This window comes from Bradyrhizobium agreste, from assembly GCF_016031625.1.
Lineage (GTDB): Bacteria > Pseudomonadota > Alphaproteobacteria > Rhizobiales > Xanthobacteraceae > Bradyrhizobium > Bradyrhizobium agreste.
The window spans coordinates 166,255-221,343 of sequence record NZ_JACCHP010000026.1 but is presented as its reverse complement, the minus strand read 5'-3'; the positions used below and the strand labels follow the sequence as shown (position 1 = coordinate 221,343).

Here is a 55,089-nt window from a genome sequence, read left to right as displayed (position 1 = left end):
CGCCGCCAAGTACTTCTTAGCCGGGTAGCATGGCCGCCTGAATCGCGCCAATAGCTGCGTCGTACTGGCGGAACCCATTTCGAGCTTCCGCTGCCGCCTTTTCCTGAGGATCTGTAATCAACTCAGGTTCGAGCGCACGGCTATCGCGCCGTTCGCGCTCTTCGCTTGTCATTTCTCTTCCTTGGCCAGCTTCTCGGCCTCACGGTCCACCATTTCGCGCGTAATGAGCGCATTCTCGAAATGGGTATTGCCGTACACGAAACTGCGCCGCTGCTCCTCCCTGTGTTCCGGGGATGGATTGGCGGACTTGGCAGCTTCGATGAGCTTCTTGAGAGCTTCTGTCATGATCCCAATATAGTCGAGTCCGTTCAGAGGCACCATGCGGATTTGGTCCATAAAGCGCCTGTGAGTCCCTCACAACGGCAAATTGTCGTGCTTCTTCGCCGGCATTTCCGTCTTCTTGTCCTTCAGCATCGCCAAGGCCCGGGCGATGCGCTTCCGCGTCGAGTGCGGCATGATGACGTCGTCGATGTAGCCGCGCTCGGCGGCGATGAAGGGGGACAGGAAGCGATCTTCGTATTCCTTCGTTCGCGCCGCGATCTTGTCGGGGTCGCCGATGTCACTGCGGAAGATGATCTCGACCGCGCCCTTGGCGCCCATCACCGCGATCTGAGCGGTCGGCCAGGCGTAGTTCATGTCGGCGCCGATCTCCTTGGAGGCCATGACGTCGAAGGCGCCGCCATAGGCCTTGCGGGTGATGATGGTGACGAGCGGCACGGTGCACTGCGAATAGGCGAACAGGAGCTTCGCGCCGTGCTTGATCAGGCCGCCATATTCCTGCGCGGTGCCGGGCAGGAAGCCCGGCACGTCGACGAAGGTGACGATCGGGATGTTGAAGGCGTCACAAAAACGAACGAAGCGCGCCGCCTTGCGCGAGGCGTCGCTGTCGAGCACGCCGGCCAGCACCATCGGCTGGTTGGCGACGAAGCCGACGGTGCGTCCGGCAATGCGGCCGAAGCCGGTGACAATGTTCTTGGCAAAGGCTTCCGCGATCTCGAAGAAGTCGCCCTCGTCCACGACCTTCAGGATCAGCTCCTTCATGTCATAGGGCTTGTTCGGATTGTCGGGGATCAGCGTGTCGAGCGACATGTCGACGCGCTCGATGTCATCGAAGCTCGGCCATTCCGGCACGCCGTCGGTGTTGTTGGACGGCAGGAAGTCGATCAGGCGACGCATCTGCAAGAGCGTCTCGACGTCGTTCTCGAAGGCGCCGTCGGCGATCGAGGAGCGCGTCGCGTGCACCGAGGCGCCGCCGAGTTCTTCGGCCGTGACGACCTCGTTGGTCACGGTCTTCACCACGTCGGGGCCGGTGACGAACATGTAGCTGGTGTTCTTCACCATGAAGATGAAGTCGGTCATCGCCGGCGAATAGACGTCGCCGCCGGCGCAGGGGCCCATGATGACGGAGATCTGCGGGATCACGCCCGAGGCGAGCACGTTGCGGCGGAACACGTAAGAATAGCCAGCGAGCGCGGCGACGCCTTCCTGGATGCGGGCGCCGCCGGCGTCATAGAGGCCGATGATGGGCGCCCGCGCCTTCATCGCCATGTCCTGGAGCTTTGTAATTTTCAGCGCGTGCGTTTCGGACAGCGAGCCGCCGAACACCGTAAAATCCTTGGCAAAGACAAAAGTCTTGCGGCCGTTGACGGTGCCCCATCCCGTGACGACGCCGTCGCCGGGGACCTTGGTCTTCTCCATGCCGAATTCGGTAGAGCGGTGCTCGACGAACATGTCGAACTCCTCGAACGATCCCTTGTCGAGCAGCAGCTCGATGCGCTCGCGGGCCGTCAGCTTGCCGCGGGCGTGCTGCGCCTCGATGCGCTTCTCCCCGCCGCCGAGCTTTGCGCCGGCACGACGATCTTCAAGGGCGTCCAGGATGTGTTTCATTTGCTCCCGCCAGTTCTTAAGTGATGGGCGGGTTCTAACACGGCATTTTGCGGCCCGGAAAGCCGCTTTCGCCGTCGCAACGCTGCCTTGCCGCAGCGGGAAAGCGCAAGGAATTACAAAGTTTTGCCCAGGAGGCGAGCGTGAGCGAAGGAACGGCCGAGACGGGCGCTGCGACAGGCGGCGTCAACATCCTGCTGCGGCTGGAGGGCCTGACCCTGTTTGCAGGGATGGTGACGCTTTATGCGGCCTGGGACGGGTCGTGGCTGGTGTTTGCCCTGCTGTTCTTCGTGCCCGATCTGAGCTTCCTGGCCTACCTGTCTGACGCCAGGTTCGGCGCGATGGTCTACAACGCCGCCCACAGCTACATGGCGCCGGTGGCGCTGCTGACGCTGGGCTTCGGCCTCGCCTCGCCCCTCACCCTCTCGATCGCCTTGATCTGGCTTGCCCATATCGGCATCGACCGGGCACTCGGCTACGGCCTGAAATATTCCGCCGGGTTCGGCTTCACCCATTTGGGGCGGATCGGGCGGCAGAAGGAGTCGTGACCTCAAATTGGGCGGCCCGCCAGGTTGACCGGGCCGACCGATTCAGGCTTGCTCGGGGCGATCAGGCGCCGTGTTGCGTGAGCCCAGTTGGTACGGCGGTGATCTCATGCCCTGACTCCAGCATCTACCTACTGGCATCACCGAGATGTCCGCGATCGTCGTCCCCCTGCCGCCGAACCGAGCGTCGGAAACCATCGACTTCCTGCGCCGCATGGCCGGCATGGTGTCGGGGCGGAACGGCGAGATGCTGCTGCGTGCAGCCAGCATGATCGAGTCGCTGAGCCAGCGGGCGATGTCGGCCGAGCGCCTGTATCATCAGGCGCAGGAAGAGAGCACGCGCAACGCCGAGCTGCGCAAGTCCGCCGAACTCGCCTCCGACGCCATGATCGGGCAGATCGCGGCACTGCGGGCGCAGCTCGCCGAACTCACTGCGGCGACCGCAGCCGAACGCGCCGCCTTCGATGTCGAGCGCGGCAAGATGCTCGCGCTGATGCAGCATGCCGAGGGTCATATCGGCAAGCTCACGACCGAGCTCGACAGCTTGCGCGCTTCCGTCGACAGCTTCAACGAGACCGTCGTCTCGGTGCCGATCGAGGTGCTGCGGCTGGCGCGAACGCAGTTCGATTATCTGTCGAGCGGCTTTGCGCGGCGCGGCGATCCGATCTCGCAGGCCATGAGCGAGATCGGCGGCTTTGCGATCGACCGGGCGCTGACGGGGAAGCCTGACCCTGCCTGAACCCCGCCCGGCGACCGAAAAAGGTGCTGGCGCGGTTTAGCCACGATAGTCCCATGTGGACGCGTGGCGTTGCCATGACGTCATCATAGCAGTGACATCGAAGCCACTACAAGGTCGGGCGTTCGAAGCGATATCAGCTCGCAGCGAGAACTCACGACCGGAGAGAACAATGTTCGTCGATATCGATCAGACATCACTCGCGATGGCAGGCGCGAGCCTGCCCGGAGATCAACCCATCTTCATGCTCAATCTTCTGCGCTATCGAGATGAAGCCTTGTACCGGGACAGATCCTAGATCGCGCCGATCTCGGAAAGGCAAGCTTGCGTCAGGCTCATGCGGGCCTCGATGTGGCGCGGCTCCTTGCAATCCATGTTGAGCGCGAACACGGTATGTGCCTCGCCCTTCTCGGCCCAACCCACCATCCAGCCGAGCGACGGCTCGCCGCGCTCGGCGCCCAGGAGACCGGACTTGGCGCGAATGACGGCGTCGCCGACCTTGGTCGTCGGCAGGATATCGGCGACGAGATCCTGGCTGCGCTTTGAGATCGGCAGCGCGCGCCGGCGCAGCCGGTCGACGAAATCGACTTGCTCGACCGGATCGATCCGCAGGGCCCCCGTGAGCCAGAACTGATCGATGCCGCCGCCGATGTCGCGATTGCCATAATCGAAGGCATCGACATATTGCTGCATCCGCGCCTCGCCGATGCGGCGCGCGATCTCCTGATAGACCGGCACCGCGCTCACGAGAATCGCGCTGCGCAGCGTGTGATCCTTGTTCCAGGCCTCGATCGGGCGCTTGACGCCGTCCCAGGGAAACACGTCCTTGTCGGGGTCCGTGACGACACCGGTCTCGAGCGCGATCAGCGAGTTGGCGATCTTGAACGTCGAGGCCGGCAATTTGCCCTCGCCCGAGCGCTCCTTGTCGCTGGCGACGATCAGATAGTCCTCGACCTTGTAGCCGACGAAGGTGCCCGACGTGCCGAGGTCGGTGAAGCGCTTTGCAAGATCGTCGCGGATTTCATTGCGCGGCGGCGCGACATGGGCGCGCGCGGCTCGAGGCAGGATCGCGGTTGCGGCGAGGAGGCCGAGGGCGGAACGGCGGGTGAGCAAGGGCGGTGTCCGTTTGAAGCAGCGAAGAACCTGCGTGACCATGCCGCCGCTCCATGGTGAAACGATGACAGGTTACCGTCCCCGGCCCGACAGCCGCAGCACGAACACCAGCACCTCGGCGACGGCCTTGTAGAGATCCGGCGGGATCTCGTCGCCGAGCTCGACCTTCGACAGCGCGCCGGCCAGGACCTCGTTCTCCTCGATCGGGATGTCGTGAGCCTTGGCGATCTCGACGATCTTTTCGCCGATCGTGCCCTTGCCCTTGGCGACGACGACGGGCGCGCCAGATCCCTTCTCGTAATGCAGCGCAATCGCGAGCTTGGACGGATCGCTCATGTGGCGCGATCCAGGAAGTGGCCGGCGCGGGCCGGCGCCGGTTGCGGCGGCGTGCCGTCGCGGACCACGATATCACCGGGCTTGAGCTCGGCCTTCGCCAAGGCCTGGCTGAGCTCACCGATGCCGGCGCGGAGCTGCTGCGCGGTGGCCGGCCGCTCCGCCCACATCCGTACGAAGGTCTTGTCGCCGTTCAGCGTGATCAGCGCATGCACGGGCCCGGCCGGCTCGACATTGAGCGAGAAGCGCGCGCGCCAGGCACGCTGGGCGGGATCGGCGGAGTCATTGCCGCCATCACGCGAGATCTCGAACTGCGCCATCGCGGTCCCTTGCGGGGTCGCGAACGGAATCTCGAAATTCCACTGCGGCACGGCCGGATCGGTGCGGTGGCCGCTGGCGTCGGCGCTATCGGGGAGCGAGGCAATTTGCAACAGCGTCTGCCGCGCGATCGCGGCATCGGTGTCGTCGAGCAGACGATGCACGGTCGCAGCCAGCGGCGTGTCCGGCGCGAGCGAGGGCGCGGCGATGGACTGAGGCGCCGGCAGCGCACCGCGGACTGGTGGAGGTGTCGGGTGTGCGGCGGCCTCGAAGACATGGGAATCTGGCACGGCCTTGTTGGCGCCCGGCACGTTGCCGGTCAGGCGCGGCAGGTTCTGGGCGGCTTCCTGCAAGAGGCTCGCGGCAAGGCCTGCCGACATGGTGCGCGGCATCGCCGGGTGTTGCATGTCGGCGAGCATTGCGGCCGCGGGATTGGTGTTGCGTGGCTGCTGGGCGATTTCGGGAGCGATCGACGGCGACGCGGCCTGTGCGACCTCGGCCGCTCGCTGAGTTGGCGCGGCAGCGACCGTGGTGCTGGCCGGGATGGATCCGCCCTGGCTCTGCGGTGCGGCCGTCTGGATCGTGGCCAGCGTCTGGCGCAATACCAGCAGCGCTGCTTTCAAATCCGGAACGGCGCCGGAAGGCGGCGTTTTGCCTGCAGCCAGCGAAGCCTCGAGGAACAATCCCGACTTCTGGAAAGCGGATTCGATGTTGTCTCCGTCGAGGGCGGTGTTGAGCGGCGTCTGCTGCGCCAGCACGTCGAGCACCGCCTGCTTCAGCCCTGCGGGCAGATCGCTGCCGGTGACGACCGACGCCAGATTGGCGAACAGCGGCGCCTGGCTGCCCTGCCTGGTCGCAGCCTCCGTAGATGCGGACGTGACGGCAGCTTGTTCCATCGGCGTCAGCGCGGCGCGTGGCGCGCTTGCCGATGGCGCAAGCGGCGGGCTCTCAATCAGCGAGGCTGCGCGCGGCATCAGCGTGATCTGGTCGCCGGCCGGCTCGCCTGCCCCGCTCATGACCGCGAGGCGAATGGTGCCGTTGCTCTGCGAGACCGCGAGCTGGAGATTCTGCCCCGGCGTGAGTGCCACCTCCGACATCACGTCCATCGACAGGTTGGCGATCGCGATCCGCACCAGATTGTCGGCGAGCACGCTGACCACCCTGGCATCGACGACACTGCCGGCTTGAAGCACGAGATCCGGCGTCGCCGCATCAGCCGGGCGGCTGGCGGCGTTGACGGGAGCGATGGAGGTGACCGGCGTCGGCATCTCGGCAAGCCCTTAGGGAATGCCGGCTACCGTAACCGCCGCCTCGTAAACCTCTCGTTAAGGGATGGCCGACTGCTTCACCGCCGCCAGAACCGTCACAGCGGCCTGGAAATCCTTCAGACGGGCGGCGCGGCGCACAGCCGCCTCCTCGTCCACGCCCCATTGCTCCACGTTCCAGTCCTCATCGACATGGGCGGCGGCCCAGACCTGGTCGGCATCGCGCACGCCCTGGGCCAGCGCCAGCGCCAGCAGCGCCGAGCCGGTAAGGGTGGTCACCATGTGGAGCGCGGCGACCGACCAGGCATCGCCGGGCAGCGCGGCCCGTGCAGCCTTCACCGCCTCGTCCGGCTGCTTCACGTGCATGACGCCTTCGGACAGGATGAAATGCGCCCCCAGCGTCTCCGCCGCCCAGAACAGCACGGGATCCCAATGCGCCGCCTCCCGGGCGACCAGTCCCTCCGGATGGCCGGCACGATAGAACAGCAAGTCAGACTCGAAGTATTTGGCGAGGTCGTCGCTGACGTCGTCGACGCGGTCGACGACGCCCTCGAGCACGCTGTTGGCGATGCGCGTCAAGGGCATGGTCACGGGATCGATCGTGTCACCCTGGGCGGCCCATTCCGCGGCGACGCTATCTGCGAGCGCGCGCGTCGGAATCACCACCTGGCGACCGGACGGCGTGCGGATCGGCTTGCCGTCGAGGGTGATGGCAAAGCCCCCCTCTGCGTCGGCGATGCCGGCGTCCTTGTAGAAGCGCTTACGCAGCGGCGTGCGTGCGGACGCCCGCGCCGACTCCTGGGGATCCGGCGCGGGCTGCCTTGCTGCTTCTTCAAACAATTCGCGCATGTCGGTTCTTCCGATCCTATCGTCAGACAAATTACCCGCATCGTCCTGGCCCCGCCAGCACGACGAGACATGCGGCTAGTTCGCACAGCTACGCGCATAAGTGCCGCGATCGGCCGGACCCAGTCCTGCGGCTGCAGCGAGGCACTTCGTGACGCGATCGCTGAAGCAGTTGCGCGGGAGCGGCTGGGTAATTATAGCGCGGCGGCGCGTCGAATTGCGGAACCTTTGGCACCTCGATCTTCGGCGGCGGTGGCGGCGCAGGCAGCGGTGGAGCAAGCCGCGCGGCCTCCGGCGACAGATATTGTGTGTGGGCAGGCTGCCCTACGAACAGCGCGACCAAAAGCACAAAGCAGATCGACACTCGTCTCATGGGGGGCATGTCGTGCGCCTGCCGCCCCTGTTCAACCTCACTATTCTTCCGGCGCGTTCTCGATCGGATCAAATCTGGTTGCGTCCAGCCCCAGCAGGTTCCACGACTGCTGCATGTGCGGCGGCAACGGCGCGGTGGCGTCGATCACGCCGCCGCGCGGATGCGGGATGACGATGCGGCGTGCGAGCAGATGCAGCCGGTTCTGCAGGCCACCCGGCAGCTGCCAGTTCTCGATGTTGAAATACTTGGGATCGCCGACGATGGGATGGCCGATATGGGCCATGTGGGCGCGCAGCTGGTGGGTGCGGCCCGTCACCGGCTTCAGCGACACCCAGGTCAGCTTGTTGCCGGCGGTCTCGACCACGGCGTAGTACGTCACGGCGTGGCTCGCGCCCTCATCGCCATGCTGGGCGATGCGCATGATGGTGTCGTCCTCGCCCTCCTCCTTCGCGAGGAAGGTCGAGATGCGGCCCTGCTTCGGCTTCGGCAGGCCCGGCACCAGGGCCCAATAGACCTTGCGTGCCGAGCGCGAGCGGAACGCGCCGGTCAGATGCGATGCGGCAAAGCGCGTCTTGGCGATCAAGAGACAGCCCGAGGTCTCGCGATCGATACGGTGGACGAGACGCGGCTTCTGGCCCTTGGCATCGCGCATCACCTCCAGCATCTGGTCGATGTGCCGCGTCATGCCCGAGCCGCCCTGCACGGCAAGGCCGGCGGGCTTGTTCAGGACGAGGACGTCGTCGTCCTCCCAGATCGTCATCTCCTTCAGCGCCTTGAGCGTCTTCTGCGCAGCCTCCGACAGTTCGCCGACCGCCTTTGGTGCGTCGAGCTTGAGCGGCGGAATGCGGACGCTCTGGCCCTCCTCCAGCCGGTCCTTGCTGTCGACGCGCTTGCCGTCGACGCGCAGCTCGCCTTTGCGGACGACGCGCTGGATGTGAGAGAACGACAGGCCGGGAAAGCGCGCTTCCAGGAAACGGTCGACGCGCATGTTGTTCTCGTCGGCCGTAACGGTGACGGTCTGCACCTTGGTCGGCAGCAGCGCCTCGACGGACTTTTCAGGGGCCGGCCGTTCCTGGACCGCTTTGGGCGGACGCCGCCCGGCGCGCTCGCCGACAAAGCGCGGCGGCTTACTACCGGGCTTGCCACCCGGACGCGGCCCGGCCTTCTTCGCGCTGCGCGCCTGATGCGGGCGCGAGTCGTCGCGCTCGTCACGCGAACGCGGCTTTGGGTTCATTCTCTTGATGCGGCGGCTCATGGTTGCCTGCGTACCCTAAAAGCAGCCTTCCGTCACGACGAAATGGCCGCTTCTAGGGCGCCCCGCCCCGCTCCTTGCGCAGCTTGGCCCAGTAATCCAGCCGCTTCCTGATCTCGCGCTCGAAGCCGCGCTCGGGCGGGTCGTAGAAGGTCTGGCGGCCGAGGGCCTCCGGGAAGTAGTCCTGGCCGGAGAAGGCGTCGGGCGCGTCGTGGTCGTACTCGTAGCCGGATCCGTATCCTTCCGACTTCATCAGCTTGGTCGGGGAATTGAGGATGTGTTTTGGCGGCAGCAGCGAGCCGGCCTGCTTGGCTACCTGCATCGCGGTGCCGAAGGCAGTGTAGACCGCATTCGATTTCGGCGCGGTGGCGAGATAGACCACGGCCTGCGCGATGGCGAGCTCGCCCTCGGGATGGCCGAGGAAGTCGAACGCATCCTTCGCCGCATTGGCGATGACGAGCGCCTGGGGATCGGCAAGGCCGATGTCCTCGACCGCCATGCGCACGACGCGGCGGGCCAGGAACAGCGGGTCCTCGCCGGCATCCAGCATGCGCGCGAGGTAATACAGCGCCGCATCGGGATCGGAGCCGCGCACCGACTTATGTAGCGCCGAGATCAGATTGTAGTGGCCATCGGCCGATTTGTCGTAAATCGGCGCGCGGCGCTGCAGGATCTCCTGCAGCTGCGCGGCATTGAAAATCTCGTCCGCCCGCGCCGAACGCCAGACCTCTTCGGCGAGCGTCAACGCCGCACGGCCATCGCCGTCGGCCATGCGCACCAGCACCGCGCGCGCCTCCGCATCGAGCGGCAGCTTCCTGCCCTCGACGGCTTCGGCATGCACGAACAGCTTTTCGATCGCGGCGGCATCCAGCGAGCGAAACACCAGCACGCGCGCACGCGAGAGCAACGCCGCGTTGAGCTCGAAGGACGGGTTCTCGGTGGTGGCGCCGACCAGGACGACCGTGCCGTCCTCCATCACGGGCAGAAAAGAATCCTGCTGGGCGCGGTTGAATCTGTGCACCTCATCGACGAACAGCAGCGTGCCCTTGCCCATCTCGCGGCGGGCCCGCGCGGCATCGAACGCTTTCTTGAGGTCGGCGACGCCGGAGAACACCGCGGAGATCTGCTCGAAATGCAGATCCGTCGCGTCGGCCAAGAGCCGCGCCACCGTGGTCTTGCCGGTGCCGGGTGGACCCCAGAATACCAGCGAGCCGAGCGTGCGCGTCTCCAGCATGCGCGTCAGCGCCCCGTCCGGGCCGAGAATGTGGTCCTGGCCGACGACTTCGGAGAGCGTGCGCGGGCGCAGCCGGTCCGGCAGCGGATGCGGAGCATCGTGATCGAGCCCCGCCGCGGCAAAGAGAGTTGGCGTCTCCTTTGGTCGCTTCGGACTCATCCGCCCAGCGTGACGTTGATCTGCTGGCCGCCGCGCACCAGCGTGATGCGCCAGATCCGCGACCGCTCGCCCGCGGCCTTCTCGAGGTCGCCGGTCTTGCTGATCTTCTGGTTGTTGACGGCGAGGATGATGTCGCCCTTCTGGAATCCGACACTCGCGGCAGCGGTATCGCTGCCGATGTCGGTGATCACGACACCTTCGGTGTCGGCATCCAGACGCAGCTCATCGGCGACGGCCGGCGTGATGGTCGAAACCTTCGCGCCCTGGAACGGCGAGCGCGCGGTGACGACGAGCTCGTTGCGTCCGATGTCGGGCGCGGTTTCCAGCGCCACCGTGAGCTTCATCGACTTGCCGCCACGCTGCACGTCGAGCTGCGCGGTGCCGCCGAGCGGACGGGTCGCGAAGCGATAGTCGAAGGCGTTGGGATCATCCACGGTCTGGCCGTCGATCCCGGTGATGAGGTCGGAGGATTTCAGGCCGGCTTTCGCCGCCGGACCATTCGACACCACGCTCGCGACCAGCGCACCCGTCGGCGAGCGCAGGCCGAGACTCTCGGCGATCTCGGGCGTCACCGCCTGCAATTTTGCTCCTAACCAGGGACGCTTCACCGCCTTGCCGCCGCTCTTGGCGGAGGCGACGACGACGCGCACCATGTTGGCAGGAATTGCAAAGCCGATGCCTTGCGAGCCGCCGGAGCGCGAATAGATCGCGGTGTTGATGCCGGCGAGCCGGCCGCTCATGTCGACCAGCGCGCCGCCGGAATTGCCGGGATTGATCGCCGCATCGGTCTGAATGAAGAACTGATAGTCGGTGATGCCGACTTGAGTGCGCGCCAGCGCCGAGATGATGCCGTGGGTCACGGTCTGGCCGACGCCGAAGGGATTGCCGATCGCGAGCACGACGTCGCCAACCAGGAGTTCATCGGAATTGGTGAAGTCGAGCGTCGGGAACTTCTCCCTGCTGTCCTTCAGGCGCAGCACGGCGAGATCGGTTCGGGAATCCTTGAGCAGGATCTCGGCCTCGAATTCGCGCTTGTCCGACAGCGACACCTTCACCTGGTCGGCGCCCTCGATGACGTGGACGTTGGTGACGACGAGGCCGGAGGCATCGACGATGACGCCGGAGCCGAGCGAGCGCTGCATCTGCTCGGGCTGCTGGCCCGGCACGCCGAAGAAGCGGCGGAAGATCGGATCGTCCAGCAGGGGATTGCGGTTCTGCACCACCTTTGCGGCATAGACGTTGACGACCGCCGGCTGCACCCGCTGCACGATCGGCGCATAGGACATCCGCAGCTCGGCCGGCGACGGCGGGACCCGACGGTCCTGCGCAGCGGTCGGATTGAAGGTGGCCAAGGCTACGCACAGCGCCGTAACGGCGGCAGTCCAGGTCGCTCGAAACATTCCTACCTCTTGGAAAAGACGCCGGAATATAAGCGCGTTCGCCCCCCAATAGAAGGGCGCCCGAGGGCAATATTCGACCCCTTCGCCGGCCTGTCCGGAATGCAAACGTGCCGTGCGAATCTGCAATATACCCGGCCGGCCGATTGGCATGATGTGCATCATCTTGCATGGTGGTGTGAAGCGGATTCGGTTGCGGCGAATTTGCATCAGTGGGAACCCACGCAACCGATCGCAGCGTCGCGGGGCAGTCATCGATCACACCTAGGCTCTCCGTTCGCGACTTGGGGAAAACAGTCAGATGATGGAGGCGTAACGTGAGCAGAACAAGAATTGCGGCCACCGCGATTGGTCTCGCCGGCGCGCTGGCGGCCTCGCAGGCCCATGCCCAATCGGCAAGCAGCAGCGAGCAGGAGATCGCGCTGCTGAAGCAGCAGTTGAAGATGCTCGAGCAGAAGCTCGACAAGCTGCAGAGCCAGACCGCGGCGAACACGGCAGCCGCGGCAAAGACAAAAGCCGAAGCCAAGGCTGAGGCCAAGGCCGAGGCGCGTGCGGAGGCAAAGGCCGCAGTTGCCAATGCCAACGCGGCAATCCCCGTCAAGGGACCCGCGCCGGCATCCGGCGTCGTCGTGACGATGCCGAACAACCGGCCGACGATTTGCACCGCCGACCAGGCCAACTGCGTCGCCATCACCAGCCGCCTGCATTGGGATGTCGGCGGCTATGACTATCGTCCCAACACCGCGGCGACGGTGCCGCAGAAGCTCGACAGCGGCGAGAACGTCCGCCGCGCGCGCATCGGCGTCACCGGCAAGTTCTTCAACGACTGGAATTTCGCGCTGGTCTACGATTTCGGCGGCTCGTCCGACGGATTTGGCGGTACAGCTCCGGGATCGCTGCCGGGCGGCGGCGTGTCCGGCGTCGAGAACGCCTATCTCAGCTATACCGGCCTGAAGCCGTTCGGCGGCAGGATGGCGATCGAGGCCGGCATCATGGATCTGCCATACACACTCGACGAAGCGACGAGCTCGAACGACATCATGTTCATGGAGCGCGCCTCGCCTGGCGTGATCGCGACCAACATCGCCGCCGGTGACTTCCGTTCGGCAGCCGGTGCACGCTGGTTCAACGACCAGCTCTGGATCGGCGGCTATGTCACGGGACCCTCGACCGGCGCGATCCATTCCGCCTCGAGCGCGGCGCCGGCGGGCACCAGCGAGCAATATGGCGCCGTGGCGCGCGTGGCCGGCAATCCCATCAGCGGCAAGGACTATTCGGTGCATATCGGCGCCGATGCGCAATGGCTGATCCAGCCGCCGCGCAATCTCATTGCCAACACGCAGACGGTCACGTTGAGCGATCGCCCGGAATTGCGGCTCGACCCGACCACGCTGATCTCGACCGGCGCCATCGCCAATGTCTCGGGCGCGCAGGTCTATAGCATCGAGGCGGCGGCGACCTACGGCCCGTTCATCGTCCAGGGCGAGTATTTCTGGTACAATGTCGATCGCACGGCCAACGCCGCTGTGCCACTGACGGGCGCACCGAGCCTGAAATTCCAGGGCGGCTACGCGCAGGCCGGCTACGTGCTGACCGGCGAAGGCCGCACCTATAACGCGGCCAACGCGGCCTATAATGGGGTCAAGCCGGCGCATCCGTTCTCGCTCGACGGCGGCGGCTGGGGCGCGTGGGAGATCGCCGGACGCTTCTCGACGATCGACCTCAACGATCAGCTCGCGACAGCGAGCGGCGTCGCAGGCGGCCGGCAGACCGTCTATACGCTTGCGCTCAACTGGTACGTCAACGGCAACGTGCGCTTCATGCTCGACTATTTGCACGGCACGGTGTCGCGACAGGCCTCGCCGATTTCGACCGCCGACGTCGGCTCGAAGTTCGACGCGGTCGCGATGCGCACGCAGTTCGCGTTCTGAGACGCGCTCAGCCGGGAGCGGCAGGGTCCGCTCCCGGCTACTCACGCCGCACGCTTCTTCTTCACGACCTCGGGCGGCGGCGCGCAGGACAGCCGTTCCTGGTGGCTCTCGCCCCAGGCCTTCAGGATGTCGATGACGGGTCTCAGGCTCTCGCCCAGCTCGGACAGGCAATACTCCACGCGCGGCGGCACCTCGGCATAGACCTTGCGGATGACGAGCTTGTCTTCCTCCAGCGCGCGCAGCTGCTTCGTCAGCATGCGCTGGGTAATGCCGGGCATCCGGCGGCGCAATTCGCCGAAGCGCTGGGTGCCGCTCTGCAGGTGGTAGAGGATCACGCCCTTCCACTTGCCGTCGATCAGATCCAGCGTGGCCTCGACCGAGCAGCCGGGACGACGGGTAAAATTGCGGCGTTTCATGCGGGTTTTCCCAATAGTATCCAAACAGGGACTATATCCCCGAATTTACAGTACTTGCCAAATCGGAGCCAGAGCGACAGTTAGGACAGCGGGCGAACAAAGCCATCTGATGGAGACACGCCATGAAAGCCGTCGGCTACAAGAAATCGCTTCCGATCGAAGACGCGAATTCACTGTTCGATTTCGAGACCGCTAAACCCGAACCCAAAGGACGCGACATCCGCGTCGCGGTAAAAGCGATCTCCGCGAACCCGGTCGACTATAAGGTGCGCAAGCGCGCCGCTCCGCCCGAGGGCGAGACCAAGATCCTCGGCTATGACGCGGCCGGCGTGGTGGATGCGGTCGGGACCGAGGTCACTCTGTTCAAGCCGGGCGACGAAGTGTTCTACGCCGGCTCGATCCTGCGTCAGGGCACCAATGCCGAATTCCACCTGGTCGACGAGCGCATCGTCGGCAACAAACCGAAGAGCCTATCGTTCGCGCAAGCCGCCGCTCTTCCCCTCACCTCCATCACCGCCTGGGAATTGCTGTTCGACCGGCTCGGCGCGGTGCCGGGCAAGAGCGTCGATCCGCGCACCCTCTTGATCACGGGCGGCGCCGGCGGCGTCGGCTCGATCCTGATCCAGCTCGCCCGGCGCCTCACCGGCCTGACGGTGCTTGCCACCGCCACGCGGCCGGAGTCGCAAAAATGGTGCCTCGACCTCGGCGCGCATGCGGTGATCGACCATGGCAAACCGATGAAGGAGCAGATCGAGAAATTGAAGCTGCCGCCGGTCGCGCTGGTCGCGAGCCTGACCTTCACCGACCAGCACTACAAGGCGATCGCGGAGTTCATGGCCCCGCAAGGCAAGTTCGGCCTGATCGACGATCCGCCCGAGTTCACCATGAGCGCGTTCAAAGGCAAGGCCATCTCGGTGCACTGGGAATCGATGTTCACGCGCTCCTCGTTCCAGACGCCTGACATGATCGCGCAGCATCATTTGCTCAATGATGTGGCCGACCTCATCGACAAGGGCGTGTTGCGCACCACGCTCGACCAGACCTTCGGCACGATCAACGCCGCCAACCTCAAGCGCGCGCACGCGCTGCTGGAGAGCGGCAAATCGCGCGGCAAGATCGTGCTGGAGGGGTGGTAGGCTTGGCACTCCGCCTGGATTGAGGCATCGTGCGTCTGCGGTCCGGGAAAAGAGGACCGACCCCGCCCACCGGGACCAGCAACAAGCAGATTGATGATGTCCGAACCATGCGACCTGTCGGCGGTCGCGGCACGCGCGCTGATTGGCCAACGCAAGCTATCCCCGGTCGAGCTGACGGATAGCTGCATCCGCCGCATCGAAGCGGTCGATCCGGCGGTCAACGCCGTCGTTGCGCGCTCGTTCGAAACGGCGCGCAAGACCGCGCGCGAGCGCGAGGTCGCCGTGATGCGCGGTGAAACCCTCGGCGCCGTGCATGGGCTGCCGCTCGGTGTCAAAGACCTGATCGACGCGGAAGGATTGCCGACCAGCTTCGGCAGCGTGCTGTTCGCGGACAACGTCGCCAGGCAGGACGAGGCCATCGTCGCGATGCTCAAGCGCGAGGGCGCGATCGTCATTGGCAAGACGAACGTGCCGGAATGGGGCGCCGGCGGCAACACGCGCAACGCCGTGTATGGCGCGACCGGCAATCCCTTCGATCCCAATCGATCCGCCGCCGGTTCGTCGGGGGGATCGGCGGTCGCACTCGCCACTGGCATGGTGCCGCTCGCGACCGGATCCGATACCGGCGGCTCGGTGAGGAATCCGGCATCCTTTTGCGGCGTGGTCGGCTTCCGGCCCTCTCCCGGACTGATCGCCAGCAACAGCCGCAACATGGCCTGGCTGCAGATCTCGCAGCTCGGGCCGATGGCGAGAACCGTGTCGGACGTTTGCCTGATGCTGTCCTGCATGCTGGATCGTGACGCCCGCGATCCGTTGTCGGCGATCCTTCATGCCGGCGGTGCGCCTTCGCCGGCGCTCTATCGCAATCCACCGCGCGTCGATCTCTCCGCGCTCCGCATTGCTGCAACCAGCGATTTCGGCTTTGCGCCAACCGAGGGGGCGGTCGCCCGCGCCTTCAGACAGAAGCTCAATTCGTTCGAAACGGTATTTCGCAGGGTCGAATGGGCTCATCCTGATTGCACCGGCGCGGACGAGGTGTTCAGCATCCTGCGCGCCGTCGCATTTCTCGGCCGCCACCGCGAGCTCGTGGAGAAGTTTCCGGACAAGGTCGGGCCCAACGTTCGCGACAACGTTGCGGAGGGGCTTGGCTATTCCGCTGCCGACGTGGCGCGTGCGCTTTCGATGCAGACCGAACTTTACCGGCGCTGGCAGACCTTCTTCGCGGATCACGATTTTATTGTCGCGCCCGCGGTCACGATCAGCCCGCGGCCATGGTCGGAGCTCTATCCAGCCGAGATCGACGGCCGGCCAACCAGGAGCTACTTCCACTGGCTCGCGCTCGCCTATGCTGTCACCAATGTCGGCCATCCCACCGTCGCAATCCCGGCCGGACGCGACGACGCCGGCCTGCCGTTCGGCATCCAGGTGATCGGCCCGCGCGGCGGCGATCTCGCCACGCTCGCGGCCGCGCGCGAAATCGAGGCGGTACTCGCCACCAATCCGGATACCGCCCGCCCTGTTCCCGACATTGCGTGGCTTGCCAGGCAGCCGCCGATTGCGGACAAGCCGGGATTTCTCGCCTTCGATTGAAACGTCACCTGCGGAAAAACGACACGATGAAAACAACATTCCTGACGCTGGCGCTCGCCGCAATCGGCTCGATCAGTGTCAACGCGCTCGCAACCGCGCAATCGACCTATCCCGAGAGATCCCTGCAATTGATCGTCCCGTTCCCGCCGGGCGGAGCCTCCGACGTGGTGGCCCGCATCATCGGCGGCGAGCTCGAAGCGCGACTCGGCAAGCCCGTCATCATCATGAACCGTCCCGGCGGGGGCACCACGATCGCGGCCAAGGAGGTCGCACGCGCGGCGCCCGACGGATACACTCTGTTCTTCAGCTCGAACTCAAGCTTCACCTTGCCGGCCGCCGTGAAGGAGAGCGTTCCTTATGACGCGGCCAAGGATTTCGAGCCGCTCGGTCGGGTCGGCAAGATCACCCTGGCGCTGGTCACCTACAAGGACAATCCGGTCAAGGATCTGCCGGCACTGGTCGCGGAGGCAAAGGCCAATCCGGACAAGCTGTCGCTGGCCTCCTTCGGCGTCGCGACGGTGTCGCATTTCGCCGGCGAGTTGTTCAAGTCGAACGCCGGAATCAAGATGGTCCACCTGCCCTACAAGGGCAGCGCGCCGGCGATGAACGATCTCATCGGCAAGCACATTCAGTACCATGTCGACACCATGATCGCCGTGAAGCCGCAGATCGAGGCCGGCGCCGTCAAGGTGATGGCGGTGTTCTCGAGCCAGCGCACACCATTCCTGCCCGACGCACCGACATTGGCTGAGCTCGGCTATCCCGCCATCGACTTCTCGTCATGGGGCGCGGTGGTCGCGCCCAAGGGGCTGCCGCCACCGGTTCGCGACAAGCTCACGGCGACGCTGGAGGAGATCATCAACAACCCCTCCGTCGCGGAGCGCTTCGTCAAAGTCGGCTTCGAGCCCGGCTTCGCACGCTTCGACGACTGGGCCGGTGCGGTGACCAAAGAGACGGCCGAGATGAAGGACATCGCGCAGAAAGCAGGAATCAAAGACGAGTAGCCGGCCGTCTACGGCGTCAATACGCCTTCGACAAACAGCAGCCTGCGCTGCAGCGCGCTCGCGCGCAGCTCCAGGGCCTCAGCATACTCGGCCGAGGCGTACCACTCCTTGAGCTGCGCCATCGTCGGGAACTCCACGATGACGATGGCCTTCGGTGCTGGACCGCCCTCCAGCAGCTCGGCCTGGCCGCCGCGGACGAGATAACGGCCGCCGTACTGCGCGATCGTCTTGGCGGCCAAGGCGCGATAGGCCTCGAACGCAGCGGGATCGCGCGCCTCGACCTCGGAGATCACATAGGCCGCCATGCGCATCGCCTCAGGCGATCGTGTTGACGATGCCGCCTTCCGCGCGCAGGGCTGCGCCGTTGGTGGCGGATGCCTCCTTCGAGGCGACATAGACCACCATGTTGGCGATCTCGTGGACGCTGGCGAAGCGCTGCAGCAGCGAGCTCGGGCGATGCTGCCTGACGAAATTGGCCGCGGCCTCGTCCACGGACTGGCCATTTTGCCTGGCGAGATCCTTGACGAACGTCTCGACGCCTTCCGACATGGTCGGGCCCGGCAGCACGGAATTGACGGTGACGCCGGTGCCAGCGGTGAGCTGCGCCAAGCCGCGCGCGACGGACAGCTGGGCCGTCTTGGTCATGCCGTAATGGATCATCTCGACGGGAATGTTGAGCCCGGATTCCGAGGAGATGAAGACGATGCGGCCCCAATTGCGTGCGAGCATGCCCTTCATGTACGCGCGTGAGAGCCGCACCCCGCTCATCACATTGACCTCGAAGAAGCGGCTCCAGTCCTCGTCCGGAATGTCGAAGAAATCCTTGGGCTCGAAGATGCCGGCATTGTTGATGAGGATGTCGACCTCGGGCAGCGCCGCAACGAGTGACTTGCAGCCTGCCGCGGTCGAGACGTCGGCCGCGATCCCGCGGACCTTGGCGCCTGTCCCTTCCAGCTTGCGTACCGCCGCATCGACCTTGTCCTGGCCGCGGCCGTTGATGACGACGCTGGCGCCGGAGGCGGCGAGGCCCTTGGCGGTGGCGTGGCCGATGCCGGCGGTCGAGCCGGTCACGAGGGCGGTCTTTCCGGAAAGGTCGATCTTCATGCGATATCTCCATGGATGTGCATGGAGATATCGGGCGCGCTCGATGGAGTGCAATCGGCGCTCACTCACGCGTGAGTGGCAAGGTGCTCGCGGGTCAGCCGAAGGCGTGGCCCAGCACACCATCTCGCGATTGCAGAAGCATGTGGGTTATGCTGAGCGGTTTGCGCTCCACGCAATCCGCGGCCTACGCAACAAAAAAGCGGCGCCGAAGGCGCCGCTTTTGAAACGTCATGCCGGTCCGGCTTACGCCGCCTCAGCTTCCTTCTCCTGCACCGGGCCGGAGTCCTGGCCCTTGGCGTCGACGTCGCGATCGACGAACTCGATCACGGCCATCGCGGCGTTGTCGCCGTAGCGGAAGCCGGCCTTGATGATGCGGGTGTAGCCGCCCTGGCGGTCCTTGTAGCGGGTCGCCAGCGTATCGAACAGCTTCTTGACCATGTCGACGTCGCGCAGCTCGGCGATGGCCTGACGGCGCAGCGACAGGCCGCCCTTCTTGCCGAGGGTGACGAGCTTCTCGACGATCGGGCGAAGCTCCTTGGCCTTGGGCAGCGTGGTGACGATCTGCTCGTGCTTGATCAGAGCGGCCGCCATGTTGGCGAACATCGCCTTGCGGTGCTCGGCCGTGCGGTTGAGCTTCCGATGAACCTTGCCGTGACGCATGTGTGTAGTCCTTCTTCGATTGTGTCGCGGTGGTTCAGCGACTGGTTTTCAGGTGGGCTTCCTGCGTTCGCCCTAGGTTGCGATTGGCGAATGGTGAGTAGCGAATAGTTCTTCCCCTATTCGCCACTCCCGACTCGCCATTCGCTCAGTAATGATCCTCGAAGCGCTTGGCGAGCTCGTCGATGTTCTCCGGCGGCCAGCCCGGCACTTCCATGCCGAGGTGCAGACCCATCTGGGCCAGCACTTCCTTGATCTCGTTCAGCGACTTGCGGCCGAAGTTCGGGGTGCGGAGCATTTCCGCCTCGCTCTTCTGCACGAGGTCGCCGATGTAGACGATGTTGTCGTTCTTCAGACAGTTGGCCGAACGCACCGACAGCTCGAGCTCGTCCACCTTCTTGAGGAAGGCCGGGTTGAAGGCGAGGTCCGGGATGATCTCCTGGGCGACTTCCTTGCGCGGCTCTTCGAAGTTGACGAACACGTTGAGCTGGTCCTGCAGGATGCGGGCGGCGTAGGCCACCGAGTCATCCGGCGTGATCGCGCCGTTGGTCTCGATCGTCATGGTCAGCTTGTCGTAGTCGAGGATCTGGCCCTCGCGGGTGTTCTCGACCTTGTACGAGACCTTGCGGACCGGCGAGTACAGGCTGTCGACCGGGATCAGGCCGATCGGCGCGTCCTCGGGACGGTTGCGCTCGGCGGGCACGTAGCCCTTGCCGGTCGAGACCGTGAACTCCATGCGGATCTCGGCGCCCTCGTCGAGCGTGCAGATCTGCAGATCGGGATTGAGCACGACCACATCGCCGACGGTCTGGATGTCGCCGGCGGTGACGACGCCCGGGCCCTGCTTCTTCACGACCATGCGCTTGGGGCCTTCGCCCTGCATCTTGATCGAGATGTCCTTGATGTTCAGCACGATGTCGGTGACGTCCTCACGGACGCCCGCGATCGAGGAGAACTCGTGCAGCACGCCGTCGATGTGCACCGATTGCACCGCCGCGCCCTGGAGCGAGGAGAGCAGGATGCGGCGCAGCGCATTGCCGAGGGTCTGGCCGAAGCCACGCTCGAGCGGCTCGGCGACGATGGTCGCGAAACGCGAGGAATCGCTGCCGGGCGTGACCTGGAGCTTGTTCGGTCGAATCAGTTCTTGCCAATTTTTCTGGATCGTCACTGTTTCACCCATACAGGCCAGTCAATTTGACGGTGCAAATACTGGCGTTGGAGAAAGGCCGCAGATCCTGCCTGCGGCTTCTTGCAAAGTCACTGCGGGCGCCGACGCGCCCGCAGCTCGTCAAAATCAAACGCGCCGGCGCTTGCGGGGACGGCAACCGTTGTGCGGGATCGTGGTCACGTCGCGGATCGAGGTGACGGTGAAGCCGGCGGCCTGGAGCGCGCGGAGCGCCGATTCGCGGCCCGAACCGGGACCGGCGACCTCGACTTCCAGCGTGCGCATGCCGTGCTCCTGCGCCTTCTTCGACACGTCCTCGGCGGCGACCTGCGCGGCGTACGGGGTCGACTTGCGCGAGCCCTTGAAGCCCATCGTGCCGGCCGAAGACCAGGCGATCGTGTTGCCCTGCGCGTCGGTGATGGTGATGGTCGTGTTGTTGAACGACGAGTTCACATGCGCGACGCCGGAGGCGATGTTCTTGCGCTCACGACGACGAACGCGGGTGGCTTCCTTGCCCATTGAGTCCCTTTCCTGAAGATCTCAAACGCCGCCGTAATGCCAGCGGCTACACCTATGGAAGCGAATAGCGAGTAGCGAATGGCGAATAGGGAAGCCCCCTACTCGCCACTCGCCACTTCCAATTCGCCAGTTTACTTCTTCTTGCCGGCGATGGCCTTGGCCGGGCCCTTGCGCGTGCGCGCATTGGTGTGGGTCCGCTGACCGCGCACCGGCAGACCGCGACGATGACGCAGGCCGCGATAGCAGCCGAGGTCCATCAGACGCTTGATGTTGATGCCGACCTCACGACGCAGGTCGCCCTCGACGAGATAGTCGCGGTCGATGACTTCGCGGATCTGGAGCACTTCGGCGTCGCTCAGCTGATTGACGCGACGGTCCTCGGGGATCTTCACCTTCTCCATGATGTCACCGGCGATCTTCGGGCCGATGCCATGGATGTACTGAAGCGCGATCAGCACGCGCTTGTTGGTGGGAATGTTCACGCCGGCAATACGGGCCACGGCCTTCTCTCCTGTTGCCGATCCCTCGTCAGGAATCGGGCTTTAAGTGCTTGCTTTCTCGGGCAGGTGTTCACAAACGCGAACACGACGCCCACCCCCGGTCTTCCTGGGGCCCGGCATCGTCTGAAACTATCCGACTTGGATGCGGGGCTTATTAGGGGATTCCGGGGGCTTTCGTCAACCGCTGCTAGCGTTTGGTTCGCTTTTTCGTGACCTTTTTTGCGGCCTTTTTGGCACCCTTTTTGAGGGCCTTCTTGGCGGTCTTTTGGGCTGCTTTTTTGGCGGTCTTCTTGGTGGGTTTCTTGGCGCCCTTCGCAGCTTTCTTGGTCGCCTTTTTGGCGGTTTTGGCTGATTTGGCAGGCTTTTTAGCCGCCTTTGGGGGCGTTTTGGCCAATTTCTTTCCCGCCTTGGCCTTCTTGGCCGGCGCCGCCTTGGCGGCGCTCCGGGCATGCGTCTTGGGCTCGACCGCCCCCAAAGCCAGGAGCTGGCGGTGGATGGCGCGGGTGACCTCGTCGATGGCCATCATGCCATCGATGGTCGATAGCTTCCGCCGCTCGGAATAGTAGTGAATCAGCGGTTCCGTCTGGCTGCGATAGCTGGCCAGGCGCTTGGTCAGGACCTCCGGGGTGTCGTCGAGCCGGACCTCCTCGCCGCGCTCCCGCATCTGGGCGACGCGGGTCTCGACGCGGCTCAAGAGCGCGCTCTCGTTGACGCGGAGCTCGATCACGGCATCGAGCTTGAGATGCTTGCGCTTGAGCAACTCGTCCAGCGCCTCGGCCTGCGGCACGGTGCGCGGGAAACCGTCGAGGATGAAACCGTTCTTGGCGTCCGGCTGGTCGATGCGGTCGGAGATGATTCCCACCACGACGTCATCGGGCACGAGACCGCCGCTGGCCATGATCTCCTTGGCCTTCAACCCGACCGGGGTGCCGGCCGCAACCGCGGCACGCAGCATCTCGCCAGTCGAGAGCTGGACGATGCCATAGCGCTGCACCAAGAGCTGGGCCTGAGTCCCCTTGCCCGACCCCGGCGGTCCCAGAAGTATAATTCTCATCGGCGTACGCCCCCCGGCTTGGTGAGCGATACGTCGCGCACCTGTGTTTGAAGATCGAGAATAGTGCAAACCACAATCAGCGCCGCACCACCACCCATATCATAGGGGAGTGAACGGGCGGACGCCAAGAAGGCTTTGAAATCAGGGATTGCGCGCACCGAGAGCCGCTCGGCGGATGCGGCCGACAGCCCCGCCGACAGCGGTAACGGTCGCCGCACTCTGCTCGCACCGCGATTCGGCGGGGCATTTGCGCCGCGGATACGTTAGCGGCGGCGGCCCCGCAGCTTGGACTTGCGGATCAGACCTTCATACTGGTGCGCCAGCAGATAGCCTTGCACCTGCGCCACCGTGTCCATGGTGACGCTGACGACGATCAGCAGCGAGGTGCCGCCGAAATAAAACGGCACCGAGGCGTAGGAGATCAGGATTTCCGGGATCAAGCAGACGATGGCGAGATAAATCGCACCCAGGACCGTGATGCGCGACAGCACGTAGTCGATGTATTCCGCGGTGCGTTCGCCCGGGCGAATGCCCGGAATGAAGCCGCCGTGCTTCTTCAGATTGTCCGCGGTCTCGGTCGGGTTGAACACGATCGCGGTGTAGAAGAAGGCGAAGAACACGATCAGCCCCAGATACATGATCAGGAACAGCGGACGGCCATGGCCGAGCTGGGTGGTGATCCACTGCAGCCATTCCGGCCCGCTCCCCGTGTTGAAGTTCGCGACCGTCGTCGGCAAAAGGAGCAGCGAGGATGCGAAGATCGGCGGGATCACGCCGGAGGTGTTGAGCTTGAGCGGCAGATGCGAGGACTGGCCCTCGAACATCTTGTTGCCGACCTGGCGCTTCGGATACTGGATCAGAAGCCGGCGCTGGGCGCGCTCCACGAAGACGATGAAGGCGATCACGACGACGGCCATGATGATGACGACCAGGATCAGGCCGGTCGACATCGCACCCTGACGGCCGAGCTCGAGCATGCCGGCGAGCGCCGCCGGCAGCTCGGCGACGATGCCGGCGAGAATGATCAGCGAAATGCCGTTGCCGATGCCGCGCGAGGTGATCTGCTCGCCGAGCCACATCAGGAACATGGTGCCGCCGGTCAGCGTGATCGCCGTGGACAGGCGGAAGAACATGCCGGGCTCGCTGACGACGTTGCCGGCACCTTCGAGGCCGACGGCGATGCCGTAGGACTGGAATGCGGCCAGGATGACGGTCAGATAGCGCGTGTACTGGTTCAGCGTCTTGCGGCCGGCCTCGCCTTCCTTCTTCAGCGCCTCGAGCTGCGGCGAGACGGTGGTGAGGAGCTGGATGATGATCGAGGCCGAGATGTACGGCATGATGTTCAGCGCGAAGATCGCCATGCGGTGGATGCCGCCGCCGGCGAACATGTTGAACATGCCGAGAATGCCGCCCGCCTGGGAGCGGAACACCTGCTCCCAGATGTTGGGATCGATGCCCGGCAGCGGGATATAGGTCCCGAGCCGATAAACGAGCAGCGCACCCAGGGTGAACCAGATGCGCTTCTTCAGTTCGTCGGCCTTGGCAAACGCGCCGAAATTGAGATTGGCTGCCAGTTGTTCCGCTGCAGAGACCATCTTGGACTTTCTCCCGCCGCCTGTTGCGCCGTCATGCCCGCGGCCGGGCTAGTTTAGCGGACGCCGGACATTATCTGGGGCTCGGCTTCGATAAGTCCACGTCCCGCATGCGTAAAGGCCCGCGCGCCGCGGGCCAATGACGCAGTTGTTACGCCGCCTCGCCTTCTTCCTTGGGCTGGGCGAGGATCTTCACCGAGCCGCCGGCCTTCTCGACCGCCGCGATCGCGGTCTTGCTGGCGCCGTGCACTTCGATGTTGAGCTTGGACTTGAGCTCGCCTCGGCCGAGCAGCCGCAGGCCGGCCTTGGCGCGGCGCAGCACGCCGCCCTTCACCAGGGCCTCGACGTTCACGACGCTGCCGGCGTCGATCTTCTTGGCGTCGACCGCTTCCTGGAGCCGGTCGAGATTGATCTCGGCGAACTCGACGCGGAAGATGTTGTTGAAGCCGCGCTTGGGCAGACGGCGATGCATCGGCATCTGGCCGCCTTCGAAACCCTTGATGCGCACACCCGAACGCGCGGTCTGGCCCTTGCCGCCGCGGCCGGACTGCTTGCCCTTGCCGGAACCGATGCCGCGGCCGACGCGCATACGCTTCTTGCGCGAGCCGGCGTTGTCGGCGATATCGCTGAGCTTCATCGCCCTTCTCCTTGTGTCTTGCGCACGATCTTCACCGAAAACCGCTTCCCGCTTTTCGGGACCGTGCGCCTTTGCTTACTTCTCGTCGATGATGCGGACGAGATGGTGAACCTTCTCGATCATGCCGCGGACCGCCGGGGTATCCGGCAGTTCGCTGGTGCGGCCGATCTTGTTGAGCTTGAGCCCGATCAGGGTCGAGCGCTGCGAGTGATGGCGGCGGATCGCGCTGCCGGTCTGCTCAACCTTGATCGTCTTTGCGGCCTTGGCCATGGGAGTCTACTCCGAAAAGCTTCCGTTAGTCGGCGGCCGCCTCGGCATCGCCGCCGATACGACGGGACTGGAGGGTGGACACCTTGATGTTGCGGCGGGCAGCGACCGAACGCGGCGAATCCTGATGCTTCAGCGCGTCGAAGGTCGCGCGCACCATGTTGTACGGGTTCGACGAGCCGATCGACTTCGCCACCACGTCCTGGACGCCGAGCGTCTCGAACACGGCGCGCATCGGGCCGCCGGCGATGATGCCGGTACCGGCCGGAGCGGCACGCAGATAGACACGGCCCGCGCCATGACGGCCGGCGATGTCGTGATGAAGCGTGCGGCCCTCGCGCAGCGACACCCGCGTCAGGTTGCGCTTGGCGGACTCGGTCGCCTTGCGGATCGCCTCAGGCACTTCGCGCGCCTTGCCGTGACCGAAGCCGGCGCGGCCCTTCTGGTCGCCGATCACGACCAGCGCTGCGAAACCGAAGCGCTTGCCGCCCTTGACGACCTTGGCCACGCGGTTGATGTGGACGAGCTTGTCGACGAACTCGCTGTCGCGCTCCTCGCGCTCCCTGCGTTCACGTCCGCCGCCGCGTTGATCGCGTCCACCACGTTGTTCGCGTTCAGCTGCCATGGTTTTTCCAATCCTTCAGAGGCTTACGCCTCAATCCTCAAATTCTGTTAGAAGCTCAGCCCGCTCTCACGCGCCGCGTCGGCGAGAGCCTTGACGCGCCCGTGATAGAGATAGCTGCCGCGATCGAACACGACTTCCTTGACGCCCTTCTCGGCGGCGCGCTCGGCCAGCAGCTTGCCGACCGCCTTCGCCGCATCGATGTCGGCGCCGGTCTTGCCGCCGTCGCGCATCGACTTCTCGAGCGACGAGGCAGAGGCCAGCGTCTCGCCTTTCAGGTCGTCGATGACCTGGGCGTAGATGTGCTTGGACGAACGGAACACCGACAGGCGCGGACGGCCGCCGGCGGAGCGGCGCAGCTTCAGCCGCACACTCCGCTTGCGCCGGGCATTCGTAACCTTGGCTTTGGACATGACCGGCTCCGTTACTTCTTCTTGCCTTCCTTGCGGAAGATGAATTCGCCCACATACTTCACGCCCTTGCCCTTGTAGGGCTCCGGCGGACGATAGGAGCGGATCTCGGCGGCGACCTGGCCGACGCGCTGAATGTCGCTGCCCGCCACCGTGATCTCGGTCGGCTTCGGCACGGTGATCGTGATCCCCTCGGGGATCGGATAGATCACGTCATGGCTGTAGCCGAGCGCGAGCTGCAGGTTCTTGCCCTGCATCGCGGCGCGATAGCCGACGCCCGTGATCTCGAGCTTCTTCTCGAAACCCTTGGTGACACCTTCGACCAGATTGGCGACCTGGGCGCGAGCGGTGCCGTACAGCGCCCGCGCGCGGTTGGTCTCGGTCCGCGGCTTGACCTTGACCTGGCCGTTCTCGAGCTTCACCTCGACGTCGTCGTGGACGATGAACTGAAGCTGGCCCTTGGGCCCCTTCATCTTGACGGTCTGGCCGTCGACGGTCGCGGTAACGCCCGACGGCACCGTCACAGGCTTTTTGCCAACACGTGACATGGATCGAAAATCCTTCTCAGAACACCGTGAAGAGGACTTCACCGCCCACATTCGCGTCGCGCGCGCTGTGGTCGGCCATGATCCCCTTCGGCGTCGACAACACCGAAATGCCGAGACCGTTATTCACCCGCGGCAGGTTCTTCACCGAGGCGTAGACTCTGCGCCCGGGCTTGGAAACGCGCTCAATCTCGCGAATGACGGGCTCGCCGTCGAAATATTTCAGCTCGATCTCGATCTCGCTGCGTCCCGAGGAGTGCTCGAGCGTGGCGTAACCGCGGATGTAGCCCTCGGCCTTCAGAACCTCGAGCACGTTCTCGCGCATCTTCGAGCCGGGCGTGGAGACCTTGGTCTTCGAACGCATCTGCGCGTTGCGGATACGGGTGATCAGATCGCTGATTGGATCGTGCGTAGACATCTAAACGACCCTCCTTACCAGCTGGACTTCACGAGGCCAGGGACCATGCCCTTGGAGCCAAGCTCGCGCAGCGCGATACGGGACAGCTTGTTCTTGCGATAGTTCGAGCGCGGACGGCCCGACAGCTCGCAGCGCATGCGGATGCGGGTCGCCGACGAGTTGCGCGGCATTTCCGCCAGCTTCAGCGTCGCGGCGAACCGCTCCTCCATCGGCAGCGTCTTGTCGGCGATGATCGCCTTCAACCGCTCGCGCTTGGCGGCGGCGTTCTTCACCATCCGCTTGCGCCGGTTGTTCTTCTCGACTGAACTCTTCTTTGCCATGCTTGGCTCCTGGGTATCCGCGTTTGAGAGGCTCTAACTCAGCGTCTCACTGCCGGAACGGGAAATTGAAAGCGGTCAACAAGGCCCTCGCCTCTTCGTCGGTCTTGGCCGTGGTGCAGACGGTAATGTCCATACCGCGGGCTTCCGTGACCTTGTCGAAGTCGATCTCGGGGAAAATGATGTGCTCCTTGATGCCGAGCGAGTAGTTGCCGCGGCCGTCGAAGCTCTTCGGGTTCAGACCGCGGAAGTCGCGCACGCGCGGCAGCGCGACGTTCACCAGGCGGTCGATGAACTCGTACATGCGGGCCTTGCGCAGCGTGACCTTGCAGCCGATCGGCTGGTTCTCACGCAGCTTGAAGGTCGCGATCGCGATGCGCGAATACGTGACGATCGCCTTCTGGCCGGCGATCTGGGTCAATTCGGCAGCGGCGGCCTCGGCCTTCTTACGGTCGTTGACGGAATCGCCAACGCCCATGTTCAGCACGACCTTGTCCAGGCGCGGAACCTGCATGACGTTCTCGTAACCGAACTTCTCGGTCAGAGCCGTGCGGATCTTCGCGTCATATTCCGCGCGCAGGCGCGGCGTGTAAGCGGCCTCAGCCATCGATCTCAGCTCCCGAGCTCTTGGCGATGCGGACCTTCTTGCCGTCCGCCAGAATCTTGAATCCGACGCGGGTCGGCTTTCCGTCCTTGCCGACATACGCGATGTTGGACAGGTGGATCGGCGCCTCTTTCGAGATGATGCCGCCCTCCTGGGCCTGCGTCTGCTTCTGGTGACGCTTGACCATGTTGATGCCGCGCACCAGCGCGGTGCCGGCGTCGGGGCGAACCTCGAACACTTCGCCGGTGCGGCCCTTGTCGCGGCCGGTCAGCACGACGACCCTGTCGCCCTTGCGGATCTTCGCAGCCATCACAGCACCTCCGGCGCGAGCGAGATGATCTTCATGTGGTTCTTGGCGCGCAGCTCGCGCGGCACGGGCCCGAAAATACGGGTGCCGACCGGCTCGGACTGGTTGTTGATCAGCACGGCGGCGTTGCGGTCGAAGCGGATGACGGAGCCGTCGGCGCGGCGGATGTCCTTGCGGACGCGCACCACGACGGCCTTCATCACGTCGCCCTTCTTCACCTTGCCACGCGGAATCGCTTCCTTGATCGACACGACGATGATGTCGCCGATCGTGGCGTAGCGGCGCTTGGAGCCCCCGAGCACCTTGATACACATGACACGGCGTGCGCCAGAATTGTCGGCCACGTCGAGGTTGGTCTGCATCTGAATCATTGATGCACCTCGTCCTCTTTCTCTTTGCGCCAGCCCAGCCGGCGCTCAACATTTCCCTGAAGTCAGTCGGCTAAAGCCAACAGATCAGGCGCTTTTCTTGTGTTCGCCCCGGATCACGACCCAGCGCTTCAACTTCGAAATCGGCTTGGTTTCCTCGATCCACACCATGTCGCCCGGCTTGAACTGGTTGCTCTCGTCGTGCGCGTGGTAGTTCTTCGAACGGCGGATCGTCTTCTTGTAGATCGGGTGCGTGAAGCGGCGATCGACGCGCACCACGATGGTCTTGGCTTGCTTGTCGCTGACGACCACGCCCTGCAAAGTACGTTTCGGCATCTTCGTAAGCCTCTTACTTCTTCTTCGCGCGCGTCTGCGCGGCGACGGTCTTGATCCGGGCGATGTCACGGCGGGCCTCGCGCAGGCGCGAGGTATTCTCGAGCTGCCCGGTGGCGCGCTGGAAGCGCAGGTTGAAGCGCTCCTTCTTCAGGTTCAGGATGGCCTCATCCTGCTGGTCGGGGCTCATCGCGCGGATGTCTTCGATCTTCATCTGGGCCATGGCCATTACTCCGCAATGCGCTCGACGAAGCGCGTCTTGATCGGCAGCTTGGCAGCCGCCAGGGTCAGCGCCTCACGCGCCGTCTGGGTGTTGACGCCGTCGATCTCGAACAGCACCCGGCCCGGCTTGACCCGCGCCACCCACAATTCCGGCGAACCCTTGCCGGAGCCCATGCGGACTTCGGCCGGCTTCTTCGACACCGGAACGTCGGGGAACACGCGGATCCAGACGCGGCCGGCACGCTTCATGTGGCGGGTCAGCGCGCGGCGGGCCGCTTCGATCTGGCGCGCGGTGACGCGCTCAGGCTCGGTCGCCTTCAGGCCGAACTGGCCGAACGCCAACGTCGCGCCCGAAGACGCGACGCCGTGGATGCGGCCCTTATGCGCCTTCCGGAACTTCGTTTTCTTAGGTTGCATCATGGCTTTGAGCCCTCAAATTCCTGTCTGGCCTTAGGCAGCGGCCGTCTCGCGGCGCTGACGGCCACCGCGATCGCCACTGCCGCCGGTCTCGCCTTCGGCCATTCTCTTGTCCTGGGCCATCGGATCGTGCTCGAGGATCTCGCCCTTGAAGATCCAGACCTTGACGCCGCAGGTGCCGAAGGTCGTGAACGCGGTCGCAACGCCGTAGTCGATATCGGCACGCAACGTGTGCAGCGGCACGCGACCTTCGCGGTACCACTCCATGCGCGCGATTTCCGCACCGCCCAGACGTCCCGAGCAGTTGATGCGGATGCCCTCCGCACCGAGACGCATCGCCGACTGCACGGCGCGCTTCATGGCGCGGCGGAACGCCACGCGGCGCTCGAGCTGCTGCGCGATCGACTCGGCCACCAGCGTCGCATCGAGCTCCGGCTTGCGGATCTCGACGATGTTGATGACGACGTCGGACGAGGTGATGTCCGCGACTTTCTTGCGCAGCTTGTCGATGTCGGCGCCCTTCTTGCCGATCACCACGCCCGGACGGGCCGAGTGGATGGTGACGCGGCACTTCTTGTGCGGACGCTCGATCACGATGCGGGCGACGGCCGCCTGCTTGAGCTCCTTGTGCAGGATCTCGCGGATCTTGACGTCCTCGTGCAGCAGCTTGCCGTATTCCTGCTTGCCGGCGAACCAGCGGGAATCCCAGGTCCGGTTGATGCCGAGACGCAGACCGATCGGATTGATCTTTTGACCCATCGTGTTCTCCTGCGCCCTTAAGCGGCGGCTTCAGCTTCGACCTGACGAACGATGATCGTCAGCTGCGAAAACGGTTTGTAGACACGGCCCGAGCGGCCGCGGCCGCGGGCGGCGAAGCGCTTCATCACGAGGCCGTTGCCGACGAAGGCCTGCGCCACGACGAGATCGTCGACGTCGAGGTCATGGTTGTTCTCGGCATTGGCGATCGCCGATTCCAGGCACTTCTTCACGTCGACCGCGATCCGCTTGCGCGAAAACTGCAGGTCGGCGAGCGCGGCAGACGCCTTCCGGCCGCGAATGAGCTGGGCGACCAGGTTGAGCTTCTGCGGGCTCACCCGCAGCATCCGGGCGACCGCCTTGGCCTCGTTGTCGGCGAGGCTCCGTTCGCGCTTAGGTTTGCTCATCGTTTAATCCTCAAGCCTTCTTGGCTTTCTTGTCGCCGGAGTGGCCATGGAAGGTCCGGGTCGGCGAGAACTCGCCGAACTTGTGACCGACCATTTCCTCGTTCACGGCCACCGGCACGTGCTTCTGACCATTGTAGACGCCGAAGGTCAGGCCGACGAACTGCGGCAGGATCGTCGAGCGACGGCTCCAGATCTTGATGACGTCGTGACGGCCGGACGCGCGGGCGGCATCTGCCTTCTTGAGCAGAGAACCCTCGACGAACGGGCCTTTCCAGACTGAACGAACCATGTCCGGCGTTCCTTACTTCTTCCGCTTGTGGCGGCTTAGGAGAATGAATTTGTTGGTCGACTTATTGGTGCGGGTCTTCTTGCCCTTGGTCGGCTTGCCCCACGGGGTGACCGGGTGACGGCCGCCCGAGGTACGACCTTCACCACCGCCGTGCGGATGGTCGATCGGGTTCATCGCGACACCGCGGTTGTGCGGCCTGCGGCCCATCCAACGCTTGCGACCGGCCTTGCCGATCGAGGTGTTCATGTGATCCGGGTTCGAGACCGCGCCGATCGTGCCGCGGCAACGGCCGTGCACCAAGCGCTGCTCGCCCGAGTTCAGGCGGATGATGACATAGTCCTGGTCGCGGCCGACGAGCTGGGCGTAGGTGCCCGCGGAACGCGCGAGCTGGCCGCCCTTGCCGATCTTGACCTCGATGTTGTGGATGATCGTGCCGACCGGCATGTTGCCGAGCGGCATGACGTTGCCCGGCTTCACGTCGACGTAATTGCCGGCGATGATCGTGTCGCCCACAGCCAGGCGCTGCGGCGCCAGGATATAGGCCTGCTCGCCGTCCTGATACTTGATCAGTGCGATGAAGCCGGTGCGGTTCGGATCGTATTCCAGCCGCTCGACGGTCGCGGGCACGTCGACCTTCTCACGCTTGAAGTCGACGGTACGCAGCGTCTGCTTGTGACCGCCGCCGCGGAAGCGCACGGTGATGCGGCCGGTGTTGTTGCGGCCGCCCGAGGACTTCTTGCCCTCGGTGAGGGCCTTCAGCGGCTTGCCCTTGTAGAGGGCCGAACGATCGACCATGACCAGCTGGCGCTGGCCGGGCGTCGTGGGATTGAATGTCTTCAGTGCCATCGTCGTACGACCTTACAGACCGGTGGTGACGTCGATCCGGTGACCCTCTTCGAGGGTCACGATCGCGCGTTTGCTGTTCGACTGCGAGCCGATGGTGCCGCGGAAGGCCTTGACCTTGCCCTTGCGGACCAGCGTGTTGACGCTCTTGACCTTGACGTCGAACAGCTTCTCGATCGCTTCCTTGATCTGCGGCTTGGTCGCCTTGGCGGCCACCTTGAACAGCACCTTGTTGTGCTCCGAGGCGATCGTCGCCTTTTCGGTCACGACCGGCGACAGGATCACGTCGTAGTGGCGAGGCTCGATGTTCTTGCTCATTTGAAGCGCGCCTCCAGCGCATCGATGGCGGCCTTGGTCAGAACGAGCTTCTGACGGCGCAGGATGTCATAGACGTTGATGCCCTGGATCGGCAGCACGTCCATGTTCGGGATGTTGCGGGCCGCAGCGGCGAAGCCGTTGTTGAGCTCGGCACCGTCGATGATCAGCGCATTGGTCAGCCCGAGACCCGAGAAGTGGCCGAGCAGCGCCTTGGTCTTGGCGGTCTCGAGCGCGGCCTTCTCGATCACGACGAGATCGCCGTCCTTGGCCTTGGCCGAGAGCGCATGCTTCAGAGCGAGCGCACGGACCTTCTTCGGCAGGTCGGTGGCGTGCGAACGCACCACCGGACCGAAGGCACGACCGCCGCCGCGGAACTGCGGCACGCGGGCCGAGCCGTGACGAGCACCGCCGGTGCCCTTCTGCTTGTACATCTTCTTGCCGGTGCGCCAGATCTCGGCGCGGCCCTTGGCCTTGTGCGTGCCGGCCTGGCGCTTGTTGAGCTGCCACTGCACGCAGCGCGCGATGATGTCCTCGCGCGGCTCGAGGCCGAAAATGGCGTCGGACAGCTGCACGGAGCCGGCTTCCTTACCTTCGAGGGTGGTGACCTTCAATTCCATCTCACGCCTCCTGCGCAGCCGGAGCGGCTTCCGCGTCGCCAGCAACCTTGAACTTGCCGGGCTTCGGAGCTTCCTTCGGCAGCGGCTTCTTGACGGCGTCGCGCACGCGGATCCAGCCGCCCTTGGAGCCGGGAACGGCGCCTTCGACGAGGATCAGGCCGCGCTCGACATCGGTCTGGACGACGCGAAGGTTGAGCGTGGTGATGCGGTCGACACCCATGTGGCCGGGCATCTTCTTGTTCTTCCAGGTCTTGCCGGGGTCCTGACGGCCACCGGTCGAACCGATCGAGCGGTGCGAGATCGACACACCGTGCGTGGCGCGCAGACCGCCGAAGTTCCAGCGCTTCATGCCGCCGGCGAAGCCCTTACCGACCGAGGTGCCGGTGACGTCGACGAACTGGCCGACGACGAAATGGTCAGCCTGGATCTCGGCGCCGACCGGGATCATGGCGTCGGCGGTGACGCGGAATTCCTCGACCCGGCGCTTCGGCTCGACCTTGGCGACCGCGAACTGGCCGCGCTCGGCCTTCGGCATGTAAACGGTCTTGCGGGTACCAGAACCGAGCTGGAGCGCGACGTAACCGTTCTTCTCTTCGGTGCGGTGGCCTACGACCTGGCAATTGCCGAGCTTCAGCACGGTCACGGGAATATGTTCGCCGGCCTCCGTGAAGACCCGCGTCATCCCGACCTTTTGTGCGATCACTCCGGAGCGCATCGGCTTGCTTCCTGTTCTCTTTGTCCGCTTTTGGCGAACGGGATCCAAAATCTTAGAGCTTGATCTCGACGTCGACACCGGCGGCCAGGTCGAGCTTCATCAAAGCATCGACGGTCTGCGGGGTCGGATCGACGATGTCGAGCAGGCGCTTGTGAGTGCGCATCTCGAACTGTTCGCGGCTCTTCTTGTCGACGTGGGGCGAACGGTTGACGGTGAACTTCTCGATGCGGGTGGGCAGCGGAATGGGTCCGCGGACCTGCGCGCCGGTGCGCTTCGCCGTGTTCACGATCTCGCGGGTCGACGTATCGAGGATACGATGGTCGAACGCCTTGAGACGGATACGAATGTTTTGGCCGTTCATTGCCGTGCTTTCTTTGAGTAGAGTGGCGAGTAGCGAGTAGCGAATGGAATTCCCTATTCGCCACTCACCATTCCCTATTCGCTTGTTACTCGATGATCGAGGCGACGACGCCGGCGCCGACGGTGCGACCGCCTTCGCGGATCGCGAAGCGGAGCTTCTCTTCCATCGCGATCGGCACGATCAGGTGCACTTCCATCGCGATGTTGTCGCCCGGCATCACCATCTCGGTGCCTTCCGGCAGGTGCACCACACCCGTCACGTCGGTGGTGCGGAAGTAGAACTGCGGACGGTAGTTGGTGAAGAACGGGGTGTGGCGACCGCCCTCTTCCTTGGTGAGGATGTAGGCCTCAGCCTTGAACTTGGTGTGCGGCTTGACCGAACCCGGCTTGGCCAAAACCTGGCCGCGCTCGACGTCCTCGCGCTTGGTGCCGCGGAGCAGCGCGCCGATGTTGTCGCCGGCCTGGCCCTGATCGAGCAGCTTGCGGAACATCTCGACGCCGGTGACGGTGGTCTTCTGGGTCGCGCGCAGACCGACGATCTCGATTTCCTCGCCGACCTTGATGACGCCGCGCTCGACACGGCCGGTCACGACGGTACCGCGGCCCGAGATCGAGAACACGTCTTCGACCGGCATCAGGAACGGCTGGTCGATCGGACGCTCCGGCTGCGGGATGTACTCGTCGACGTTGCGCATCAGCTCGAGGATGGCGTCGTGGCCGAGCTTCTTGTCGGAGTCTTCGAGAGCGGCGAGCGCCGAACCCTTGATGATCGGGATCTTGTCGCCGGGGAACTCGTACTTCGAGAGCAGCTCGCGGACTTCGAGCTCGACGAGCTCGAGCAGCTCCGGATCGTCGACCATGTCGCACTTGTTGAGGAACACGACGAGCGCGGGCACGCCGACCTGGCGGGCGAGCAGGATGTGCTCGCGGGTCTGCGGCATCGGGCCGTCAGCGGCCGACACGACCAGGATCGCACCGTCCATCTGGGCGGCGCCGGTGATCATGTTCTTCACGTAGTCGGCGTGGCCGGGGCAGTCGACGTGAGCGTAGTGGCGGTTCTTGGTCTCGTACTCGACGTGCGCAGTCGAGATGGTGATGCCACGCGCTTTCTCTTCCGGCGCCTTGTCGATCTGATCGTACGCGGTGAACGTCGCACCGCCGGTCTCGGCGAGGATCTTGGTGATCGCCGCGGTCAGCGACGTCTTACCATGGTCGACGTGACCGATGGTGCCGATGTTGCAGTGCGGCTTGGTACGTTCAAACTTTGCTTTGGCCATTTGACTCTCCGTTCAATCGTCGGCTTGAGACCGACGACAATCAGGCAAACTTCTTCTGGACTTCTGCCGACACATTGGCCGGCGCTTCTGCGTAGTGATCGAACTGCATGGTGAAGGTCGCGCGACCCTGGCTCATCGAGCGCAGATTGTTCACGTAACCGAACATGTTCATGAGCGGCACCATCGCGTTGATGACGTTGGCGTTGCCGCGCATGTCCTGCCCCTGGATCTGACCGCGCCGGGAATTCAGGTCGCCGATGACCGAGCCGGTGTAGTCCTCCGGAGTCACCACCTCGACCTTCATGATCGGCTCGAGCAGGACCGACTTGCCCATCTGCAGCGCTTCGCGGAAGCAGGCGCGCGAGGCGATTTCGAAGGCGAGCGCCGACGAGTCGACGTCGTGATACTTGCCGTCGACGAGCTGCACCTTGACGTCGACCACGGGGAAGCCCGCGACCACGCCGGACGACAGCACGCTCTCCAGGCCCTTCTCGACGCCGGGGATGTACTCCTTCGGCACCGCGCCGCCGACGATCTTCGATTCGAACTCGAAGCCCTTGCCGGGCTCGTTCGGCTCGACGATGAACGACACGGCCGCGAACTGGCCGGTGCCGCCGGTCTGCTTCTTGTGGGTGTAGCTGTGCTCCACCCGCTTGGTGATGCGCTCACGGAACGCCACCTGGGGCGCGCCGATGTTGGCGTCGACCTTGTATGTGCGCTTGAGGATGTCGACCTTGATGTCGAGATGGAGCTCGCCCATGCCCTTGAGGATGGTCTGGCCGGACTCGTGGTCGGTCGAAACGCGGAAGGACGGATCCTCCGCGGCGAGCTTGGCCAGCGCCACGCCCAGCTTCTCCTGGTCGGCCTTGGACTTCGGCTCGATCGCGATCTCGATGACCGGCTCGGGGAATTCCATCTTCTCGAGGATGACCTGGTGGTCGGGATCGCACAGCGTGTCACCGGTGCGCGCTTCCTTCAGACCGGCCAGCGCGACGATGTCGCCGGCATAGGCCTCCTTGATGTCCTCGCGGTTGTTCGCATGCATCAACAGCATGCGCCCGATCCGCTCCTTCTTCTCGCGGGTCGAGTTCACGACGCCGGTGCCGCTCTGCAGAACGCCGGAGTAGATGCGGCAGAAGGTGATGGTGCCGACGAACGGGTCGTCCATGATCTTGAACGCGAGCAGCGCCAGCGGCTCCTTGTCGTCCGCCTTGCGCACGACCTCGTTGCCCTTGTCGTCGGTGCCCTTGATCGCGGGCACGTCGAGCGGCGACGGCAGGTAGTCGACCACGGCGTCGAGCAGCGGCTGCACGCCCTTGTTCTTGAAGGCCGAGCCGCACAGCACGGGATAGAACGCGCCGGTCAGCACCGCCTTGCGGATCAGGCGCTTCAGGGTCGCCTCGTCCGGCTCCTTGCCGTCGAGATAGGCGGCCATGGCGTCATCGTCGAGCTCGACGGCGGCTTCCACCATCTTCTCGCGATATTCCTTGGCCTGGTCGACGAGGTCTTCCGGAATGTCGACATAGTCGAACTTCGCGCCGAGCGATTCATCGTTCCAGATGACGCCCTTCATCTTCACGAGGTCGACGAGACCCTTGAAGTTGTTCTCGGCACCGATCGGAAGCTGGATCGCGACGGGCTTGGCGCCCAGACGGTCGACGATGTCCGACAGACATTTGAAGAAGTCGGCACCGATCTTGTCCATCTTGTTGGCGAAGACGATGCGCGGAACCTTGTACTTGTCGCCCTGGCGCCAGACGGTCTCGGTCTGGGGCTCGACGCCCTGGTTGGAGTCGAGCACGCAGACGGCGCCGTCGAGCACGCGAAGCGAACGCTCGACTTCAATGGTGAAGTCGACGTGACCGGGCGTGTCGATGATGTTCAGGCGCTTGCCGTTCCAGAACGCGGTGGTCGCAGCCGAGGTGATCGTGATGCCACGCTCCTGCTCCTGCTCCATCCAGTCCATCGTCGCGGCACCTTCGTGCACTTCGCCGATCTTGTGGCTCTTGCCGGTGTAATAGAGGATGCGCTCGGTGGTCGTGGTCTTGCCGGCGTCGATATGCGCCATGATACCGAAGTTACGGTAGTCCTCGATGGCATGTTGGCGGGGCATGGGTCGTTCCTTGCGAGTCCGAGTGTGTCGCCGTTACCAGCGATAGTGCGAGAAGGCGCGGTTGGCTTCCGCCATGCGGTGCACGTCTTCGCGCTTCTTGACGGCGTTCCCCCGGTTGTTCGATGCGTCCAAGAGCTCCGCCGAGAGCCGCTCGGTCATCGTCTTCTCGTTGCGCTCACGCGCAGCCGCGATCAGCCAGCGAATGCCGAGAGCCTGCCGGCGGGTCGAGCGAACCTCGACCGGAACCTGATAGGTCGCGCCGCCGACGCGGCGGGAGCGGACCTCGATGGTCGGCATGACGTTCTCGAGCGCCTGCTCGAACACGCCGAGCGGGTTCTGCTTGGTCTTGGATTCGATGATGCCGAACGCACCATACACAATGCCTTCCGCAACCGACTTCTTGCCGGCGTACATCACCGAGTTCATGAACTTCGTGACGATGATGTTCCCGAACTTCGGATCCGGAAGAACTTCGCGCTTTTCCGCAGAGTGGCGACGAGACATGGGCTTGGTTCCCGCTTACTTCGGACGCTTGGCGCCGTACTTCGAACGACGCTGCTTACGGTTCTTGACGCCCTGGGTATCCAGAACGCCGCGGAGGATATGGTAGCGCACGCCCGGCAAGTCCTTGACGCGGCCGCCGCGGATCATGACCACCGAGTGCTCCTGGAGGTTATGGCCCTCGCCGGGGATGTAGCCGATCACCTCGAAACCGTTGGTCAGGCGCACCTTGGCAACCTTACGAAGCGCCGAGTTCGGCTTCTTCGGGGTCGTGGTGTAGACGCGCGTGCAAACACCACGCTTCTGCGGCGACTGCTGCAGCGCCGGCACCTTCTTGCGCGACTTCTGCACTTCCCGCGGTTGAGCGATCAGCTGGTTGATCGTCGGCATTCTGGCCTTCACCCTTTTTCTGCCGCGGCCCCACTCGGGTCCGCTGTCTTGCCGCGGCCCGTCACCGGGTCCGCAAATTCTGTTCGAGCTGCCCGCCCGACGGGGCCGCCTTGCGCGAATAACCCGCGCAAAGCGAAATTGCGCCAACCGCTCCATCAAGGAGCGGAAAGCGCTTCGACGCCACAGAGGACCGCAGTCTCGAAGCCGTTCAGCGTCACGCCGCGGCCCGCACCCTGAGGTCATGCATCCGAATTCGATCTCAAGAGAACGTGCTCGAGAGAACTAAAGTCGCACTGGCATTGCCTAGCTATGATCGACAGCGTTTGAGCGGCATTCGTCGAGGTTGGTGCCCGTCTTTGCGACCCCTGGCAGATCTAGTCTTTGGGGATCAACGGGTGGCCCGTTCCGACGCTGGCGATGCTCACCGCCTGTCGTTAAGTGAGGCGCTTTCTATAAGTGAGAATCGGTCAAGTCAAGGTGAAACGACAGTCAGAAAGCGCTTCATGCGGCTGCGAAAATAGCCTCTTGGCCGCCTCACCGCGCCTGCCTGACATAGGCAGCCTGTTAGATCTGAAAGCAATTATACCCGGACTTAATATATTTTTATTACCAGGCCGAGAGCCTTTTTTCCTGCCTGCGCTCAGTTTGCTGGCTGGTGACGCGGCCTTCCAGCTTTCCCGCCCTGCCGCGAGGCCCGATGTGGCGCGGCTTCAGCCCGGACTTGCCGATCGGCGGATGGTCTTGGCCCGAGCCATGCGTGCAAAAAAACGTGGCGTCGCGGCGGCCGAGCGCCTCGCATCAGGGAATCGACGAGTCCCGCGCGCCGCTTGTGAGTCGAGACGATCAAACGAGGCCCCTCGGAGCTGAACGCCCGCGGTTACTCCTCCTCGTCGTCCTCGTCGTCCTCATCGTCCTCGAGGTCTTCGTCCTCTTCGTCATCGGCGCCGTCGGCGGCGGCGCGAGCTGCCGCGCCATGGGGCTGGTGGATCTGGTCGTTCCACAGCTTGCGATAGGTGCCGTTCTTGGCGAGCAGCTCGGCATGGGAGCCGCGCTCGATCGCCCTGCCCCCTGATATCACGATGATCTCGTCCATCTCGACCACCGAGGTCAGGCGGTGGGTCGACCAGATCATGGTGCGACCCTTGGCGACCCTGAGCAGGGTGCGGTTGATCGCGGCCTCGGTGGTCTGGTCCAACGCTGAGGTGGCTTCGTCCAGCAGCAGCACGGAGGGGTTGCGGATGATCGCGCGCGCGATCGCGATGCGCTGGCGCTGGCCGCCCGACAGCGTGTCTCCGCGCTCGCCGACCTGCGTGTCGTAGCGCTGCGGCAGGCTCATGATGTAGCGGTGGATCTCGGCCTTCTTGGCCGCCTCCTCCACCTCCTCGTCGGTTGCACCCTCCTTGCCGAGCCGGATGTTCTCGCGGATCGACATGTTGAACAGCATGTTCTCCTGGAACACCACCGCCATGCTCCGGCGCAGCGAATCCAGCGTCACCTTGCGGACGTCGACGCCGTCGATGGTGACGCGGCCTTCGTCGGGCACGTAGAGCCGCAGGATCAGATTGAGCAGCGTGCTCTTGCCGGAGCCGCTCGGGCCGACGATCGCGATGCGCTTGCCGGCATTGAGCTTGAGGCTGAGATTGTCCAGCACCGGCGTCTGGCTGCCCTCATACTGGAAGGTGACGTGATCGAAGGTGATGTCGTTGGTGATTCGGGGCAGATCCGGCGCGCCGGGGCGGTCTGCGCCGCGGGTCGGCTCGTCGAGCAGTTCCTGGATGTGACGGATCGCGGCGGCCGAGGAGATCGACACCGGGATGAAATGCATCACATGGGCGATGTTGTAGGAAACCTCCCAGAACGCGCTCTCGAAGGTGACGAAGGTGCCGATTGTGATCTGGCCCTTGGTCGCCAGATAGGCGCCGATCGCGAGCACCACGAGGTGCAGGAGGAGCACCGAGATGGTGACCGTCCGCTCCACCATGGTCGAGAGGAATGCGGCCGAGGCGATCTTGTTGCGGGTCTCGTCGTTGCGCAAGGTGAAGAAGCCGAACATCTTGCGTTGCAGGCTGAACGCCTTGATCACCGCCTGGGCCGCCACGTTCTCCTGCACCATGCCGAGCAGCGCCGATTCGTTGAGCTTCTGCTCGTAATTGGCCTGCACCGCCTTCGGCGTCAGGATCCGTGGGCCGATCAGCGTGATCGGGAACACCAGTAGCGCGACGACGGCGAGCTGCCAGTTGAGGAAGACCATCAGGATGATGCCGGCGATCAGCTCCAGGAACGGCAGTGCGGCACTGTTGGCGAACGTCTTGACCGAGCCTTCGAAGGCCGAGAGATCGACCGAGAAGCGCGACAGGATCTCGCCGCGCCTGGTGCGGCCGAAATAGGCGGCGGGCAGGTCCTGGACGTGCTCGAACAGGCGCTTGCGGACGTCGGAGATGATGCAAGCGGCAAGGCGTGCGTCCCAACGTTCGTACCAGACCGCGACGATCGAGGTGAAGATGCCGGCGGCCGCGAGCACGCCGAGGATCTTGTAGAGTGCCTGAAAATCCTCCTCGCCGAGCGCATCGTCGATCAGGAATTTGAGGCTGAGCGGCATGATGACGTTGAACAACGTCTCGACCACGACGCCGAAGGCCACGAATGACAGCATCCGCTTGTAGTTCGAGAGATAGGGCTTGACGAAGCCGACGATGGTCGCGAGGGCGCCGGCAGCCTCGCGCGCGGTAAAGACGACGAGGTCCTCGTCCTCATCGTCGTCGTCGAGTTCCAGCCCGCCGTGCTCCTCGTCTTCCTCGTCCTGGTCGGGTTCGAGGTCCGGCTTGGCGAGAGCAAGCTTGTCCTCGAGCTCGGCCGCCTCTTCCGCGGCGGCCTTCTGTTTGTCGGGCGGGAGGGGCTTGGATGCCATGAAACCAACCGATGCTGACGGCCGGCATGACCGCAGAGAACGCAGGACATAGCGGCAACCGCTATTGCACCGATTCTATGCGATCAGGATGAATTCGGCAAAACAATTGGGGAATTCGATTCCCGGTCCCTGGGCTAATCCTCGTCCTCGACCTTGTCGAAGAAGGAATAGCGCAGGGAATCCGCGTCGGCGTACCATTGCCCCGGTCCCTTATTGGCGGCGAGCGTCGCCTCCCAAAGCGCGTCGGTGCAGTCCTTGCGGTGCATCGACAGGTCGAAGCCGTTGCCGAAGAACAATTCGGACCATTCCCACCAGGTGCCGAGCTTCCTGACCCCCCGCAGCAGGTCGTAGCGGTCGATCAATGCCGGCGCCATGTCCGAGGTGATGGAGCCGAACACGAGGCCGGTCTTCACCACGCGGTTGAGCTCGCGAATCGCGCGGACCACCTGCTTCGGGGACACGTGGCAGAGGCTGGTCTCGAACACGAAGTCGAACGTGCCGTCCTTGAATGGCATGTCGGTGATCGAGCCGAGCTTGTTGTACTTCGTCAGCGCTTTCGGCGTCCTGGCGTGGATGGCGCGGTTGTTCTCGATTCCCCATGCATCGATACCGCGGTCGCGCAGTGCGCCGACCAGTTCGCCACTGGCGGAGCCCGCGACCAGCAGCTTGGCGCCCGCCGTCCTGCCCCAGACGATACCGATCAGCTTCGTGAGGTAGTCGGGATCGGTGAAGTGCCGCCACGCCTCATGATAGGGGCCGAGACCGCGATAATTCTCGAAATAATCGCGATCGATCTTGTCCGAAAGCGGCTTCTCGCCCTGCGCGCGTTCGCGACGCAGGCGCATCATCTCGGTCAGGATGATGTCGGTCGCCGCGTCCGAGGAATCGAGCAGGCCGTTCAGCGTCGAATCGAACAGATAGTCGCCGACCACCACGATGCCGGGGTGCTCCTTCGGTTCGGGCCGGTGATTGGTCATGACATCGCGCACCGGCAAACCACCCGGCAGCGCGTTCACCGACGACAGCCAGCGGTGGATCTTGCCTTCCATGAAGTGCAGACGCGCATCGCCGAGAGAAGCCGGCAGCGATTTCAGGGCGGCGTCGATCAGCTCCTGGTCCGACAGATTGGCAAAAGCCAGTGCGTCGGAGCCGGGAATGAGCCAGTTCAGAACACCATGCTTGCCGACGTCGTGACGTGCGCCCTCGTTGTAGACGCAGCAGCCGCCGAAGGCTTCCGACATGAACCAGGCGCCCGGAATCTTGTCGCCCCAGAACGGCTCGTCGAACAGGATCGAGACGCGCAGATAATGCGCAGGACGGTCGAAATAGGCCACGTGCTTGACCATCGACTTGCGCAGCTGCTCGCCCTCCCAGCCGAGAGTGGCGAGCCAGGAATGCGGCAGGCAGACCAGCACGAGATCGAAGTCACGGGTCTCCGGCCCCTTGCCGTTCATCATCTTCAGCTGATACCGGCCGGTCGGCGCCTTGCCGACGGCAAGCACGCGGTGGTTGAGCTGGATGTCGGCATTGACCTCCGACTGCAGGCATTCGATCAGCTGCTCGTTGCCGTTCTGGATGGAATAGAGGCCGATATAGCCGTCGACGTCCATCAGATAGTTCTTGAGCGCGTTGAGCCCGTTGGTGTTGTGGCTCTCGGTCGCGATGTCGGAACGCGCCATCACCTTGAAGAAGCGCTTTGCGGTGGCGTCCTCGACCTCCTCGTCGAGCACCTGCTCGGCGGTCTTGTAGGCCCAGGGATGCTCGTTGTCGTGCGCGCCGACGCCCTCGTAATATTCCACCGGCGACATCAACTCGGCGCAGCGCTTGCGGAAGGCTTCGATCGCCGCGGCAGTCTTGGCGCCGTACTTGCGGCGCATGCCCGGAATGTCGTTGAGCAGCTCGCCGCCGAACTGCACCTGCTCGGCATCCATCGGAATGGTCTGAAGGCCGAAATGCTGGATCAGCTCACGCAGCGGGTCCGGGCCCGTCATCGAGTAGTCGTAGATCTCGGCAACGCCGGCCTCGTACATCGCGGGCGCCGAATCGAACTTGCGCGTGACGATCTTGCCGCCGAGCCGGTCGGAGGCCTCGTAGATGGTGACGCGGCAGAGATCGCCGAGCTTGCGCTTCAGGTACCAGGCGCTCATCAGCCCGCCGGGGCCGCCGCCTACGATTGCGAGATCAAGCATGAGAGTTCCGTGGTCTTCCGGCCCTGCCCACTTCACGGGACCACCGGTCTAAGTCGCCTTAGCAGAAGCGCTTTTGCGGCTGAAGGAAAGATGAACAAAGGTCGATCCCGCATCGCAGCAAGCAAACAAAGCAGCAAAAAGGCCGGCAAAAGCCGGCCTTTTCACTGTCCTCGGTATTCCTACGGATGAACGATCATTCCGCAGGCGGCAGCGCAGGAAGCTCGGCTTCCGGCGCCGGCGACACGACGGCGGCCTGCTTCTCGCGCTCGTCCAGGATCAGCTTGTCGCGCTTCATGGCGACTTCGCGGATCTTGGCCATGGAGGCGCCGGTGCCCGCCGGGATCAGCCGGCCGACGATGACGTTCTCCTTGAGGCCTTCGAGCGGATCGATCTTGCCGTTGACCGCAGCCTCGGTGAGGACGCGGGTGGTCTCCTGGAACGATGCCGCCGAGAAGAAGGAGCGGGTCTGGAGGCTCGCCTTGGTGATGCCGAGCAGAACCGGCGTTCCCGTGGCGGGCTTCTTGCCCTCTTCCTTGGCCTTCGCGTTCAGCGCGTCGAACTCGATCTTGTCGACCTGCTCGCCGGAGATCATGTCCGTGTCGCCCTGGTCGGTGATTTCCACCTTCTGGAGCATCTGACGGACGATCACCTCGATGTGCTTGTCGTTGATGAGCACGCCCTGCAGCCGGTAGACCTCCTGGATCTCGTTGACCAGATAGGCCGCGAGCTCCTCGATGCCCTTGACCGCAAGGATGTCGTGCGGCGCCGGGTTGCCTTCCACGATGAAGTCGCCCTTTTCGACGACGTCGCCGTCCTGAAGGTGGATGTGCTTGCCCTTCGGGATCAGGTACTCGCGCGGCTCGTCGGTCTTGTCCATCGGCTCGATCGAGATGCGACGCTTGTTCTTGTAGTCGCGCCCGAACCGGATGGTGCCCGCGATTTCGGCGATGATCGCCGCATCCTTCGGGCGCCGGGCCTCGAACAGTTCCGCCACCCGCGGCAGACCGCCGGTGATGTCACGCGTCTTGGCGCTTTCGGTCGAGACACGGGCGAGGATGTCGCCCGGCTGGACCTTGGCTCCGATATCGACCGAGAGAATGGCGTCGACCGACAGCATGTAGCGGGCATCGCCGCCACGGGCGAGCTTGAGCACCTTGCCGTCCTTGCCCTTGACCACGATGGCCGGACGCAGGTCCGAGCCGCCGCGCGTCGAGCGCCAGTCGATGACCACGCGCTTGGCGATACCGGTGGCCTCGTCGAGCGTTTCCGAGATCGACTGCCCCTCGAGCAGATCCTCGAAGCCGATGGTTCCCTCGACCTCGGTGAGCAGCGGACGGGTGTAGGGATCCCACTCGACGATGCGCTGGCCGCGCTTGACCATGTCGCCCTCGTCGACGTGCAGACGCGAACCGTATTGGATACGGTGCGTCGCACGCTCGGTGCCGTCGGCATCGACGATCGCGACAACCATGTTGCGCACCATCGCGATCAGGTGACCTTCGCTGTTGCGGGCGATGGCCTTGTTCCTGATCACGATCTTGCCGTCGAAGTTGGCTTCGACGAAGGACTGCTCGTTGAGCTGCGCCGCACCGCCGATGTGGAAGGTGCGCATGGTGAGCTGGGTGCCCGGCTCGCCGATCGACTGCGCCGCGATGACGCCGACCGCTTCGCCGTGGTTGACCGGCGTGCCGCGGGCGAGGTCGCGGCCGTAGCACTTGCCGCAGATACCGTTGACGAGTTCGCAGGTCAGTGCCGAGCGGATCTTCACCTCCTGGATGCCGGCCTGATGGATGGCATCCACGTGGCTCTCTTCCATCAGCGTGTCGCGCTTGACGATCACGGTGCCGGAGCCGTCACGCACGTCTTCGCAGGCCGTACGTCCGAGGATGCGCGAGCCGAGCGAGGCGACCACGGTGCCCGCATCGACGATGGCCCGCATCTTGATGCCGAGCTTGGTGCCGCAGTCGCTCTGCGTGATGATGCAATCCTGCGCCACGTCGACGAGACGACGGGTCAGGTAGCCCGAGTTCGCGGTCTTCAACGCGGTGTCCGCGAGGCCCTTGCGGGCGCCGTGGGTCGAGTTGAAGTACTCGAGCACCGAGAGGCCTTCCTTGAAGTTCGAGATGATCGGCGTCTCGATGATCTCGCCCGACGGCTTCGCCATCAGGCCGCGCATGCCGGCGAGCTGGCGCATCTGGGCCGGCGAACCGCGGGCACCGGAGTGAGCCATCATGTAGATCGAGTTGATGTCGGCGTCGGCCCCGCTCGCCGTCTTCTTGGTGGCGGAGATCTCCTTCATCATCGCCTTGGCGATTTCTTCGGTGGCCTTCGACCAGGCGTCGACGACCTTGTTGTACTTCTCGCCATGGGTGATCAGGCCGTCGTTGTACTGCTGCTCGAAATCCTTCGCCAGCGTACGGGTGGTGTCGACGATCTTCCACTTTCCGTGCGGCACGACCATGTCGTCCTTGCCGAAGGAGATGCCGGCCTTGAACGCGTTGTAGAAGCCGAGCGCCATGATGCGGTCGCAGAAGATCACCGTCTCCTTCTGGCCGCAGTGGCGGTAGACTTGGTCGATGACGCCGGAGATCTCGCGCTTGGTCATCAGCTTGTTGATGATCTCGTAGGAGATGCGCGGGTTCTTCGGCAGCAAATTGCCGAGCATGACGCGGCCGGCGGTGGTCTCGATCCAGCGCTTGGAGACCTTGCCGGTCTCGTCCATGCCTTCCCACCGGTACTTGATCTTGGTGTGGAGGTGGATGACCTTCGCGTGCAGCGCGTGCTCGAGCTCGGCCATGTCGCCGAACGCCTTGCCCTCGCCGGGGAGGCCTTCGCGCATGATCGAGACGTAGTACAGACCGAGCACGATATCCTGCGACGGCACGATGATCGGCTGGCCGTTCGCCGGATGCAGGATGTTGTTGGTCGACATCATCAGGACGCGCGCTTCCAGCTGCGCTTCGAGCGACAGCGGAACGTGCACGGCCATCTGGTCGCCGTCGAAGTCGGCGTTGAACGCAGAGCAGACCAGCGGGTGAAGCTGGATCGCCTTGCCTTCGATCAGCACGGGCTCGAACGCCTGAATGCCGAGGCGGTGCAGCGTCGGTGCGCGGTTGAGCAGCACCGGATGCTCGCGGATCACCTCGTCCAGGATGTCCCAGACCTCGGGCCGTTCCTTCTCGACCAGCTTCTTGGCCTGCTTCACGGTGGTGGACAGGCCCTTGGCGTCGAGCCGCGAATAGATGAATGGCTTGAACAGCTCGAGCGCCATCTTCTTCGGCAGGCCGCACTGATGCAGGCGCAGCTCGGGACCGACCACGATCACCGAACGGCCCGAATAGTCGACGCGCTTGCCGAGCAGATTCTGGCGGAAGCGGCCCTGCTTGCCCTTGAGCATGTCGGCGAGCGACTTCAGCGGACGCTTGTTGGCGCCGGTGATGACGCGGCCGCGGCGGCCGTTGTCGAACAGCGCATCGACCGCTTCCTGAAGCATGCGCTTCTCGTTGCGGATGATGATGTCGGGCGCGCGCAGCTCCATCAGCCGCTTCAAGCGGTTGTTGCGGTTGATGACGCGACGATAGAGGTCGTTGAGATCGGAGGTCGCGAAGCGGCCGCCGTCCAGCGGCACCAGCGGACGCAGATCCGGCGGAATCACCGGGATCACGGTCATGATCATCCATTCCGGCTTGTTGCCGGAATGGCGGAACGCTTCCACGATCTTCAGGCGCTTGGCGAGCTTCTTGTGCTTGATGTCGGAGTCGGTCTCCTGCATCTCGGCACGCAGCGAGGCCTCGAGCTTCTCGAGGTCCATGCCCTTGAGCAGCTCGCGGATCGCCTCGGCGCCGATCATGGCGGTGAAGCTGTCCTGGCCGTACTCGTCCTGCGCCTTCAGATACTCGTCTTCCGACAGCAACTGACGGTCCTTCAGCGCGGTGAGGCCCGGCTCGAGCACGACGTAATATTCGAAGTAGAGGATCCGCTCGAGATCCTTCAGCGTCATGTCGAGCAGGAGGCCGATGCGCGAGGGCAGCGACTTCAGGAACCAGATGTGCGCGACGGGGGCTGCGAGCTCGATATGGCCCATGCGCTCGCGCCGGACGCGCGACAGCGTGACCTCGACCGAGCACTTCTCGCAAATGATGCCCTTGTACTTCATGCGCTTGTACTTGCCGCACAAGCACTCGTAGTCCTTGATCGGCCCGAAGATGCGGGCGCAGAACAGGCCGTCGCGCTCGGGCTTGAAAGTACGATAGTTGATGGTCTCCGGCTTCTTGATCTCGCCGTAGGACCAGGACAGAATCTTCTCTGGAGACGCGATCGAAATCCGGATCTGGTCGAAGACCTGAGCCGGCGTCGTCGGGTTGAAGAGATTCATAACTTCTTGGTTCATCGTCTTCTCCTCGCGTGCCGGTCGCCTCCGGCCGCAAATTCGAAAATCACTTCCGCATGGCGCCCTGCCCTCAAGGCCTCGGGCGGGGCGCCGATGCCCGGCCGCGAAGGCCGGGCATGACAGGTCGAATTACTCGGCCGCTTCCGACGTCGGCGCCGGTCCCATCTTGGAATTGTGCAGGTCGACGTTGAGGCCGAGCGAGCGCATTTCCTTGACCAGCACGTTGAACGATTCCGGAATACCGGCCTCGAACGTGTCGTCGCCGCGCACGATCGCCTCGTACACCTTGGTGCGGCCGGCGACGTCGTCCGACTTCACCGTCAGCATTTCCTGGAGCGTGTACGCCGCGCCGTAAGCCTCGAGCGCCCACACCTCCATTTCGCCGAAGCGCTGGCCGCCGAACTGCGCCTTGCCGCCCAGCGGCTGCTGGGTGACGAGCGAGTACGGACCGATCGAACGCGCATGGATCTTGTCGTCGACCAGATGGTGCAGCTTGAGCATGTAGATGTAGCCCACCGTCACCTTGCGATCGAACGGATCGCCGGTGCGACCGTCATAGACGGTCGACTGACCCGAAGCGTCGAGGCCGGCAAGCTTCAGCATCTCCTCGATGTCGGCTTCCTTGGCACCGTCGAACACCGGCGTCGCGATCGGCACGCCGCGGCTGAGGTTCTGGCCGAGCTCGAGCAACTCGCTGTCGTTGAGCGACTTGATCGTCTCGTCCTCGCCGTAGACCTTCTTCAGGGTCTCCTTCAGCGGCTTGATGTCCTGCTTCGACAGGTACGCATCGACGGTCTGGCCGATACGCTTGCCGAGGCCGGCGCAGGCCCAGCCGAGATGGGTCTCGAGGATCTGTCCGACGTTCATGCGCGAGGGCACGCCGAGCGGATTGAGCACGATGTCGGCATGCGTGCCGTCTTCGAGGAACGGCATGTCCTCGATCGGCACGATCTTCGACACCACGCCCTTGTTGCCGTGGCGGCCGGCCATCTTGTCGCCGGGCTGGATCTTGCGCTTCACCGCGACGAAGACCTTGACCATCTTCATCACGCCGGGCGGCAATTCGTCACCGCGCTGAAGCTTCTCGACCTTGTCGAGGAAGCGCTGTTCCAGCCCCTTCTTCGACTCGTCGTACTGCTTCCGCATGGCCTCGATCTCGGCCATCAGCTTGTCGTTGGGCGAAGCGAACAGCCACCATTGCGACTTCGGATACTCCTCGAGCACCGCACGGGTGATCTTGGTGTCCTTCTTGAAGCCCTTGGGACCTGCAATGCCCTGCCGCCCCTCGAGCAGCTCGGCAAGACGGTTGTAGACGTTGCGGTCCAGGATCGCCTGCTCGTCGTCGCGGTCCTTGGCGAGGCGCTCGATCTCCTCCCGCTCGATCGCCAGCGCGCGCTCGTCCTTGTCGACGCCGTGGCGGTTGAACACGCGCACTTCGACGATCGTGCCCTGCACGCCCGGGGGAACGCGCAGCGAGGTGTCGCGGACGTCGGAGGCCTTCTCGCCGAAGATGGCGCGCAGCAGCTTCTCTTCCGGGGTCATCGGGCTTTCACCCTTCGGCGTGATCTTGCCGACCAGGATGTCGCCGGCGCGCACTTCCGCGCCGATGTAGACGATACCGGCTTCGTCGAGGTTCTTCAGCGCTTCTTCCGAGACGTTCGGAATGTCGCGGGTGATTTCCTCGGGTCCGAGCTTGGTGTCGCGGGCCATCACCTCGAACTCCTCGATATGGATCGAGGTGAAGACGTCTTCCTTCACGATCCGCTCGGAGAGCAGGATCGAGTCTTCGAAGTTGTAGCCGTTCCACGGCATGAACGCGACCAGCACGTTCCGGCCGAGCGCGAGCTCGCCGAGATCGGTCGAGGGACCGTCGGCGATGATGTCGCCCTTCTTGACGATGTCGCCGACCTTCACCAGCGGACGCTGGTTGATGCAGGTCGACTGGTTCGAGCGCTGGTACTTCATGAGGCGGTAGATATCGACGCCCGACTTGGTCGGATCGAGATCTTCCGTGGCGCGGATGACGACGCGGGTCGCGTCGATCTGGTCGATCACGCCCGAACGGCGCGCCGCGATCGCAGCGCCCGAGTCACGGGCAACCACGCCCTCCATGCCGGTGCCGACGAACGGCGCCTCGGCGCGAACCAGCGGCACCGCCTGGCGCTGCATGTTCGAGCCCATCAGCGCGCGGTTGGCGTCGTCGTTCTCGAGGAACGGGATCAGCGCCGCGGCGACCGAAACGAGCTGCTTCGGCGACACGTCCATGTAGTCGACCTTGTCGGGCGTCATCGGCACGACGTCGCGGGTCCCGCTCGAACGGCAGACCACGAGGTCTTCGGTGAAGCGGCCCTTGGCGTCGACCGGCACGTTGGCCTGGGCCACGGAATAGCGCCCTTCCTCCATCGCCGACAGGTACACGACCTCGTCGGTGACACGACCATCCTTGACCTTGCGATACGGCGTCTCGACGAAGCCGTACTTGTTCACGCGCGCGAAGGTCGCGAGCGAGTTGATCAGGCCGATGTTCGGACCTTCCGGCGTCTCGATCGGGCAGATGCGGCCGTAATGCGTCGGATGCACGTCGCGCACCTCGAAGCCGGCGCGCTCGCGGGTCAGACCGCCCGGTCCGAGCGCCGAGAGGCGGCGCTTGTGGGTGATCTCGCTGAGTGGGTTGGTCTGGTCCATGAACTGCGAGAGCTGCGAGGAGCCGAAGAACTCGCGCACCGCGGCGGCCGCCGGCTTGGCGTTGATCAGATCCTGCGGCATGACCGTGTCGATGTCGACCGAGGACATGCGCTCCTTGATCGCGCGCTCCATGCGCAGGAGGCCGATACGGTACTGGTTCTCCATGAGCTCGCCGACCGAACGCACACGGCGGTTGCCGAGATGGTCGATGTCGTCGATCTCGCCCTTGCCGTCGCGCAGATCCACCAGCGTCTTGATGACGGCGAGGATGTCCTCCTTGCGCAGCGTGCGCTGGGTATCGGGCGCATCGAGGTCGAGGCGCATGTTCATCTTGACGCGGCCGACCGCGGAGAGGTCGTAGCGCTCGGCGTCGAAGAACAGCGACTGGAACATGGCCTGCGCCGATTCCAGCGTCGGCGGCTCGCCCGGACGCATCACGCGGTAGATGTCGAACAGCGCATCCTCGCGCGTCATGTTCTTGTCGGCCGAGAGCGTGTTGCGGATGTAGGGGCCGACATTGACGTGGTCGATGTCGAGCAACGGCAGCTCCTTGTAGCCCTGCTCGTTGAGCGCCTTCATCAGCTTGTCGGTGATTTCCTCACCGGCCTCGGCGTGGATCTCACCGGTCTTCGGATTGACGAGATCCTCGGCGACGTAATTGCCGACCAGCTCCTCGTCGGCCATGCGCAGCGCCTTCAGCCCCTTCTCCTGGAGCTGGCGCGCGGCGCGGACGGTGAGCTTCTTGCCGGCCTCGAGCACGACCTTGCCGGTGTCGGCATCGATCAGGTCGTTGACCGTGGAGTAGCCGCGGAAGCGGTTGGCGTCGAACGGAACGCGCCAGCCTTCCTTGGTCCGCTTGTAGAGAATCTTCTTGTAGAACGTGGACAGGATCGCCTCGCCGTCGAGACCGAGGGCGAACATCAGCGACGTCACCGGAATCTTGCGGCGACGGTCGATACGCGCATAGACGATGTCCTTGGCGTCGAACTCGATGTCGAGCCAGGAGCCGCGATACGGGATGACGCGGGCGGCGAACAACAGCTTGCCCGAGGAATGGGTCTTGCCCTTGTCGTGGTCGAAGAACACGCCGGGCGAACGGTGCATCTGCGAGACGATGACGCGCTCGGTGCCGTTGACGATGAAGGTGCCGTTCATCGTCATGAGCGGGATGTCGCCCATGTAGACGTCCTGCTCCTTGATGTCCTTCACCGACTTCGCGCCGGTTTCCTCGTCGATATCGAACACGATGAGGCGCAGCGTCACCTTGAGGGGTGCAGCGAAGGTCATGCCGCGCTGGCGGCACTCGTCGACGTCGTATTTCGGCTGCTCGAACTCGTAGCGGACGAATTCCAGCATCGAGGTGCCCGAGAAGTCGGAGATCGGAAATACCGAGCGGAACACCGCCTGCAGACCCTCGTCGAGACGTCCGCCCTGGGGTTCGTCCACCATCAGGAACTGGTCATAGGACGCCTTCTGAACCTCGATGAGGTTCGGCATCTCGGCGACTTCCTTGATGTGTCCGAAGAACTTGCGAACGCGTTTGCGACCGGTGAATGTCTGCTGCGCCATCGTGGCCTCTCATTTTCGTCGCCCGCCCTGGGCGCACCATCCGGAACGCGGCTGCCACCGCTTTCCGGGTTGAATTTTCGAACTCGTCTTGGGGGCCGGAGACGCAGCTTCAGGCGCCGATGTCCTGAATCTGTTCTTCAGACCTTCAAAACGCAAAACGACGCGCGGGGCGCAGATGCGCGCCCGCCCGTCACAACGATCATCTTCACGGACTGCAAAAGCCCGAAATAGCCTGCTCTCCCAACGGCTTACAGGGAAATCCAGCATCCCTGCCGCCGCGCTTTCGTGCTGCCGACCCGATATGGGGCGACAATAGTGCAGATTCGAGGATCAAGCCCTCAAATCCCCACACTTTTTCGTGTTCAGCCTGCGTCGGGACGTTCCGTCGCACGCCTTTTGCATCCGGTTCCACCCTCTCGAGGGGGACCAGGATCCCGGGCAGAGCCGCTGCTCGCCCGGGATCCCGCCAGTAAGCAGTGCTTACTTCAGCTCGACCTTGGCGCCAGCCTTCTCGAGCTGGGCCTTGATCTTGTCGGCTTCTTCCTTGTTCACGCCTTCCTTCAGCGGCTTCGGAGCACCCTCGACGAGGTCCTTTGCTTCCTTCAGGCCGAGACCGGTGATGGCGCGGACTTCCTTGATGACCTCGATCTTCTTGTCGCCGGCGCTGGCGAGAACGACCGTGAACTCGGTCTTCTCTTCCGCCGGAGCGGCAGCACCGCCGCCGCCAGCGGCCGGGCCGGCCACGGCGACAGCCGCGGCAGCCGAAACGCCCCACTTCTCTTCGAGGAGCTTCGCGAGTTCGGCAGCTTCGAGCACGGTCAGGCTCGAGAGGTCGTCAACGATCTTCTGCAGGTCAGCCATTGTTCAGTTTCCTTGAGTGTAAGTCTGGTTCGGGTTTGAGTTTTGCGAAGGGCGTCAGGCCGCTTCGCCCTTTGAGGCATGAGCCTGGATGACGCGCGCGAGCTTGCCCGCGGGCGCGTTGGCGAGCTGGGCCAGCTTGGTCGCCGGGGCCACGATGAGGCCGACGATCTTGCCGCGCAGTTCGTCAAGCGACGGCAGCGAGGCAAGCGCCTTCACGCCGTCGACATTCAGGACGGTCTTGCCCATCGAGCCGCCGACAATGACGAACTTCTCGTTCGCCTTGGCGAATTCGATGGCGACCTTTGGCGCCGCTACCGGATCGTTCGAAGTCGCGATCACGGTCGGCCCCTTCAGCATGGGGCCGATGGCAACGACGTCAGTGCCTTCAAGAGCAATTTTGGCGAGACGGTTCTTCGAGACCTTCACCGAGGCGCCAGCCTGCTTCATCTGCTTGCGCAGGGTCTGCATCTGGGCAACGGTCAGGCCGGAATATTGAGCAACGATCGCGACGCTCGTGGTCTTGAAGACCTCGTTGAGCTGTTCGACCGCTTCTTTTTTTGCCGCTCGTTCCACAGCAAGCTCTCTCCGGTTGGCGGTCATCGCGAGAAGCGGGACCGCCGGGTTGCACCCATCGTCCCACCCAAACCTGAACCTCCGGGCCAAAACCCCATCGGACACGCCGGGCAAGACGACAATTCAAAGCCTGCCCTCCGGGAGCCCCTTGAGAGGCCCACGGCGTGTCGAGGTCCGAACCAGACCCGTTTCGCAAAGTCAGCCCTTAAAGCTGAATGCGAAGTGAAATCCGGTCTTCACCCGTCTATGCAGGCCATGCGATTAAGCCGTTGAGTAATCGAAATTCCCCGCGGGCGCCTGCAGTCTTGGACAGGACGAGGTCAGCCGGCGAACCGCCCGACCTCTGCCCGCATCCCTGCCAAAACGACGGGTTTTCCTTCCTTTTCGGGCAAATCCTCGCGGACGTCCTGAAAAGGAATGATCTCCTGTCGTGTCGGGTTTTCGGAATGCGTGCACGAACGCGCCAGCCGAGGTCGGCACGTCCGGAGGCGGTTCTTTAACCGCTCGGAGCCGGCTTGCCAAGAGCAAAATTCACACCAGTTCCAATCGATTGTCGGCCGGCTTGAGATGGCCCAACAAGGACCGATTCAGGCCGATTTGACCGCGTAAGGCAGCGGCTTGCCCTCGAAGAACGCCGTCAGGTTGGCGAGCACGCAGTTCTGCATGGCGACGTGCGAATCCAGCGTGTGGCCACCGATATGCGGGGCGAGCACGACGTTGGGAAGTGCCGTCAGCGCGTCGGGGGCGTGCGGTTCCTTCTCGAAGACGTCGAGGCCGGCCCCGGCGATGGTCTTGTCGGTGAGCGCCGCGACCAGGGCCTTCTCGTCGATGACCGAGCCGCGGGAGATATTGACGACATAGCCGTCCGCGCCGAGGCGCTTGAGGATATCGGCGTTGACGACGTGGTGGGTCTCGGCCCCTGCCCGGACCGCGATCATCAGCACACTGCACCAGTCGGCCAGCGCCTCCAGTGTCGGGAAATACTGATACGGCAGATCGTATCGGGTGCGGCTGAAATAGCCGACCTCACTCTCGAAGGCGGCGCAGCGCGCGGCGATCTTGCGGCCGATCTCGCCCATGCCAAAGACGCCGATGCGGCGGCCCGGCATGCCGGCCTGGGGCCGCATCATCGGCGACTGTTTCGAGGCCGCCCAATCGCCGCTGCGGACATATTGGTCCGCGACGAGGATCCGCCGCGTCGTCGCCAGCATCAGGGTCATGGCGATATCGGCCACCGAGGCCGCATTCGCACCCGGACTGTGGCCGACCGCAATGTTCCGGCTGGCCGCCGCCTTGATGTCGACGCCGTCATAGCCGGTGCCATAGCAGACGATGGCGCCGAGCTTCGGAAACAGGTCCATCGCCTCAGCGCCGAGCGGGCTACCGCCCGCTGTCAGCATCGCGCGGATGCCGTTGAGCTCTTCGGCCGGAAACACCTCCCGCGCGGGCTTGCCGCCGGTGTCGAGCAGCTCGAACCGCTCGGCGAAGCGCGCCATCATCGACTTGGGAAAGCGCGAGTAGATCAGGACCTTTTCAGCCATTGTTGTTTCCGAAGAGCGCCGCCACAAACGACGAAGGGCGGAATCGGTTGCCCAATCCCGCCCCTCGCCTCATGCAATTTCCAGACTTAGCCGAGAATGGTGCCCGGCTCGACCTTCACGCCCGGGCCCATCGTCGA

At 64.2% G+C, this 55,089-nt stretch carries 59 protein-coding genes (1 of these 59 only partly in view); 7 read left to right on the top strand and 52 right to left on the bottom strand.

Annotation, left to right across the window (positions count from 1 at the left end):
- Nucleotides 1–16: 16 nt before the first annotated feature.
- The 3 genes from HZZ13_RS31560 to HZZ13_RS31550 are packed head-to-tail and all read right to left on the bottom strand — an operon-like array spanning nt 17 to nt 1,947.
- Complete coding sequence (locus tag HZZ13_RS31560) at nt 17–172, bottom strand: hypothetical protein (RefSeq protein ID WP_246504624.1); 156 nt, start codon at nt 170–172, stop codon at nt 17–19.
- On the bottom strand, nt 169–381 hold the full coding sequence (locus HZZ13_RS31555; protein ID WP_197963366.1) for a hypothetical protein: 213 nt from the start codon (nt 379–381) through the stop codon (nt 169–171). Before HZZ13_RS31555 ends, HZZ13_RS31560 begins: the two co-directional genes overlap by 4 nt.
- A 33-nt stretch (nt 382–414) precedes the next feature.
- Nucleotides 415–1,947 (bottom strand): acyl-CoA carboxylase subunit beta, encoded by a 1,533-nt coding sequence (locus HZZ13_RS31550; RefSeq protein ID WP_025036964.1) that lies wholly within the window; start codon nt 1,945–1,947, stop codon nt 415–417.
- A 140-nt stretch (nt 1,948–2,087) separates the two neighbouring features.
- Between HZZ13_RS31550 and HZZ13_RS31545 the strand changes: the two genes are divergently transcribed.
- From HZZ13_RS31545 to HZZ13_RS37270, 3 genes are all read left to right on the top strand, one after another.
- Nucleotides 2,088–2,492, top strand: coding sequence for a DUF4260 domain-containing protein (locus tag HZZ13_RS31545; RefSeq protein ID WP_197963349.1), 405 nt, complete (start codon nt 2,088–2,090; stop codon nt 2,490–2,492).
- Nucleotides 2,493–2,637: 145 nt separating this feature from the next.
- Entirely contained in the window at nt 2,638–3,228 is a 591-nt protein-coding gene (locus tag HZZ13_RS31540) for a hypothetical protein (RefSeq protein WP_197963348.1), read from the top strand.
- Nucleotides 3,229–3,397: 169 nt separating this feature from the next.
- The gene (locus HZZ13_RS37270) at nt 3,398–3,523 is read left to right on the top strand and encodes a hypothetical protein (protein ID WP_283817193.1); all 126 of its coding nucleotides are present in this window, start codon (nt 3,398–3,400) and stop codon (nt 3,521–3,523) included.
- On the opposite strand, the gene blaOXA is transcribed toward HZZ13_RS37270, so the two are convergent.
- From blaOXA to HZZ13_RS31505, 7 genes are all read right to left on the bottom strand, one after another.
- Entirely contained in the window at nt 3,520–4,380 is an 861-nt protein-coding gene (gene blaOXA / locus HZZ13_RS31535) for a class D beta-lactamase (RefSeq protein ID WP_376707087.1), read from the bottom strand. The genes HZZ13_RS37270 and blaOXA overlap by 4 nt on opposite strands.
- Before the next feature lie 30 nt (nt 4,381–4,410).
- On the bottom strand, nt 4,411–4,674 hold the full coding sequence (locus HZZ13_RS31530) for an EscU/YscU/HrcU family type III secretion system export apparatus switch protein (RefSeq protein WP_025036968.1): 264 nt from the start codon (nt 4,672–4,674) through the stop codon (nt 4,411–4,413).
- The gene (gene fliK, locus HZZ13_RS31525) at nt 4,671–6,257 is read right to left on the bottom strand and encodes a flagellar hook-length control protein FliK (RefSeq protein ID WP_197963347.1); all 1,587 of its coding nucleotides are present in this window, start codon (nt 6,255–6,257) and stop codon (nt 4,671–4,673) included. Before fliK ends, HZZ13_RS31530 begins: the two co-directional genes overlap by 4 nt.
- 57 nt (nt 6,258–6,314) lie before the next feature.
- Nucleotides 6,315–7,103 (bottom strand): ATP12 family chaperone protein, encoded by a 789-nt coding sequence (locus tag HZZ13_RS31520; protein WP_197963346.1) that lies wholly within the window; start codon nt 7,101–7,103, stop codon nt 6,315–6,317.
- A gap of 410 nt (nt 7,104–7,513) precedes the next feature.
- Entirely contained in the window at nt 7,514–8,728 is a 1,215-nt protein-coding gene (locus HZZ13_RS31515) for an RluA family pseudouridine synthase (protein WP_197963345.1), read from the bottom strand.
- A gap of 52 nt (nt 8,729–8,780) precedes the next feature.
- Nucleotides 8,781–10,118, bottom strand: coding sequence for a replication-associated recombination protein A (locus tag HZZ13_RS31510; RefSeq protein WP_197963344.1), 1,338 nt, complete (start codon nt 10,116–10,118; stop codon nt 8,781–8,783).
- Nucleotides 10,115–11,518, bottom strand: coding sequence for a DegQ family serine endoprotease (locus HZZ13_RS31505; protein ID WP_197963343.1), 1,404 nt, complete (start codon nt 11,516–11,518; stop codon nt 10,115–10,117). Before HZZ13_RS31505 ends, HZZ13_RS31510 begins: the two co-directional genes overlap by 4 nt.
- 314 nt (nt 11,519–11,832) lie before the next feature.
- Between HZZ13_RS31505 and HZZ13_RS31500 the strand changes: the two genes are divergently transcribed.
- A complete protein-coding gene (locus HZZ13_RS31500; protein WP_197963342.1) occupies nt 11,833–13,446 on the top strand; it encodes an OprO/OprP family phosphate-selective porin in 1,614 nt (537 codons plus the stop codon).
- 41 nt (nt 13,447–13,487) lie between these two features.
- Here the strand turns inward: HZZ13_RS31500 and HZZ13_RS31495 are convergent, their stop codons facing one another.
- Nucleotides 13,488–13,862: a winged helix-turn-helix transcriptional regulator gene (locus HZZ13_RS31495; RefSeq protein ID WP_197963341.1), complete on the bottom strand. Its 375-nt coding sequence runs from the start codon at nt 13,860–13,862 to the stop codon at nt 13,488–13,490.
- Nucleotides 13,863–13,984: 122 nt separating this feature from the next.
- Here HZZ13_RS31495 and HZZ13_RS31490 point away from each other — a divergent pair, with 122 nt between their 5' ends.
- The 3 genes from HZZ13_RS31490 (at nt 13,985) to HZZ13_RS31480 (ending at nt 17,592) form a co-directional block, all read left to right on the top strand.
- Nucleotides 13,985–14,998: a zinc-binding alcohol dehydrogenase family protein gene (locus tag HZZ13_RS31490; protein ID WP_197963340.1), complete on the top strand. Its 1,014-nt coding sequence runs from the start codon at nt 13,985–13,987 to the stop codon at nt 14,996–14,998.
- Between the two features lie 96 nt (nt 14,999–15,094).
- On the top strand, nt 15,095–16,588 hold the full coding sequence (locus HZZ13_RS31485) for an amidase (RefSeq protein WP_197963339.1): 1,494 nt from the start codon (nt 15,095–15,097) through the stop codon (nt 16,586–16,588).
- A gap of 26 nt (nt 16,589–16,614) precedes the next feature.
- Nucleotides 16,615–17,592: a Bug family tripartite tricarboxylate transporter substrate binding protein gene (locus HZZ13_RS31480; RefSeq protein ID WP_197963338.1), complete on the top strand. Its 978-nt coding sequence runs from the start codon at nt 16,615–16,617 to the stop codon at nt 17,590–17,592.
- Nucleotides 17,593–17,600: 8 nt separating this feature from the next.
- Here HZZ13_RS31480 and HZZ13_RS31475 read toward each other — a convergent pair whose 3' ends face one another.
- The 41 genes from HZZ13_RS31475 to rplA all read right to left on the bottom strand — a co-directional run.
- Entirely contained in the window at nt 17,601–17,897 is a 297-nt protein-coding gene (locus tag HZZ13_RS31475; protein WP_197963337.1) for a DUF1330 domain-containing protein, read from the bottom strand.
- Between the two features lie 10 nt (nt 17,898–17,907).
- Nucleotides 17,908–18,696, bottom strand: coding sequence for an SDR family NAD(P)-dependent oxidoreductase (locus HZZ13_RS31470; protein ID WP_197963336.1), 789 nt, complete (start codon nt 18,694–18,696; stop codon nt 17,908–17,910).
- 243 nt (nt 18,697–18,939) lie between these two features.
- Nucleotides 18,940–19,356, bottom strand: coding sequence for a 50S ribosomal protein L17 (gene rplQ, locus HZZ13_RS31465; RefSeq protein ID WP_080137232.1), 417 nt, complete (start codon nt 19,354–19,356; stop codon nt 18,940–18,942).
- Between the two features lie 145 nt (nt 19,357–19,501).
- Complete coding sequence (locus HZZ13_RS31460) at nt 19,502–20,533, bottom strand: DNA-directed RNA polymerase subunit alpha (RefSeq protein ID WP_036011050.1); 1,032 nt, start codon at nt 20,531–20,533, stop codon at nt 19,502–19,504.
- A 114-nt stretch (nt 20,534–20,647) separates the two neighbouring features.
- Nucleotides 20,648–21,037 carry a 30S ribosomal protein S11 gene (gene rpsK / locus HZZ13_RS31455; protein WP_007603045.1) on the bottom strand — a complete coding sequence of 130 codons (390 nt, stop codon included), beginning with the start codon at nt 21,035–21,037 and terminating at the stop codon, nt 20,648–20,650.
- A 131-nt stretch (nt 21,038–21,168) separates the two neighbouring features.
- Nucleotides 21,169–21,537 carry a 30S ribosomal protein S13 gene (gene rpsM / locus HZZ13_RS31450; RefSeq protein WP_027574068.1) on the bottom strand — a complete coding sequence of 123 codons (369 nt, stop codon included), beginning with the start codon at nt 21,535–21,537 and terminating at the stop codon, nt 21,169–21,171.
- Nucleotides 21,538–21,724: 187 nt separating this feature from the next.
- A complete protein-coding gene (locus HZZ13_RS31445) occupies nt 21,725–22,591 on the bottom strand; it encodes an adenylate kinase (protein WP_197963335.1) in 867 nt (288 codons plus the stop codon).
- Between the two features lie 263 nt (nt 22,592–22,854).
- The gene (gene secY, locus HZZ13_RS31440) at nt 22,855–24,186 is read right to left on the bottom strand and encodes a preprotein translocase subunit SecY (RefSeq protein ID WP_197963334.1); all 1,332 of its coding nucleotides are present in this window, start codon (nt 24,184–24,186) and stop codon (nt 22,855–22,857) included.
- 148 nt (nt 24,187–24,334) lie between these two features.
- Complete coding sequence (gene rplO, locus HZZ13_RS31435) at nt 24,335–24,820, bottom strand: 50S ribosomal protein L15 (RefSeq protein ID WP_025036983.1); 486 nt, start codon at nt 24,818–24,820, stop codon at nt 24,335–24,337.
- A gap of 75 nt (nt 24,821–24,895) precedes the next feature.
- Nucleotides 24,896–25,090, bottom strand: coding sequence for a 50S ribosomal protein L30 (rpmD, locus tag HZZ13_RS31430; protein ID WP_025036984.1), 195 nt, complete (start codon nt 25,088–25,090; stop codon nt 24,896–24,898).
- Between the two features lie 25 nt (nt 25,091–25,115).
- Nucleotides 25,116–25,712, bottom strand: a complete 597-nt coding sequence (rpsE, locus tag HZZ13_RS31425) for a 30S ribosomal protein S5 (protein ID WP_014494507.1) — start codon at nt 25,710–25,712, stop codon at nt 25,116–25,118.
- 47 nt (nt 25,713–25,759) lie between these two features.
- Nucleotides 25,760–26,122, bottom strand: a complete 363-nt coding sequence (rplR, locus tag HZZ13_RS31420; protein ID WP_024342458.1) for a 50S ribosomal protein L18 — start codon at nt 26,120–26,122, stop codon at nt 25,760–25,762.
- An 11-nt stretch (nt 26,123–26,133) separates the two neighbouring features.
- Nucleotides 26,134–26,667, bottom strand: a complete 534-nt coding sequence (rplF, locus tag HZZ13_RS31415; RefSeq protein ID WP_197963333.1) for a 50S ribosomal protein L6 — start codon at nt 26,665–26,667, stop codon at nt 26,134–26,136.
- Nucleotides 26,668–26,683: 16 nt separating this feature from the next.
- Entirely contained in the window at nt 26,684–27,082 is a 399-nt protein-coding gene (gene rpsH, locus HZZ13_RS31410) for a 30S ribosomal protein S8 (protein ID WP_024342456.1), read from the bottom strand.
- A 14-nt stretch (nt 27,083–27,096) separates the two neighbouring features.
- Entirely contained in the window at nt 27,097–27,402 is a 306-nt protein-coding gene (rpsN, locus tag HZZ13_RS31405) for a 30S ribosomal protein S14 (protein ID WP_100234744.1), read from the bottom strand.
- Nucleotides 27,403–27,448: 46 nt separating this feature from the next.
- Nucleotides 27,449–28,006 (bottom strand): 50S ribosomal protein L5, encoded by a 558-nt coding sequence (rplE, locus tag HZZ13_RS31400; RefSeq protein WP_197963332.1) that lies wholly within the window; start codon nt 28,004–28,006, stop codon nt 27,449–27,451.
- Nucleotides 27,999–28,313: a 50S ribosomal protein L24 gene (gene rplX / locus HZZ13_RS31395; protein WP_197963331.1), complete on the bottom strand. Its 315-nt coding sequence runs from the start codon at nt 28,311–28,313 to the stop codon at nt 27,999–28,001. The genes rplE and rplX overlap by 8 nt, the downstream gene beginning before the upstream one ends.
- The gene (rplN, locus tag HZZ13_RS31390; protein WP_007603030.1) at nt 28,313–28,681 is read right to left on the bottom strand and encodes a 50S ribosomal protein L14; all 369 of its coding nucleotides are present in this window, start codon (nt 28,679–28,681) and stop codon (nt 28,313–28,315) included. The genes rplX and rplN overlap by 1 nt, the downstream gene beginning before the upstream one ends.
- 84 nt (nt 28,682–28,765) lie before the next feature.
- Nucleotides 28,766–29,014, bottom strand: coding sequence for a 30S ribosomal protein S17 (gene rpsQ / locus HZZ13_RS31385; protein ID WP_024342452.1), 249 nt, complete (start codon nt 29,012–29,014; stop codon nt 28,766–28,768).
- Nucleotides 29,015–29,027: 13 nt separating this feature from the next.
- On the bottom strand, nt 29,028–29,234 hold the full coding sequence (rpmC, locus tag HZZ13_RS31380) for a 50S ribosomal protein L29 (protein ID WP_157280557.1): 207 nt from the start codon (nt 29,232–29,234) through the stop codon (nt 29,028–29,030).
- A gap of 5 nt (nt 29,235–29,239) precedes the next feature.
- Entirely contained in the window at nt 29,240–29,653 is a 414-nt protein-coding gene (gene rplP / locus HZZ13_RS31375) for a 50S ribosomal protein L16 (protein ID WP_008136349.1), read from the bottom strand.
- A 30-nt stretch (nt 29,654–29,683) separates the two neighbouring features.
- Nucleotides 29,684–30,409 (bottom strand): 30S ribosomal protein S3, encoded by a 726-nt coding sequence (rpsC, locus tag HZZ13_RS31370; RefSeq protein WP_061876881.1) that lies wholly within the window; start codon nt 30,407–30,409, stop codon nt 29,684–29,686.
- A 17-nt stretch (nt 30,410–30,426) separates the two neighbouring features.
- The gene (gene rplV / locus HZZ13_RS31365) at nt 30,427–30,813 is read right to left on the bottom strand and encodes a 50S ribosomal protein L22 (RefSeq protein ID WP_008549264.1); all 387 of its coding nucleotides are present in this window, start codon (nt 30,811–30,813) and stop codon (nt 30,427–30,429) included.
- A 10-nt stretch (nt 30,814–30,823) separates the two neighbouring features.
- Nucleotides 30,824–31,102: a 30S ribosomal protein S19 gene (gene rpsS / locus HZZ13_RS31360; protein WP_008136357.1), complete on the bottom strand. Its 279-nt coding sequence runs from the start codon at nt 31,100–31,102 to the stop codon at nt 30,824–30,826.
- A 12-nt stretch (nt 31,103–31,114) separates the two neighbouring features.
- Nucleotides 31,115–31,948 (bottom strand): 50S ribosomal protein L2, encoded by an 834-nt coding sequence (gene rplB / locus HZZ13_RS31355; RefSeq protein WP_060736369.1) that lies wholly within the window; start codon nt 31,946–31,948, stop codon nt 31,115–31,117.
- A gap of 12 nt (nt 31,949–31,960) precedes the next feature.
- Complete coding sequence (locus HZZ13_RS31350; protein WP_025036992.1) at nt 31,961–32,263, bottom strand: 50S ribosomal protein L23; 303 nt, start codon at nt 32,261–32,263, stop codon at nt 31,961–31,963.
- A complete protein-coding gene (rplD, locus tag HZZ13_RS31345) occupies nt 32,260–32,880 on the bottom strand; it encodes a 50S ribosomal protein L4 (protein WP_091894751.1) in 621 nt (206 codons plus the stop codon). Before rplD ends, HZZ13_RS31350 begins: the two co-directional genes overlap by 4 nt.
- 1 nt (nt 32,881) lies before the next feature.
- Nucleotides 32,882–33,595 carry a 50S ribosomal protein L3 gene (rplC, locus tag HZZ13_RS31340; RefSeq protein WP_027574054.1) on the bottom strand — a complete coding sequence of 238 codons (714 nt, stop codon included), beginning with the start codon at nt 33,593–33,595 and terminating at the stop codon, nt 32,882–32,884.
- A 52-nt stretch (nt 33,596–33,647) separates the two neighbouring features.
- A complete protein-coding gene (rpsJ, locus tag HZZ13_RS31335; RefSeq protein WP_002712302.1) occupies nt 33,648–33,956 on the bottom strand; it encodes a 30S ribosomal protein S10 in 309 nt (102 codons plus the stop codon).
- Between the two features lie 85 nt (nt 33,957–34,041).
- Nucleotides 34,042–35,232 (bottom strand): elongation factor Tu, encoded by a 1,191-nt coding sequence (gene tuf, locus HZZ13_RS31330; protein WP_197963330.1) that lies wholly within the window; start codon nt 35,230–35,232, stop codon nt 34,042–34,044.
- Nucleotides 35,233–35,272: 40 nt separating this feature from the next.
- Nucleotides 35,273–37,345, bottom strand: a complete 2,073-nt coding sequence (gene fusA, locus HZZ13_RS31325; RefSeq protein WP_197947884.1) for an elongation factor G — start codon at nt 37,343–37,345, stop codon at nt 35,273–35,275.
- A gap of 33 nt (nt 37,346–37,378) precedes the next feature.
- Complete coding sequence (gene rpsG / locus HZZ13_RS31320; RefSeq protein ID WP_018647239.1) at nt 37,379–37,849, bottom strand: 30S ribosomal protein S7; 471 nt, start codon at nt 37,847–37,849, stop codon at nt 37,379–37,381.
- 15 nt (nt 37,850–37,864) lie between these two features.
- Nucleotides 37,865–38,236: a 30S ribosomal protein S12 gene (rpsL, locus tag HZZ13_RS31315; protein ID WP_007603006.1), complete on the bottom strand. Its 372-nt coding sequence runs from the start codon at nt 38,234–38,236 to the stop codon at nt 37,865–37,867.
- Between the two features lie 877 nt (nt 38,237–39,113).
- Nucleotides 39,114–41,144 carry an ABC transporter ATP-binding protein gene (locus HZZ13_RS31310; protein WP_197963329.1) on the bottom strand — a complete coding sequence of 677 codons (2,031 nt, stop codon included), beginning with the start codon at nt 41,142–41,144 and terminating at the stop codon, nt 39,114–39,116.
- Between the two features lie 134 nt (nt 41,145–41,278).
- Complete coding sequence (locus HZZ13_RS31305; RefSeq protein WP_197963328.1) at nt 41,279–43,333, bottom strand: FAD-dependent oxidoreductase; 2,055 nt, start codon at nt 43,331–43,333, stop codon at nt 41,279–41,281.
- A gap of 193 nt (nt 43,334–43,526) precedes the next feature.
- The gene (rpoC, locus tag HZZ13_RS31300; protein ID WP_197963327.1) at nt 43,527–47,723 is read right to left on the bottom strand and encodes a DNA-directed RNA polymerase subunit beta'; all 4,197 of its coding nucleotides are present in this window, start codon (nt 47,721–47,723) and stop codon (nt 43,527–43,529) included.
- A 129-nt stretch (nt 47,724–47,852) separates the two neighbouring features.
- Complete coding sequence (gene rpoB / locus HZZ13_RS31295) at nt 47,853–51,977, bottom strand: DNA-directed RNA polymerase subunit beta (protein ID WP_197963326.1); 4,125 nt, start codon at nt 51,975–51,977, stop codon at nt 47,853–47,855.
- Nucleotides 51,978–52,457: 480 nt separating this feature from the next.
- A complete protein-coding gene (gene rplL / locus HZZ13_RS31290) occupies nt 52,458–52,838 on the bottom strand; it encodes a 50S ribosomal protein L7/L12 (RefSeq protein ID WP_197947889.1) in 381 nt (126 codons plus the stop codon).
- A gap of 54 nt (nt 52,839–52,892) precedes the next feature.
- Nucleotides 52,893–53,411, bottom strand: coding sequence for a 50S ribosomal protein L10 (gene rplJ / locus HZZ13_RS31285; protein WP_128926350.1), 519 nt, complete (start codon nt 53,409–53,411; stop codon nt 52,893–52,895).
- 587 nt (nt 53,412–53,998) lie between these two features.
- Nucleotides 53,999–54,952 carry a 2-hydroxyacid dehydrogenase gene (locus HZZ13_RS31280; RefSeq protein WP_197963325.1) on the bottom strand — a complete coding sequence of 318 codons (954 nt, stop codon included), beginning with the start codon at nt 54,950–54,952 and terminating at the stop codon, nt 53,999–54,001.
- Between the two features lie 86 nt (nt 54,953–55,038).
- Nucleotides 55,039–55,089 carry the 3' end of a 50S ribosomal protein L1 gene (gene rplA / locus HZZ13_RS31275; protein WP_025037003.1) on the bottom strand. The gene runs 642 nt beyond the window's last position, so only the last 51 of its 693 coding nucleotides appear in the window; its start codon lies off the right edge, out of view; the stop codon is at nt 55,039–55,041.

Coding starts and splice junctions, on each gene's coding strand:
- HZZ13_RS31560 (WP_246504624.1), bottom strand. CDS start 172: ATGACAAGCGAAGAGCGCGAACGGCGCGATAGCCGTGCGCTCGAACCT.
- HZZ13_RS31555 (WP_197963366.1), bottom strand. CDS start 381: ATGGTGCCTCTGAACGGACTCGACTATATTGGGATCATGACAGAAGCT.
- HZZ13_RS31550 (WP_025036964.1), bottom strand. CDS start 1,947: ATGAAACACATCCTGGACGCCCTTGAAGATCGTCGTGCCGGCGCAAAG.
- HZZ13_RS31540 (WP_197963348.1), top strand. CDS start 2,638: ATGTCCGCGATCGTCGTCCCCCTGCCGCCGAACCGAGCGTCGGAAACC.
- HZZ13_RS37270 (WP_283817193.1), top strand. CDS start 3,398: ATGTTCGTCGATATCGATCAGACATCACTCGCGATGGCAGGCGCGAGC.
- blaOXA (WP_376707087.1), bottom strand. CDS start 4,380: ATGGTCACGCAGGTTCTTCGCTGCTTCAAACGGACACCGCCCTTGCTC.
- HZZ13_RS31530 (WP_025036968.1), bottom strand. CDS start 4,674: ATGAGCGATCCGTCCAAGCTCGCGATTGCGCTGCATTACGAGAAGGGA.
- fliK (WP_197963347.1), bottom strand. CDS start 6,257: ATGCCGACGCCGGTCACCTCCATCGCTCCCGTCAACGCCGCCAGCCGC.
- HZZ13_RS31520 (WP_197963346.1), bottom strand. CDS start 7,103: ATGCGCGAATTGTTTGAAGAAGCAGCAAGGCAGCCCGCGCCGGATCCC.
- HZZ13_RS31515 (WP_197963345.1), bottom strand. CDS start 8,728: ATGAGCCGCCGCATCAAGAGAATGAACCCAAAGCCGCGTTCGCGTGAC.
- HZZ13_RS31510 (WP_197963344.1), bottom strand. CDS start 10,118: ATGAGTCCGAAGCGACCAAAGGAGACGCCAACTCTCTTTGCCGCGGCG.
- HZZ13_RS31505 (WP_197963343.1), bottom strand. CDS start 11,518: ATGTTTCGAGCGACCTGGACTGCCGCCGTTACGGCGCTGTGCGTAGCC.
- HZZ13_RS31495 (WP_197963341.1), bottom strand. CDS start 13,862: ATGAAACGCCGCAATTTTACCCGTCGTCCCGGCTGCTCGGTCGAGGCC.
- HZZ13_RS31490 (WP_197963340.1), top strand. CDS start 13,985: ATGAAAGCCGTCGGCTACAAGAAATCGCTTCCGATCGAAGACGCGAAT.
- HZZ13_RS31485 (WP_197963339.1), top strand. CDS start 15,095: ATGTCCGAACCATGCGACCTGTCGGCGGTCGCGGCACGCGCGCTGATT.
- HZZ13_RS31480 (WP_197963338.1), top strand. CDS start 16,615: ATGAAAACAACATTCCTGACGCTGGCGCTCGCCGCAATCGGCTCGATC.
- HZZ13_RS31475 (WP_197963337.1), bottom strand. CDS start 17,897: ATGGCGGCCTATGTGATCTCCGAGGTCGAGGCGCGCGATCCCGCTGCG.
- HZZ13_RS31470 (WP_197963336.1), bottom strand. CDS start 18,696: ATGAAGATCGACCTTTCCGGAAAGACCGCCCTCGTGACCGGCTCGACC.
- rplQ (WP_080137232.1), bottom strand. CDS start 19,356: ATGCGTCACGGCAAGGTTCATCGGAAGCTCAACCGCACGGCCGAGCAC.
- HZZ13_RS31460 (WP_036011050.1), bottom strand. CDS start 20,533: ATGGGTGAAACAGTGACGATCCAGAAAAATTGGCAAGAACTGATTCGA.
- rpsK (WP_007603045.1), bottom strand. CDS start 21,037: ATGGGCAAGGAAGCCACCCGCGTTCGTCGTCGTGAGCGCAAGAACATC.
- HZZ13_RS31445 (WP_197963335.1), bottom strand. CDS start 22,591: ATGAGAATTATACTTCTGGGACCGCCGGGGTCGGGCAAGGGGACTCAG.
- secY (WP_197963334.1), bottom strand. CDS start 24,186: ATGGTCTCTGCAGCGGAACAACTGGCAGCCAATCTCAATTTCGGCGCG.
- rplO (WP_025036983.1), bottom strand. CDS start 24,820: ATGAAGCTCAGCGATATCGCCGACAACGCCGGCTCGCGCAAGAAGCGT.
- rpmD (WP_025036984.1), bottom strand. CDS start 25,090: ATGGCCAAGGCCGCAAAGACGATCAAGGTTGAGCAGACCGGCAGCGCG.
- rpsE (WP_014494507.1), bottom strand. CDS start 25,712: ATGGCAGCTGAACGCGAACAACGTGGTGGACGCGATCAACGCGGCGGC.
- rplR (WP_024342458.1), bottom strand. CDS start 26,122: ATGTCCAAAGCCAAGGTTACGAATGCCCGGCGCAAGCGGAGTGTGCGG.
- rplF (WP_197963333.1), bottom strand. CDS start 26,667: ATGTCACGTGTTGGCAAAAAGCCTGTGACGGTGCCGTCGGGCGTTACC.
- rpsH (WP_024342456.1), bottom strand. CDS start 27,082: ATGTCTACGCACGATCCAATCAGCGATCTGATCACCCGTATCCGCAAC.
- rpsN (WP_100234744.1), bottom strand. CDS start 27,402: ATGGCAAAGAAGAGTTCAGTCGAGAAGAACAACCGGCGCAAGCGGATG.
- rplE (WP_197963332.1), bottom strand. CDS start 28,006: ATGGCTGAGGCCGCTTACACGCCGCGCCTGCGCGCGGAATATGACGCG.
- rplX (WP_197963331.1), bottom strand. CDS start 28,313: ATGGCTGCGAAGATCCGCAAGGGCGACAGGGTCGTCGTGCTGACCGGC.
- rplN (WP_007603030.1), bottom strand. CDS start 28,681: ATGATTCAGATGCAGACCAACCTCGACGTGGCCGACAATTCTGGCGCA.
- rpsQ (WP_024342452.1), bottom strand. CDS start 29,014: ATGCCGAAACGTACTTTGCAGGGCGTGGTCGTCAGCGACAAGCAAGCC.
- rpmC (WP_157280557.1), bottom strand. CDS start 29,234: ATGGCCCAGATGAAGATCGAAGACATCCGCGCGATGAGCCCCGACCAG.
- rplP (WP_008136349.1), bottom strand. CDS start 29,653: ATGATGCAACCTAAGAAAACGAAGTTCCGGAAGGCGCATAAGGGCCGC.
- rpsC (WP_061876881.1), bottom strand. CDS start 30,409: ATGGGTCAAAAGATCAATCCGATCGGTCTGCGTCTCGGCATCAACCGG.
- rplV (WP_008549264.1), bottom strand. CDS start 30,813: ATGAGCAAACCTAAGCGCGAACGGAGCCTCGCCGACAACGAGGCCAAG.
- rpsS (WP_008136357.1), bottom strand. CDS start 31,102: ATGGTTCGTTCAGTCTGGAAAGGCCCGTTCGTCGAGGGTTCTCTGCTC.
- rplB (WP_060736369.1), bottom strand. CDS start 31,948: ATGGCACTGAAGACATTCAATCCCACGACGCCCGGCCAGCGCCAGCTG.
- HZZ13_RS31350 (WP_025036992.1), bottom strand. CDS start 32,263: ATGAGCAAGAACATCGAGCCTCGCCACTACGACGTGATCCTGTCGCCG.
- rplD (WP_091894751.1), bottom strand. CDS start 32,880: ATGGAATTGAAGGTCACCACCCTCGAAGGTAAGGAAGCCGGCTCCGTG.
- rplC (WP_027574054.1), bottom strand. CDS start 33,595: ATGCGCTCCGGAGTGATCGCACAAAAGGTCGGGATGACGCGGGTCTTC.
- rpsJ (WP_002712302.1), bottom strand. CDS start 33,956: ATGAACGGCCAAAACATTCGTATCCGTCTCAAGGCGTTCGACCATCGT.
- tuf (WP_197963330.1), bottom strand. CDS start 35,232: ATGGCCAAAGCAAAGTTTGAACGTACCAAGCCGCACTGCAACATCGGC.
- fusA (WP_197947884.1), bottom strand. CDS start 37,345: ATGCCCCGCCAACATGCCATCGAGGACTACCGTAACTTCGGTATCATG.
- rpsG (WP_018647239.1), bottom strand. CDS start 37,849: ATGTCTCGTCGCCACTCTGCGGAAAAGCGCGAAGTTCTTCCGGATCCG.
- rpsL (WP_007603006.1), bottom strand. CDS start 38,236: ATGCCGACGATCAACCAGCTGATCGCTCAACCGCGGGAAGTGCAGAAG.
- HZZ13_RS31310 (WP_197963329.1), bottom strand. CDS start 41,144: ATGGCATCCAAGCCCCTCCCGCCCGACAAACAGAAGGCCGCCGCGGAA.
- HZZ13_RS31305 (WP_197963328.1), bottom strand. CDS start 43,333: ATGCTTGATCTCGCAATCGTAGGCGGCGGCCCCGGCGGGCTGATGAGC.
- rpoC (WP_197963327.1), bottom strand. CDS start 47,723: ATGAACCAAGAAGTTATGAATCTCTTCAACCCGACGACGCCGGCTCAG.
- rpoB (WP_197963326.1), bottom strand. CDS start 51,977: ATGGCGCAGCAGACATTCACCGGTCGCAAACGCGTTCGCAAGTTCTTC.
- rplL (WP_197947889.1), bottom strand. CDS start 52,838: ATGGCTGACCTGCAGAAGATCGTTGACGACCTCTCGAGCCTGACCGTG.
- HZZ13_RS31280 (WP_197963325.1), bottom strand. CDS start 54,952: ATGGCTGAAAAGGTCCTGATCTACTCGCGCTTTCCCAAGTCGATGATG.